The organism is Collinsella sp. D33t1_170424_A12 (genome assembly GCF_015554865.1).
In the GTDB taxonomy this organism is placed as follows: domain Bacteria; phylum Actinomycetota; class Coriobacteriia; order Coriobacteriales; family Coriobacteriaceae; genus Collinsella.
Genome location: NZ_JADNJJ010000160.1, coordinates 1 through 46,429 on the forward strand (window position 1 = coordinate 1; position 46,429 = coordinate 46,429).

37 protein-coding genes are annotated in these 46,429 nt (G+C 65.2%); 24 read left to right on the plus strand and 13 right to left on the minus strand.

Translation table 11 applies throughout. The annotated features are described in order from the left end of the window. Window positions 1–714, plus strand: a 714-nt coding sequence (locus tag I2E26_RS06870; protein WP_195420135.1) for an HAD-IIB family hydrolase, incomplete at its 5' end; no start/stop codon positions are given. A 71-nt stretch (window positions 715–785) separates the two neighbouring features. Here I2E26_RS06870 and I2E26_RS06875 read toward each other — a convergent pair. The 3 genes from I2E26_RS06875 to I2E26_RS06885 form a co-directional block, all read right to left on the minus strand. Next, complete coding sequence (locus tag I2E26_RS06875) at window positions 786–1,628, minus strand: HAD-IIB family hydrolase (RefSeq protein WP_195420136.1); 843 nt, start codon at window positions 1,626–1,628, stop codon at window positions 786–788. Window positions 1,629–1,735: 107 nt separating this feature from the next. Further along, the gene (locus I2E26_RS06880; protein WP_195420137.1) at window positions 1,736–3,157 is read right to left on the minus strand and encodes a citrate synthase; all 1,422 of its coding nucleotides are present in this window, start codon (window positions 3,155–3,157) and stop codon (window positions 1,736–1,738) included. Window positions 3,158–3,203: 46 nt separating this feature from the next. Continuing rightward, window positions 3,204–3,491, minus strand: coding sequence for an ACT domain-containing protein (locus I2E26_RS06885; protein WP_195420138.1), 288 nt, complete (start codon window positions 3,489–3,491; stop codon window positions 3,204–3,206). Between the two features lie 302 nt (window positions 3,492–3,793). On the opposite strand from I2E26_RS06885, the gene rpmE reads away from it, so the two are divergent. From rpmE to I2E26_RS06965, 16 genes are all read left to right on the plus strand, one after another. Next, entirely contained in the window at window positions 3,794–4,207 is a 414-nt protein-coding gene (gene rpmE / locus I2E26_RS06890; RefSeq protein ID WP_195420139.1) for a 50S ribosomal protein L31, read from the plus strand. Window positions 4,208–4,471: 264 nt separating this feature from the next. After that, window positions 4,472–4,909 carry a hypothetical protein gene (locus I2E26_RS06895; protein ID WP_195420140.1) on the plus strand — a complete coding sequence of 146 codons (438 nt, stop codon included), beginning with the start codon at window positions 4,472–4,474 and terminating at the stop codon, window positions 4,907–4,909. Window positions 4,910–5,214: 305 nt separating this feature from the next. Then, window positions 5,215–8,112: a preprotein translocase subunit SecA gene (gene secA / locus I2E26_RS06900; protein WP_195420141.1), complete on the plus strand. Its 2,898-nt coding sequence runs from the start codon at window positions 5,215–5,217 to the stop codon at window positions 8,110–8,112. Continuing rightward, complete coding sequence (gene prfB / locus I2E26_RS06905; protein ID WP_195420142.1) at window positions 8,112–9,281, plus strand: peptide chain release factor 2; 1,170 nt, start codon at window positions 8,112–8,114, stop codon at window positions 9,279–9,281. The genes secA and prfB overlap by 1 nt, the downstream gene beginning before the upstream one ends. 7 nt (window positions 9,282–9,288) lie before the next feature. Continuing rightward, entirely contained in the window at window positions 9,289–10,179 is an 891-nt protein-coding gene (locus I2E26_RS06910) for a YitT family protein (RefSeq protein ID WP_147588708.1), read from the plus strand. Window positions 10,180–10,385: 206 nt separating this feature from the next. Beyond that, window positions 10,386–11,978, plus strand: a complete 1,593-nt coding sequence (locus I2E26_RS06915; RefSeq protein WP_195420143.1) for a hypothetical protein — start codon at window positions 10,386–10,388, stop codon at window positions 11,976–11,978. Window positions 11,979–12,153: 175 nt separating this feature from the next. Then, entirely contained in the window at window positions 12,154–13,053 is a 900-nt protein-coding gene (locus tag I2E26_RS06920) for a transketolase (RefSeq protein ID WP_195420144.1), read from the plus strand. Between the two features lie 8 nt (window positions 13,054–13,061). After that, window positions 13,062–13,988 (plus strand): transketolase family protein, encoded by a 927-nt coding sequence (locus tag I2E26_RS06925; protein ID WP_195420145.1) that lies wholly within the window; start codon window positions 13,062–13,064, stop codon window positions 13,986–13,988. 173 nt (window positions 13,989–14,161) lie between these two features. Further along, on the plus strand, window positions 14,162–15,388 hold the full coding sequence (gene ftsE, locus I2E26_RS06930) for a cell division ATP-binding protein FtsE (RefSeq protein WP_195420146.1): 1,227 nt from the start codon (window positions 14,162–14,164) through the stop codon (window positions 15,386–15,388). Next, window positions 15,375–16,319 (plus strand): permease-like cell division protein FtsX, encoded by a 945-nt coding sequence (gene ftsX / locus I2E26_RS06935; protein ID WP_147588713.1) that lies wholly within the window; start codon window positions 15,375–15,377, stop codon window positions 16,317–16,319. The genes ftsE and ftsX overlap by 14 nt, the downstream gene beginning before the upstream one ends. 268 nt (window positions 16,320–16,587) lie before the next feature. Then, window positions 16,588–18,699, plus strand: coding sequence for a ribonuclease R family protein (locus I2E26_RS06940; protein WP_195420147.1), 2,112 nt, complete (start codon window positions 16,588–16,590; stop codon window positions 18,697–18,699). 58 nt (window positions 18,700–18,757) lie between these two features. Then, complete coding sequence (locus tag I2E26_RS06945) at window positions 18,758–19,633, plus strand: hypothetical protein (protein ID WP_195420148.1); 876 nt, start codon at window positions 18,758–18,760, stop codon at window positions 19,631–19,633. A 3-nt stretch (window positions 19,634–19,636) separates the two neighbouring features. Then, on the plus strand, window positions 19,637–20,107 hold the full coding sequence (gene smpB / locus I2E26_RS06950) for an SsrA-binding protein SmpB (RefSeq protein ID WP_195420149.1): 471 nt from the start codon (window positions 19,637–19,639) through the stop codon (window positions 20,105–20,107). Window positions 20,108–20,231: 124 nt separating this feature from the next. Then, on the plus strand, window positions 20,232–20,735 hold the full coding sequence (locus I2E26_RS06955) for a flavin reductase family protein (RefSeq protein WP_195420150.1): 504 nt from the start codon (window positions 20,232–20,234) through the stop codon (window positions 20,733–20,735). A 216-nt stretch (window positions 20,736–20,951) separates the two neighbouring features. Then, window positions 20,952–21,092, plus strand: a complete 141-nt coding sequence (locus tag I2E26_RS06960; protein WP_147588718.1) for a rubredoxin-like domain-containing protein — start codon at window positions 20,952–20,954, stop codon at window positions 21,090–21,092. Window positions 21,093–21,408: 316 nt separating this feature from the next. Further along, the gene (locus I2E26_RS06965; protein WP_195420151.1) at window positions 21,409–22,149 is read left to right on the plus strand and encodes a hypothetical protein; all 741 of its coding nucleotides are present in this window, start codon (window positions 21,409–21,411) and stop codon (window positions 22,147–22,149) included. 80 nt (window positions 22,150–22,229) lie between these two features. Here I2E26_RS06965 and I2E26_RS06970 read toward each other — a convergent pair whose 3' ends face one another. From I2E26_RS06970 to I2E26_RS06990, 5 genes are all read right to left on the minus strand, one after another. Beyond that, window positions 22,230–23,576: an amidohydrolase family protein gene (locus I2E26_RS06970; RefSeq protein WP_195420152.1), complete on the minus strand. Its 1,347-nt coding sequence runs from the start codon at window positions 23,574–23,576 to the stop codon at window positions 22,230–22,232. Window positions 23,577–23,794: 218 nt separating this feature from the next. Further along, a complete protein-coding gene (locus I2E26_RS06975) occupies window positions 23,795–24,280 on the minus strand; it encodes a hypothetical protein (protein ID WP_195420153.1) in 486 nt (161 codons plus the stop codon). Window positions 24,281–24,416: 136 nt separating this feature from the next. Continuing rightward, on the minus strand, window positions 24,417–24,689 hold the full coding sequence (locus tag I2E26_RS06980; RefSeq protein ID WP_195420154.1) for a metal-sensing transcriptional repressor: 273 nt from the start codon (window positions 24,687–24,689) through the stop codon (window positions 24,417–24,419). A gap of 9 nt (window positions 24,690–24,698) precedes the next feature. Beyond that, entirely contained in the window at window positions 24,699–24,920 is a 222-nt protein-coding gene (locus tag I2E26_RS06985; RefSeq protein ID WP_195420155.1) for a heavy-metal-associated domain-containing protein, read from the minus strand. A 60-nt stretch (window positions 24,921–24,980) separates the two neighbouring features. Next, entirely contained in the window at window positions 24,981–27,290 is a 2,310-nt protein-coding gene (locus I2E26_RS06990; protein WP_195420156.1) for a cation-translocating P-type ATPase, read from the minus strand. A gap of 317 nt (window positions 27,291–27,607) precedes the next feature. Between I2E26_RS06990 and I2E26_RS06995 the strand changes: the two genes are divergently transcribed. After that, the gene (locus I2E26_RS06995) at window positions 27,608–29,638 is read left to right on the plus strand and encodes a DEAD/DEAH box helicase (RefSeq protein WP_195420157.1); all 2,031 of its coding nucleotides are present in this window, start codon (window positions 27,608–27,610) and stop codon (window positions 29,636–29,638) included. A gap of 141 nt (window positions 29,639–29,779) precedes the next feature. Next, window positions 29,780–30,862: a CPBP family intramembrane glutamic endopeptidase gene (locus I2E26_RS07000; protein ID WP_195420158.1), complete on the plus strand. Its 1,083-nt coding sequence runs from the start codon at window positions 29,780–29,782 to the stop codon at window positions 30,860–30,862. Window positions 30,863–30,967: 105 nt separating this feature from the next. Here I2E26_RS07000 and I2E26_RS07005 read toward each other — a convergent pair whose 3' ends face one another. After that, complete coding sequence (locus I2E26_RS07005) at window positions 30,968–33,190, minus strand: YgiQ family radical SAM protein (RefSeq protein ID WP_229056480.1); 2,223 nt, start codon at window positions 33,188–33,190, stop codon at window positions 30,968–30,970. A gap of 178 nt (window positions 33,191–33,368) precedes the next feature. After that, window positions 33,369–34,028 (minus strand): HAD family phosphatase, encoded by a 660-nt coding sequence (locus I2E26_RS07010; protein WP_195420159.1) that lies wholly within the window; start codon window positions 34,026–34,028, stop codon window positions 33,369–33,371. A gap of 399 nt (window positions 34,029–34,427) precedes the next feature. Between I2E26_RS07010 and I2E26_RS07015 the strand changes: the two genes are divergently transcribed. Then, window positions 34,428–35,297: a hypothetical protein gene (locus I2E26_RS07015; protein ID WP_195420160.1), complete on the plus strand. Its 870-nt coding sequence runs from the start codon at window positions 34,428–34,430 to the stop codon at window positions 35,295–35,297. Between the two features lie 28 nt (window positions 35,298–35,325). Here the strand turns inward: I2E26_RS07015 and mgtA are convergent, their stop codons facing one another. Next, window positions 35,326–38,085, minus strand: a complete 2,760-nt coding sequence (mgtA, locus tag I2E26_RS07020) for a magnesium-translocating P-type ATPase (protein WP_195420161.1) — start codon at window positions 38,083–38,085, stop codon at window positions 35,326–35,328. 590 nt (window positions 38,086–38,675) lie between these two features. Between mgtA and I2E26_RS07025 the strand changes: the two genes are divergently transcribed. Continuing rightward, entirely contained in the window at window positions 38,676–39,350 is a 675-nt protein-coding gene (locus I2E26_RS07025; protein ID WP_195420162.1) for a YoaK family protein, read from the plus strand. 106 nt (window positions 39,351–39,456) lie between these two features. Continuing rightward, the gene (gene fucO, locus I2E26_RS07030) at window positions 39,457–40,617 is read left to right on the plus strand and encodes a lactaldehyde reductase (RefSeq protein ID WP_147588731.1); all 1,161 of its coding nucleotides are present in this window, start codon (window positions 39,457–39,459) and stop codon (window positions 40,615–40,617) included. Window positions 40,618–40,748: 131 nt separating this feature from the next. Here fucO and mnmA read toward each other — a convergent pair whose 3' ends face one another. Next, window positions 40,749–41,882 (minus strand): tRNA 2-thiouridine(34) synthase MnmA, encoded by a 1,134-nt coding sequence (gene mnmA, locus I2E26_RS07035; RefSeq protein ID WP_195420163.1) that lies wholly within the window; start codon window positions 41,880–41,882, stop codon window positions 40,749–40,751. 97 nt (window positions 41,883–41,979) lie between these two features. Next, window positions 41,980–42,915, minus strand: a complete 936-nt coding sequence (gene cysK, locus I2E26_RS07040) for a cysteine synthase A (protein ID WP_147588733.1) — start codon at window positions 42,913–42,915, stop codon at window positions 41,980–41,982. A 332-nt stretch (window positions 42,916–43,247) separates the two neighbouring features. On the opposite strand from cysK, the gene I2E26_RS07045 reads away from it, so the two are divergent. Beyond that, window positions 43,248–43,676, plus strand: coding sequence for an Rrf2 family transcriptional regulator (locus tag I2E26_RS07045; RefSeq protein ID WP_195420164.1), 429 nt, complete (start codon window positions 43,248–43,250; stop codon window positions 43,674–43,676). 397 nt (window positions 43,677–44,073) lie between these two features. Continuing rightward, window positions 44,074–46,429 (plus strand): Ig domain-containing protein (locus I2E26_RS07050; protein ID WP_195420165.1); only part of this gene is annotated, 2,356 nt, incomplete at its 3' end.

The window sequence follows — 46,429 nt, forward strand, 5'->3', positions numbered from 1 at the left end:
CTCATCGTCGCCTTGCGCGAGCGTGGAATTCATTTCGCCGCCTCATCGGGTCGACGCTACGACCGCCTGTGCCAGTTCTTCGCCCCGGTGAGGGACCAGATGGATTTCGTAGCCTCCAACGGCGCCCAGGTCTACGTGGAGGGACGCCAGGTGGGGCGCGAGGTGTACTCGCATCTCTCCATCAAGCGCCTCGCCCGCACGGTTTCGATGTTCGCCAACATGCACCTCGCGCTGTTCGACAGCACCAAGTCCTATCTGCTCGACGACGAGTGCAAGTTCGTGCGCGAGGTCGACAAGGACCTTCCCAACGTCGAGCGCATCTGGAAGCTGCCCGCGGCCACGGTCAACATCATCAAGGCGTCGATCTTCTGCGACGACGGCAACGTGATGGACAACGCCTACGTGCTCGCGCGCGAGCTGGGCGACGAGTTCGTATTCGCCCCTTCGGGCAGCGCGTGGATCGATTGCATGCAGCCGCATGTGAACAAGGCATCGGGCGTGGCCGAGCTCATGGACCATTACGGCATCGAGCGCGAGGAGGTTATGGCCTTCGGCGACTCCATGAACGATTACGAGGCGATTCGCTTCGTGGGCACGGGTTGCGCGATGGCGAACGGCCGTCCCGCCCTGCGCGCCGTGGCCGATCGCGTGGTGGGGTACAACTACGAGCACGCGGTCCAAAACGAGATGCGCGGGCTGCTGGAGTCGGCGTAGGCGCTGCAGATCGCACGCGAGCCTCGGCCGTGCGGCCGTCGACTGCAGGCCGCCCGCAGCGCCCGCATGGCCTATGCGCGCGCCAGGAGGTCCAAGATAAAGAGGCCCGCACCGTCCGCATCGTTCGAGGCCGCCACGGCGCCGGCAGCCGCGCGCACGGCGTCTTCGGCATTCTGCATGGCAACGCCGGTGCCGGCGATCTGCAGCATCGAGACGTCGTTCATGTTGTCGCCGAACGCTACGGCCTCGGAGACCGGGGTTCCCAGCTCCCCGCATAGCCAGCGCAGCGCGCTGCCCTTGGATGTCCCCGCGGCCATCACCTCTATGTTCATGGAATACGAGCGGGTAACCTCGATGCCGTCGACCGCGGCCAGGCGCGCGCGGATCGCATCGCGGTCGACGGGGTCCTTCCAATAGATCGCCACGCGCTCGAGGTCGCGCGCGCCGTCGATGATCGCCTCCGGCGTCGCTTCGAGCGGGATGCGCGTGGCGCGCAGGGCGCGTACGATATGGGGGTCGGCGACGTATTCCTCGAGCCTGTCGTACATGGATCGCTGCGTGTAGCAGTCGCCTCCTGCGAAGATGTCGAAGGTTACGTCGTAGTCGCGCGCGATCTCCCATATCTCGTGAGCCTTCGCGCGGTTAAGCCCCGCGAGGCGCAGGGTCGTCGCCCTGCTTGCGTCCTGCGGCCGCTCGTCGTCGAGTCGCGCGATCACGGCGCCGTTGGAGCTGACGGCGTAATGGACGGCCGGGTGGGCGAGCACATCGGCGGGGATGCCCGACAGCGGCCTGCCCGTGCAGGGGACGAATTCCAAGCCGGCCGCCGCGAGGGCGTCGAGCGCCCGCCAGCCTGCGGGGCCGACGCGCTTGCGGGTATCCAGAAAGGTGCCGTCCAAATCGGAAAAGATGATCATTCGATTGCTCCTCGGGTGCGGTCGCCGACCGACGGCGCGCTTGCGCGCCGCTGCGGCCTGGTTCGATGCGCGTCTCGGGTCGGATACGTGCGCGGTCGGGCTGCGGCTTAGCGCTGCGCGAGCGGGACGTATCCCATGTCGTCCATCACCGCGTTGTACGCGGGGCGGATGATGCGGTGCGCGCCGAAGAGCTCCTCCATGCGGTGCGCCGACCAGCCGGCCGTGCGCGCCACGGCGAATAGCGGCGTGAACAGGGCGGGCGGGATGTCGAGCATCGTGTAGATAAAGCCCGTGTAGAGGTCGATGTTGGCGCAGATGGGCTTTTTGGTGCCGCGGACGGAGCGCATGACATCGGGCGCCAGGCGCTCGATGCTCTCGATGAGGGCGAACTCCGCGCCCAGCCCCTTCGCCTCGGCCAGGCTGCGCGCATAGCGTTTGCAGAGCTTGGCACGGGGGTCTGAGAGCGTGTAGACCGCGTGCCCCATGCCGTAGATGAGGCCGGATCGGTCGAATGCCTCGCGGCGGAGCAGCTTTTCGAGATAGGATGCCAGCTCGTCGTCGTCTTCCCAGTTGGACACATGCGCGCGGATGTCCTCGTGCATGCGCACGACCTTCTCGTTAGCGCCGCCGTGGCGCGGGCCCTTGAGCGAGCCGATCGCCGCGGCGTATGCCGAGTAGGCGTCGGTAGCCGAGCTCGACAGCACGCGGCAGGCAAAGGTGGAGTTGTTGCCGCCGCCGTGCTCGGCGTGGAGCATGAGCATCACGTCGAGCAGCATGGCCTCTTCGTGCGTGTAGCTGTCTTCGCCGCGCAGGATCTGCAAGATCGTCTCGGCCGTGGAGAAGCCGGCGTCGGGCAGCGGGACCTGCGGGCGTCGTCCCTCCTGGCGAGCGATGGCGAAGGAGTGCGCCATCGCGGCGATGCGCGGCAGCCTGGAAAGCAGCGAGACGGCGACGTCGATCTCGTGTTCCGGCGAGGTGTTGTCGGGTTCGGCGTCGAACGCGTAGAGCAGCAGGACGGCGCGCATGAGCACGTTCATGATGCTGCTGGATACGGTGGTGATGGGGAACTGGGCGACGTAGCCCTCGGAGATGTGGCGGTATGCGCCCAGGCGCGCCTGGAAGTCATCGAGCTCGCTCGCGGTGGGTAGCGATCCGGTGAGCAGGAGGTAGGCGACCTCTTCGTAGCCGAAACGGTCCTCGGCCTGCGCGTTGGTGATGAGGTCCTCGATGTCGTATCCGCGCAGCGTGAGCTTGCCCTCATCGGGCACGAGGACGCCGTCCACGATGTTGTAGCCGTGGACGTCGCAGATGCGCGTGAGGCCGGCGACCACGCCGGACCCGTCCGAGTTGCGCAGGCCGCGCTTGACGTCGTGCTCGGTGAACAGCAGCTCGTCGTAGGGCTCGCTGGGGGCACCGTGGTAGAGGCGCTCGCTTTCGTCGGAGACCTTGCGGCTCGCTTCGTAGTCTATGACGAGGCGGCTGAGCGCGTCGTCGAAGCGATAGAAGATGTTCTGCGTGGTATATGCCATTGCCTCTCCGATCTGTGCGGGCCCGCGCTCCGCGGCTCCAGGGGGATTAGAGCCGGTACATGAACTTGAAGACGTCCTCGCGCTGGACGGTCACGGTCACGCCCACGGCGTCGCCCGCGTCGGCCAGCGTCTTTTGGAGCTCGGCGAACTCGAGCGTTGCGGAGGACATGTCCGCGAGCATGGTCATGGTGAAGATATCTTCGATGATGCTCTGCGTGATGTCGCGGATATCGACGTTCGTCTCGCCCAGCACCTTGGAGATCGCGGCGACGATGCCGGCGCGGTTCTCGCCCAAAACGGTGATGACGATGCGGTCGGATGCGGTTTGTGCCATGATGGGGCCTTTCTCGTACCGGGCAAACGCGAAAGCGGTGCACGTCGTTGCAATAGAATGCTCACCATTGTAGCGGGTTCCATGTATCCCCGCGGCGCCTTGCGCGAGTATTACATGGCTGTAACCCCGCGTATGCGCGCGTCCAGGCGGACGAAGGACTGCTCTCATGGTGCTTTTGTGGGCTCGGCGGACAGCTGGCGAGTTGTGATAAAGTAGTCAAGCTATTTTGCCTTGGTCGGAAACCAAGGCACCCCTTTAGTCCTGGTCGGTAACCAGGACGCGAGTTATAAGAGGAGCCCTGCATGAAGTCTGGAATCCATCCCGAGTACGTGGAGTGCACGGTGCGCTGCTCCTGCGGCAACACCTTCACTACCCGTTCCACCAAGTCCGAGATCCTGGTCGAGCTCTGCAACGAGTGCCACCCGTTCTACACGGGCCAGCAGAAGTTCGTCGATACCGGTGGACGCGTCCAGCGCTTCGCCGACAAGTTCGGTGGCGCCGCCCAGGCCGCCCTCGAGCGCGAGGCCGCCAAGAAGGCCGCCAAGGCCAAGGCCGCCGAGGAGCTCGCTGCCAAGCAGGCTGCCGAGCGCGAGGCTAAGGCTGCCGAGAAGGCCAAGCGTGCCGAGAAGTTCGCCGCCGAGGCCGCCAAGAAGGCTGCCGAGGCCCCCGCTGAGGAGCCCGCTGCCGAGGCCGAGACCGAGGCTGTTGCCGAGTAGTCCGCTCGCATCCGCATAGCGCACGAAGATCCCCGCACCCTGTTCAGAGTGCGGGGATTTTTTATAGCGCGACCATGCGGTTCGTGGGCGTTATGTGCAAACGGGGGACTCCTCTGCCCAGGCTGGATGGAGGCTCGTCCGCGGGTAGAATGAACAACGTTCAAGTGAACAAAGTTCAACATAAGGACGGCGGGAACGATGCATGGCTGCGGTGGATGCCGCGGCAACGTGCGGTCCGGGCCGTCTTGGAAAGGGGAGATATCCATGAAGATCGGATTCGTTGGCAAGGAGGCGCTGCTGGGTATCGCCGGCGCCGTGTGGTGCATCGCCGGGTTCAACATCGTGCGCCTGGGCATCATGGCCTATCTCGAGCAGAGCTGGCCGCTCATCATGCTGCTCGTTGCGGGCAGCATCGCGGTGTTCGCGGTATTTTGGACGAAGGTGTTCTCGAAGATGCTCGCCAAGCACGTCGACCGCATCCTGGCGTACGCCGACCCGCAGCCGTTTTGGCGCTTCTTCGATCGCCAGGCGTTCATCATCATGGCCATCATGATGACGGTGGGCATCTCGCTGCGAGCCTTCTCGCTGGTGCCCAGCTGGTTCATCGCGTTCTTCTATACGGGGCTGGGCGTTGCCCTCACCGGCGCCGGCGTGGGATTCCTCGTAGAGTGCGTCCGCGCGGTCGGCGAGCGCCGCGCGTAGGGTTCGCATCGTGTCGCGCGACCACGTGTAAGCACGTTCGGCGTCAAAATGCAAAACTTGTATCGGCGTGCGTCGCTATTGGTCGACAAGCGGTCCGACCCAACGTGATTCTCATCATCTTGCATGGTTTATACGTGTGAACGCAATCTCGCTGGGCGCTTCATCCTTTAAACCGCTAAAGTTATGGTCGTCTGAGTGTATTCAATGAACCCGATCGGCGTACGGCGCGTCGGCAGGCTCCGTGCACGGTGCCATACGCTGCTGCCCGCGCCTTTCGCCGTCGGGATGAATGAAGAGGAAGCCACATGGGATTCGTTTCTAAGCTGCTCTCGTTTGGATCCGATAAGGACCTCAAGCGCTATCAGAAGCTCGTTACCAAGATCAACGGGCTCGAGCCCACCTATGTTGCCATGAGCGACGAGGAGCTCCGGGGTCAGACCGATCTGTTCCGCAAGCGCTACGCGGATGGCGAGTCGCTCGACGACATGCTGCCCGAGGCGTTCGCCGTCGTCCGCGAGGCGTCGAAGCGCGTGTCCGGCATGCGTCACTTCGACGTGCAGCTCATCGGCGCCATGGCCCTGCACGAGGGCCACATCGCCGAGATGAAGACGGGCGAGGGCAAGACGCTCGTCTCCACGCTCGCCGGCTATCTCAACGCCATCGCCGGAAAGGGCGTCCACGTCGTCACCGTCAACGACTACCTGGCTAAGCGCGACTCCGAATGGATGGGTCGCATCTACCGCTTCCTCGGCATGACGGTCGGCCTGCTGCAGAACGGCATGCCGCTCGAGCAGAAGCGCCCGGCCTACCAGGCCGACGTCACGTATGGCACCAACTCCGAGTTCGGCTTCGATTACCTGCGCGACAACATGGTCACGCGTCCGGAGCGCCGCGTCCAGCGCGGCCACGCCTACGCCATCGTCGACGAGGTCGACTCCATCCTTATCGACGAGGCCCGTACCCCGCTCATCATCTCGGGTGCCGGCACCAAGTCGGCAGATACTTATAAGAAGTTCGCGCGCGCCGTTCGCGGTCTCGAGCGCGGCGAGGAGGCCCAGCACGATCCGCTGTCCGGCCTCGAGCCCCAGGAGGCTACCGGCGACTTCGTGATGGACGAGGCGAAGCACACCATCGCCGCCACCGAGCAGGGCCTCAAGAAGATCGAGCAGCGCTTGGGCATCGAGGATATCTACGCCGACCTGTCCGGCCAGCTGGTCAACCATCTCCAGCAGGCCCTGAAGGCGCAGTACATGTTCCATCGCGACAAGCAGTACGTCGTCGCCAACGGCGAGGTCAAGATCGTCGACGAGTTCACCGGCCGCATCATGGAGGGCCGCCGCTACTCCGAGGGCCTGCATCAGGCCATCGAGGCCAAGGAAGGCGTGCTCGTTCGCGAGGAGAACCAGACGCTCGCAACCATCACCCTTCAGAACTACTTCCGCCTGTATGACAAGCTCTCCGGCATGACCGGTACCGCGCTTACCGAGGACGCCGAGTTCCGCGAGATCTACAAGCTGGCCGTCCAGGTGATTCCGCCCAACCGCCCCGTCGCGCGCCAGGACCACGAGGACCTGGTCTACCGCACCATCGACGCCAAGTTCAACGCCGTTGCCAACGAGGTCGAGGCTCGTCATGCCAAGGGCCAGCCGGTCCTGGTTGGCACCGTCTCCATCGAGAGCTCCGAGCGCCTGTCGCGCCTGCTGAACAAGCGCGGCATCCCGCACGAGATCCTCAACGCCAAGTTCCACGAGCGCGAGGCCCATATCGTCGCGCAGGCTGGTCGCAAGGGCGCCGTCACCATCGCCACCAACATGGCCGGCCGCGGTACGGACATCCTGCTGGGCGGTAACGCCGAGGAGATGGCCCAGGAGCAGGTCGCGGGGATGGATTTCGGCATCGACCAGGCCCTGGTCGAGCGCATCTTCGCCGAGGGCGAGCTGGCTCGCCAGTCCGTCGAGACCCTTGCCGAGCGCGGTATCGAGGTCGAGCCGGAGGTGCTCGAGCAGCTGACGACCGCCTACGACGAGGCCCTGGCCGCCGCGAAGGAGACCTGCAAGGCCGAGCGCGCAGAGGTGCTGGCAGCCGGCGGCCTCACGGTCATCGGCACCGAGCGTCACGAGTCCCGCCGTATCGACAACCAGCTCCGCGGCCGTGCCGGTCGTCAGGGCGATCCGGGCGAGACCCAGTTCTACCTGTCGCTCGAGGACGACCTCATGCGCCTGTTCGGCGGCGACCGCATGGACAAGATCTCCAATATGATGGTGTCCGCCGAGATGGGCGACGACATGCCCATGCAGCACAAGGTCATCTCCAAGGCCGTCGAGGGCGCTCAGCGCAAGGTTGAGAACATCAACTTCTCCATGCGTAAGAACGTCCTGGAGTACGACGACGTTATGAACAAGCAGCGCCAGGTCATCTACGCCGAGCGCAACAAGATCCTGGACGGCAAGGACCTCTCCGAGCATGTCGACGAGGTCATGTCCGACACCGTTCGCCGTTGCGTTGCCGAGTTCTGCCCGGCCGACTCCCGCGGCGCCGAGGCCGATCTCGAGGGCCTGCACAAATGGCTCGTCGAGCTTACCGGCCATCTGGATGCCCCGGAGTTCGAGGCCAAGGACGCCGAGGCCCTTGCCGGCGAGGTGCTCGCCTATGTGGACGGCATCTACGACGAGAAGGCCGAGCGCCTGGGCGAAGAGCTCATGCGCGACCTCAACACCCAGGTCATGCTGCGCGTCATCGATACGCGTTGGATGAACTACCTGCAGGAGATGGACTACCTCAAGCAGGGTATCGGCCTGCGCGGTTTCGGTCAGCGCGACCCGCTGGTCGAGTACAAGACCGAGGCCTTCGGCGCCTTCCGCATCCTGGTCGACACCATGTACGAGGACTACCTGCGCACGGTGCTGCGCGTCGAGCTGCGCCAGGCTCCCGCCCCGGCTCCCGAGGACCCCGCCCTGCGCGGCGCGACGTATTCCGGTCCCGAGCAGGTCGACGGCGATTCCGGCTCTTCCACGCTGCGCCAGCAGGCGGCCGCCAGCGCCGCCAACGCTGCGGGCTCCGCGCCCGATGCGCATGCGGGCGCCGGTGTGCGCACCTACCGCAAGGATGAATCGGGCGACCCGTACGCAAACGTGGGCCGCAACGACCTGTGCCCGTGCGGCAGCGGCAAGAAGTTCAAGAACTGCCACGGCAGGAACAACTAATGGCCGCTGCGACCGAGTCGGCCGCAGCTATCATGATCGACCTCGACGAGCTGGGTTCCCGCCTCGGCGAGGTCGAGTCATATCTGCGGCTCGAGGAAAAGCGCTCCCGCGTGGGCGAGCTCGAGCAGATGAGCGCCGCCCCTGGTTTTTGGGACGATGGCGATCGCGCTCGCTCGCTTATGGAGGAGCTGGCGCGTTGTCGCGACGATGTGCAGCTGGTCGAGGGCGCCCATGGCCGTCTGGCCGACGCGCGCGCCGCTTTGGAGCTCGCCGACGAGATGGAGGGCGAGGAGGCGGCCGAGCTGATCGCCGAGGCGGCGGCGACGGCGACCGCGTTGGCGTGCGATATCGACGAGATGGAGCTTTCAAGCTGGTTTACGGGCGAGTTCGACCACGGCGACGCCATCGTTACCATCAAGCCGGGCCAGGGCGGCCTGGAGGCCCAGGACTGGACCTTCATGCTGTTCAAGATGTACATGAAGTACTGCGCCCGCCGCGGTTGGAAGGTCACTATCAACGATTGCCCGGCCGCCGAGGTCATCGGCATCGACCGAGCCACCATCACGGTGCAGGGTAAGGATGCGTTCGGCATGCTGCGCGCCGAGGCGGGCGTGCACCGCCTGGTGCGCATCTCGCCTACGGACGATAAGAAGCGGCGCCAGACCACCTTCGCGGGCGTCGAGGTCATTCCCGTGCTGCCCGACGACATCGATATCGAGATCGCGCCCGACGACATCCGCGTGGACGTTTACCACGCGAGCGGTCCGGGCGGTCAGGGCGTGAACACCACCGACTCCGCCGTGCGCATCACGCATCTGCCCACCGGCATCGTGGTTACCTGTCAAAACGAGCGCAGCCAGATCCAAAACAAGGCCGCGTGCATGCAGATCCTCAAGGCCCGCCTCTACGAGCTCGAGCTCGAGAAGCGCGAGGAGGCTCTCGACGAGATCCGCGGCCCCAAGCACGCCATCGGTTTCGGCAACCAGATTCGCAGCTACGTGCTGTATCCGTACCAGATGGTGAAGGATCTGCGCAGCGGCGTGGAGACGGGCAACGTCGAAGCGGTCCTGGACGACGGCGACCTCGATCCCTTCGTCGTGGGCTACCACCGATGGGCTACCGGCAAGGCCGAGGCGGCCGCCCCCGCATCAGACGACATCGACGCATAAGGACTATATGGGAAAGCGCATCAATATCCGCCGCATCATCCAGTCTCAATTCGTAAACGACCTGCCCATCGTCATGCTCGGCTGCGCTATCGCGGCCTTCGCCACCGACGCCTTCATGGTTCCGAACGGCCTGGCAGCCGGCGGTTTGACGGGCCTGGCCACGATCATCGCCGAGCTGGGGCGCCGCAGCGGCATCGACCTGCCCGTCGGCTTGCAGACCATCGTGATGAACGCCCTGCTGCTGCTCGTGGTCATCCGCGCCGGCGGGTTCAAGTACGCCGTGCAGACCATCACGGGCTTCGTGCTGTTCGGTTTCTTCACGGACCTGTTCGCACCCTTCGTGGTGCCGCTGAGCCATAACGACCTTACGCTCTCGGCGCTCTGGGGCGGCATCATATCGGGCCTGGGATACGGCCTGGTATTTCGGTGCGGCGCCAATACCGGTGGTTCCGATACGATCGGCCAGATCATCTCGCGAAAGAGCTCGCTGCCCGTGGGCGGTACGGTTATGGCGATCGACGTCGCGGTGTGCGCCGCGTCGGCCCCGGTGTTCTCGCTTGCCAACGCGCTGTACGCCGCGCTCGCCATGGTGGTCATGGGCTACGTGGTTGATATGGTGGTCGACGGCGGCAACAGCCAGCGCGCAGCATTCATCATCTCCGACGCGTTCGCCGATATCGAGCGGGATATCCTGCATGAGATGGATCGCGGGTGCACGCGCCTCATGGCGCAGGGCTCCTGGACCGGCAAGGACCGCCCCGTGCTGTTCTTCGTGTTCAGCAAGCGCGAGATCTCCATTATCAAGACGGTCGTGTACGAGCACGACCCCGACGCGATTCTGGTGATCACCGATGTGAACGAGGCGATCGGATACGGTTTCAAGAAGGCGGGGGAGTAGCCCGTCCGGGAGCGCATGCCGCCCGCCCGCCGTCGATGATGCTGCTAAGCGGTCCCGCGGGGCCGCTTTTTGCTAACCTGGCGCCCCGTCCCGCAGTTCCAGCGTGGTCGAGTCGCGGGCCATCCCGTCGCCTGCTGCAAACGGCAGATGGCGTCGGGGGCAATCTGCTTTAAAATGTCTCCGTACCCTGATTGTTTGGAGTGACCATGGCCGAGCCGTTCGACAACGACCTCGATCTACACGATTCCATAGAACCATCCCTTGCGCATCGCGTCGTGCGCCGTGCCGCGGGGGTCCATTTCGGTGCGCCCACGCAGGTGCTGCCCGACGACCTCGATGAGCGCGCGTCTCTGCATCGAGCCGTGCACTTCGCGTCCGCCGCGAACGTCGATGGAGAGGATGCCGCCGAGTCGACCGCATCCGTGGGCGTCGCTGTCTCCGCATCCGCCGGGGCCGATGCGCCCGAGGGCTCTACGGCGCAAGCCGCGGAGGGGCTCGTCGCCGGCCGACCGGCCGCCACCGCCACCTCGACCTATGCCGCCGCCTGCGAGCTCGTGGCCATCGCTTTGCTCGATATTGCCGAATACGACCAGGCGGTAGGGTCCCTCACGCAGGTGCTGCCCGTCGTTACGGCCGCCTATACGCAGGATGGCCGCGATGGCTGGACGCAGGCGATTCCGCAGGCTGCGGGTTCGGGCAGCCCTCTGGACGCTGCTGAGGACAAGCCCCGTCGCCGCGTGAACCGCGCGGCCGTCGCGGCCGTGGTGGTCGTGCTCGCGCTTGTCGCGGCCGTGGGCGCGTTCTTCGTGCTCGACGGGCCCGGCTATATCGCATCGATGACGGCGGAGGTCGACGAGGCCGCGGTTTCGAGCGTGCTCGAGGCCAACACGACCCTTATGGCCGGATTCGCGTCGAACGACTACGTGGCCCAGACGCCCTATGCGCTTTCCGATGTTCGCATAGAGTCCGCCGATCGCCAGGAGGACGGTTCGGTCACGGTGGACGCCACCGCCGTATTGAGCAACGAATCCTTCGTGAGCGACTGCGTGCTGCAGCTGAGCTTCGTGCATTCCTCCCAGCTCGACCGCTTCCCGTCTATCCAGGGCGTGGAGCATGCCGAAAGCCCTGATGGCGAGTGGACCGGCACGCTGCTGTCGTCCACGGCCACCACGCGCGCCATAGCCGGGGTCACGGTTGATCCGGACTTTGGGGACGGGTTCGCGCCTGCGTTCGACGAAGCCTCGCAGACGTGCACCTTCACCGCATCCTCCGGAATGGAGCTGTGGTTCGGCGCATGGAGCTACGCGACCCCGTATACCTATACGTTCGATGGCACGGCGTGGACCCGCGCCGCGGGCGATGCGACCTCGACGTTCGCTTACAACGCCGATGCCATCGCGGGATCCTATGCAGCCGGAGCGGGTGATTCCGCGCGCCTCACGAGCTTCAAGATCGTGAACTTCGACACCGAGTCCGGCACCTTCACGCTCGAGTACAAGGCTACGAGCACGGGGTTCAATCCGCAGGCGATCTCGGGTGTGATCTCGTGCGCGATGAGCGTGTCCGAGGGTTCCGAGGGCAGCGGCGACTTCAGCCAAGCCGACGGCTACGTGTATACCTTTGCCGGCGACGGCTCGAGTTCCGCAGGCGACGGCGCGGCGCACATCGAGGGCGTGTTCGGCCTCGATGGCGAGCTGTTCTTCGACTTCTCGGGCGACTACACCAAGCCCGCGTTCCTTTTCGGAAACCCCACCAACGAGACCATGTCCATCTCGGGCACGGTTTCTAAGGCGGGCTAGCGCGACCGGTCGCGAAGGCCCGTGCGGTCCGTGAGCGGCGCCGGTGGACGGCTTAACGGCGTCCCCGGCGCCGCTTCGCGTCAAAACCGTGTGTTTTAATTCACGTTTTTCATTGCGCCGCACGGCTGTTATAGTTGAAACCGTGTTAATCGCTCCCGTACATGAAGGGAAAGGCATGTCAACAGAAACGCTTAGGAACGCGTGTGTGCGCACCGACGGCGAAATCGAGCTCGTGGCCAATCGCATGCGCCGCGATATCATCGAGATGCTGGAGGCTGCGGGCTCTGGTCATCCCGGCGGATCGCTGTCCGCCGCCGACATCATGGCGACGCTCTATTATTCCGGCGTTCTCGCGTGGGATCCGGCCGATCCGTGCTCGCCCGAGCGCGATCGGTTCGTTCTGTCCAAGGGACATGTCGCCCCCGCTCTGTACGCGGTGCTGGCCCAGATGGGCTATCTCCCGCATGAGGAGCTGACCACGCTCCGCAAGCTTGGCAGCCGTCTGCAGGGCCATCCGGATTCCAACCTCTGCCCCGGCGTCGAGGTGGGTACGGGCTCGCTGGGTCAGGGCCTATCCATCGCCGCCGGCATGGCCATGGGCCTGGCGCTCGACGCCAAGGCGTCCGGCGAGGAGCCGCGTCGCGTCTTCGCGCTCACCGGCGACGGCGAGCTGCAGGAGGGCCAGAACTGGGAGGCCCTCATGTTCGCCGCCCATCGCAAGCTCTCCAACCTCGTGGTGCTGGTCGATAACAACAACCTGCAGATCGACGGCCACGTAACCGATGTCTGCAGCATCGATCCGCTCGATAAGAAGCTCCGTGCGTTCGGTTGGCACGTCATCACCTGCGACGGGCACGATGTCGCGGCTATCCGCGCCGCGCTCGCCGAGGCCGTCGCGTGCACCGCATCGCCCGCGGCCATCATCTTCAAGACCATCAAGGGCAAGGGCGTCTCCTTCATGGAGGACCAGGCAAGCTGGCACGGCAACGCGCCGAGCGCCGAGCAGGCCGCTCAGGCATTGGCAGAGATCGACGCGGTTGGCGCCCAGCTCGCGGCAGCTGCGAAGGAGGCGTAACGGTTCTTATGGCAAAAGCTACTCGTGCGGCATTCGGCCCCACCCTGCTCGAACTCATCAACGAGGGCGTCGACGTCATGGCCGTCGATGCGGACCTCGCTGGTTCCACCACGACGGCTAAAGTCGCTGCCGAATATCCGGATCGCTTCGTCGAGGTGGGTATCGCCGAGCAGAATATGATCGGCGTCGCCTCTGGCCTGGCGCTTACGGGCCGTACCGTCTTCACCGGTTCGTTTGCGGTCTTCGGCTCCGGTCGTTGCTGGGAGCAGATCCGCAACACCGTCTGCGTCTCCAACCTCGATGTGAAGGTGTGCCCCACGCATGCCGGTATTACCGTGGGCCCCGATGGCGAGACCCATCAGGCCCTTGAGGATATCTCGCTGATGCGCGTGCTTCCGCATATGCGCGTGCTCGTTCCCGCCGATTACAACGCTGCTCGCGCAGCCATTCGCTTCGCAGCCAAGACCCCCGGTCCCTTCTACGTGCGCATGGGCCGCGAAAACCTTCCCGAGGTGTACGGTGAGGACTTCGCCATCGATTCCGAGGCGTTCGCGCAGGTCGTCCGAGAGGGTTCGGACGTCTCCATCATGGCATGCGGCGTCGAGCTCGCGCACGCCCTCAAGGCGGCGGAGCTCCTGGCCGAAGAGGGTATCTCCGCCGAGGTCGTGGACATCATGAGCGTGAAGCCGCTGGACGAGGAGACCATCCTGGCGTCTGCCGGCAAGACCGGCCTCGTGCTTACCGTCGAGGAGCACAGCATCTACGGCGGCATGGGTTCGGCCGTGGCCGAGCTTCTCGCCGAGAAGCAGCCCTGCCGCGTGAGCCGCCTGGGCATGACCGGTTTCGGCCAGTCCGGCACCGCAGCCGACCTGCTCGAGCACTACGGCCTGGATGCCGCCGGCATCGCCGCACGCGTTCGCGAGCTGCTTGCATAACACGTTTCTCCATGCTTGTTGACAGCCGTTCGGGCAGGTGCCCGGGCGGCTGTTTTGCATCGCGCTAACATGGTCGCTCCTTGCAAATCCCGTGTCGCTTCTGTGCGCATGGATAGGACTTGGTAAAATAATCGAGCTCAAGAAGTTTAAACGCACGACACGAAGGAGCTCTAGTGGGTAACCACTTCCGTACATCCGGAGACGAGCAGTCCGCGTTCGCGCCGACGACGCCCGAGGGCGTTGCGGCTCCCGCCGATGCCGTTGCATCTCCGGATACCCAAGAGCAGCCTATGACGCTGCAAGAAGATCTGTTCCCCCAGACCGACATCCCGGCACCGCTTCATGCGCATGCCGCAGCCGCCGCAGAAGCCGTTTCCGATGCTTCTGCACCGGCTTCGCCCGTTGAGGCGGCGCCCTCCATGTTCAACGTCCCCTCGCCGGTGGATGCGCCCGTTTCCACGCCGTCGCTGGCGTCCATTCCGGATCCCATGGTCCCTGCTGCGGCGCCCGCGCCTCATCCCGACGTCTTCATGACGGCAGCCGGCCCGGCCGTGCCCTCCACGGACGCCGACGAGGCCCGTCAGGTGCACGATGTGGACATGGCGCTGCAAAACCCCGATTTCACGTCGGTGTTCTCGCCCGCCGATCTTGATCGCGCCGCACAGCGCCAGAAGGCTACGCGCCAGGCGGGCGTGGAGCCGGTGATTCACATCGAGCACCTCACCAAGGTATATCCCGCGCAGCCCAATAAGCCCGCTTTGGACGATGTGAACATCTCCATCTATCCCGGCGAGTTCGTCTTCCTCGTCGGCCATTCCGGCTCTGGTAAGACCACGCTGCTCAACACGCTGCTGCGCAATGTCAAGCCCACTTCGGGACGCGTGCTGGTAGCCGGTCACGACCTCATGACGATCAAGAATCGCAAGGTCCCGCTGCTTCGCCGCCAGATCGGCGCGGTGTTCCAGGACTACAAGCTCCTGCCCAACAAGACCGCGTTCGAGAACGTGGCCTTCGCGCTGCAGTGCATCGGCAAGCCCCGCGGGGTCATCCGGGCCCAGGTTCCCGAGGTGCTGCGCCTCGTGGGCTTGGCCGAGAAGATGGACATGATGCCCGACCAGCTTTCCGGTGGCGAGCAGCAGCGCGTCTCGGTGGCGCGCGCCATGGTCAACCGTCCGCCGCTGCTCATCTGCGACGAGCCCACGGGCAACCTCGACCCCGCCATTTCGCTCGGCATCATGAAGCTGCTCGAGCGCATCAACCGCACCGGCACCACCGTCATCGTGGCTACGCACGATCGCGAGATGGTCGACTCGATGCACCGTCGCGTCATCGCCCTCGAGGGCGGCCGCGTCATCCGCGATCAGGAGAGGGGAGGCTACGGCAACTATGGCTCCTTCTAATCTGGGTTATTCCCTGCAAGAGGCAGGTAGGCATTTCGTGCGCAACTGGACCACGTCCCTGGGCGCCGTCATCACGATCTTCCTGTCGTTGTTCATCATCGGTCTGTTCATCGTGGGCTCCGCGATGGTCAACGCCGTCATCGGCGACGTCGAGCAGCAGGTCACCATCACCGCGTTCATCTCGGATGATGCCTCCGACGAGGCCGTCGAGGAGTTCCAGGACAAAATCGAGGGCTGGGACAACGTGAAGGACGTCACCTTCAAGTCGAAGGAGGACGCGCTGGAGAGCTATCGCGAGAGCTCCAGCAAGGCCGATGCCACCATCAGCGCCCTCGATGGCGAGAACCCGCTGCCCCGTTCGTTCGTCATCGAGATGAACGAGCCCTCGCAGGTCGAGGGTATGGCCGAGAAGATCAAGTCCGATGAGGACTTCCGCCAGATCGTCGACGACGACGATCCGAGCGTCGACGATATCGAAGCCGATGTCGACGCCTCCGTGCTGTACGGGCAGGAGGAGGTCGGTCGCATGTTCCAGATGATCGACTACATCCGCTTGGCCGCCGTCGTGCTCGTCGCCCTGCTCACGTTCGTGTCGTTCATCTTCATCAACAACACGATTCGCCTGTCCATCACCGCGCGCCGCCGCGAGATCGCCATCATGCGCCTGGTGGGCGCTTCCAACGGCTTCATCCGCGGGCCGTTCGTGACCGAGGGCGTCGTCCAGGCCCTGCTGGGCTCCTTGCTGGCCATTGGCTGTCTCGAGCTCGTGCGCAACCTGGTTATGCCCATGGTGCAAAACGGGCTGTCGTGGATGGCTATCGAGATCCCGCTCAACGTATACCTGGCAACCTACGGTTCCCTGGTGCTCGTCGGCGTGTTCATCGGCCTCTTTGGCTCGGCCATCGCCATGCGCCGCTACCTGCGTGTCTAGCCGTCTGTGCACAATCTATGCCACGTACGGGCCGGGGGATTCCCTCGGCCCGTTTTTTGTTCGCCATCTATTACCGCGGGCTTATGGCGCTCGGCCCGGCTGCAGACCGCGGATGCCCGGGTATGCGCCGGATGGGCGCTCATCGTTCGCCTCGGGGTCGCGTGTGCCCTGTAAGGGCTCGCGATGCGCGGGGCCGCGCTTTGGGGTAGAAGGGAAGAACGTACATTTCGAGATGCCCGCTGGGGCGTCGATGACATGAAGGGGAGCTATGGGGAGAAGTCGAAAGGGAGGCCGCAAGGGTCCGATGCGGTCGAAGCGCGCGTCGGGCCTGGTTGGCGTGGTCAGGGTGTCCGAGCATGCGGGCTTCGTAGAGACGGCCGAGGGGGCCTATCGGCTGACGGGGCGCGGGCTGCGTGACGCCATGCCCGGAGACCGCGTGTACGCGAGCGTGGGGCGGGGTCCCAAGGGCGAGCGCCGCGCGGTCGTCGAGCACGTGATCGAGCGCGCGGCGTCCACCGTGGTGGGCACCTATGACGTGGCGAGCCCGCTTGGCATCGTCCGTCCGCTCGATACGCGTATCAAGCATGATTTCTTCGTGCTTCCCACCGACGATTCGCCCGCGCGCCTTGGCGTGGAGCCGGGCGATATCGTGTCGGCACGCATCGAGGTGTATCCCAACCGCGTGGAATCGGGCATCGTCACGCTCGAGCGCCGCATCGGCGACGCCACCGCGCCCGATTTGGGCATATCGTGCGTTATGGCCCGCTACGACCTTTCGGACGGCTACCCCGCATCTCCAGCCGAAGAGGCCCGGGGGCTCGCGCTGGACGTCGATGGGGCCCTGGCCGATCCGCTGCGGCGCGATATCCGCGACCGCTTCGTTATAACGATCGACCCGGTCGATGCGCGCGATTTCGACGACGCCATCTCGCTCGAGCCGCGTGATGACGGCGGCTGCTGCCTGGGTGTCCACATCGCCGACGTATCGCACTACGTCGCATGGGAGTCGGGAATCGACCTGGAGGCGCGCCGCCGCTCCACTTCGGTATACCTTGCCGACCGCGTGCTGCCCATGCTTCCCGAGCGTCTGTGCAACGACCTGTGTTCGCTGGTACCCGATGAAGACCGCCTGGCGTTTTCCGTTGACATCGAGCTTGATGCCCGCGGGCGCGTGCGCTCCTACGAGTGCTATCCCAGCGTTATCCGTTCGCGCGTGCGCCTGGATTACGGCGCCGCGGACCTGCTGCTGCGCGATGCTTCGAATCCAGTGGATGGAGATGCCGAGCCCGCTGTGGACGGGGCCGTCTGCGCGCGTGCCGCCGCGGCCGTCGAGGCGGCCGCGCGCTTCGGCGTGGACCTGCCCGCCTTCCTGGGCCGGGCTGCCGGGGTCGCCGAGGCGCGCCGGCTTCTCCGCCGGCAGCGCGGCTCCATCGATTTCGAAACCGTGGAGGTGCATGCCCTGCTGGACGAGGCCGGCCTGCCGGTGCGCATCGTGAATCGCGCCCGTACGTGCGCGACCTCGCTGGTCGAGGAGGCCATGCTTTTGGCTAACGAGTGCGTTGCCGAGCGCCTTGCCGACGAGGGCGCCGTGGCGGCGTTTCGAGTGCACGAGCCGCCGCTCGAAGACAACCTCGTGGCCGCCGCTCGAGTTTTGGTAGAGATCGGCGCGCTCGATGGCGAGCAGGCCCTCGCGCTCGAGTCGGCCGATCCGCATGCCATCGCCGCCGCGCTCGATGCGGTGCGCTCGACGCCCTACGAGGCGCTTGCCAACGCCCTGTTGCTGCGCGCCATGCAGCGCGCCCTCTACAAGCCGCGCAACGAAGGACACTATGCGCTGGGCGCGCCTGCATACTGCCATTTCACCAGCCCCATCCGCCGCTACCCCGACCTGCTCGTCCATCGCGCGCTCAAGCTTTCGCTGGCACGCGAGCATCTGGGCAGGAAGGCTGCGGCGGAGCGACGCCGCCTGCTTACGGGTACGGGCGCGCAGGCGCTCGATGCCATCGCCCCTCAGCTCTGCCGCCATGCGAGCGAGCGCGAGCGCCTCGCCGACGCCGCCGCGCACGCCACCCAGAAGATCAAGGTGGCGCAGTATTATGGCGATCGAATCGGTCAGCGCGCTTCGGGCACCATCTCGTGGATGGACCAGACGGGCATCTACGTGCGCCTGGACGACACCGGCGCCGAGGGGCTGGTGCGCCTGCGCGGCCTGGGCGGCGAGTGGTGGGAGTTCGACGAGCGCTCGCTCACCCTTACCGGGTCTTCTACCGGTACGGTCATCACGCTCGGCCGACGCGTCGCCGTGGAGGTCGCGCGCGTCAACGTGCTGCGCGGCCATCTCGACCTGACGCTTGTCGGCTTGCCGTCCGCGTCCGAATGACCTCGCCCAGCGCCTGCGCGCTGCGCTACACTACAACCTATTGCGATAAGGAGGCCCCATGGATTTCCCCATAGATGCACATGATGTCGAATATGCCGAGAACTTCTTGGCATCCGGCGATATGGCAACCGCGTTTCCGCTTCTGAAGCGTCTCACCGAGATGGTCGAGGAGTACGCAGAGACGGAATGCGTGGCAAACGACACGACCCAATGGTTCAGCTTCAACGACGCCTTCGAGCGCTTGGCATACCGACGCGTCGAGAAGGATCCGCGCGAGCTCATCCAGGTTCCCGCTCCGGTGGACCGCCTGTACAGCGCGCTCTCCTTCGCCTATATCCGACAGCAGGATTGGATCTCTGCGCGCGATGCGCTCATGCAGGCCGTGCGCTGGAACCCTATGAATTGCAACTACCGCCTCGACCTGGCCGAGATCTTCCGTGCACTGGAGGATACGCAGGAGTGGGCGTCGCTGAGCTATTCGGTGATCGAGCGCGCATCCGACGGCCGTTCGGCCGCGCGCGCGTACGCGAACCTCGGCCAGTTCTTCCTCGACGAGGATAAGCCGAGCGCGGCCGCGGGCTGCACGCGCCTCGCGGTGAGTCTTGCGGCTGCCGACCAGCGCGTGGTGCGCCTGCAGAACCGCATCATGGCCGAGCATCCCGAGGCTATGGAGGAGTCGGACGCGCATGTGATGGGCGAGCTCTCCCTGGAGGGGATCCCTACCGCCCCCAGCGCGGATATCGCCGTTTGCCTGCTTATGTGCGCCAGCGACGCTGCCCGTGAGGGCGACGCCCGGCAGGCGACCTCCCTCACCGTGCGGGCGAACAACCTTATCGGCGAGGAGGCGTGCCGTGCGTTGATCAAGCTCATCCACGAATCCGATGCCGAGCTCGCGCAGGAGCGCTCGCACGACGGCGCCGGGAACGGGGAGTAGGCCATGCCGAGCGAGAAGAAGCGCAAGACCATCGCCAAGAACCGCTCCGCGCACCATGAGTACTTCATCGACGAGACCTTTGAGTGCGGCATCGAGCTCGCTGGTACCGAGGTGCGCAGCCTCCGTGAGCGCGCCTGCCAGATCACCGATACCTTCGCGCTCATCCGCAATCGCGAGTGCTGGCTCATCGGCGTGCACATCCATCCCTATTCGCATGGATCGATCTTCAACCGCGACCCCGATCGCCGTCGTAAGCTGTTGCTCCATCGCAAGGAGATCGACTACCTGGATGGCAAGCTGCGCAACAGGGGCTACGCCCTGGTGCCGCTCGAGCTGTACTTCGATGACAACGGCCGCGTGAAGCTCCTGCTGGGGCTGGGTCGCGGTAAAAAGCTCTACGACAAGCGCGAGGATATGGCGAAGCGCGATATGCAGCGCGAGATCGACCGGGCCCTCAAGGCGCGTAGCAGATAGCGCGTACTCGCCGCCGTGACATGCTTCAGCCCATCGATTCGCTGGGGCTACGCGAGCGCGGCGGCGTTATCATTGCGGTATGCAGGGCCGTTTTGGCACGATGCCCGATCGAGAGGAGATTGGCATGGATATGACGGCGTTCTTTACCATGAGCTACGGACTGTACGTGGTGTCCGCGACAGCCGGCGACGAGCGCGCGGGGTGCGTGATCAACACCGCGACGCAGGTGACGGCGGAGCCGCCGCGTCTTATGGTGGCGGTGCACAAGGATAACTGCACGGCGCGGGTGATCAGGGAGGCCGGAACCTTTACCGTGACGGCCATCGATCAGACCGCCGACATGCCCTACATCGGCAATTTTGGCTTTAGGACGAGCGATACGTATAACAAGTTCGAGAAGTACGATGTGGCCGAGTCCGCTACGGGCGACGCATATTCCCCCGAGCATGCGTGCGCCGTGTTCGCCTGCCGCCTGGCCGATACGGTAGATGTGGGTACGCATTACCTGTTCATCGGCGACGTCGCGGAGGCGGAGCGCCTCTCTGACGAGCCGCCGCTCACCTATGCCTACTATCACAGCACGTTGAAGGGGAAGACCCCGCCCAAGGCATCGTCGTACCAGGGGTAGGCCCGTATCGGCGACGACGCGCGCCGTGTTCGATGGCGAGCGTCGGAGGATTCGCGTTTTGAGTTTCTTATGGGAAACTCTTGATTAAACGTTACCGTACGTGTAACAATAATGGCAGCCAATGGAGTTTGGAAATCGTGGTTTGCCGGGATAGCGAACCGAATCGATGGATATACTTCTACTAATGTCAATTCGCCTGCGAAAGGAAGGTTCGTCATGAGCGACGAGAAGACCTACAAGTTTGTTTGTGTTGTTTGCGGCTTCGAGGTCGAGGTCGACACCCCCGAGCTTCCCGAAGACTACGTCTGCCCCGTCTGCGGCGTCGGTCCCGATGAGTTCGAGGCTGTTGAGGAGTAACAACTCCGAAGCACATATGCTGGGGAAGCGTCCGCCCGTATGGGTGGGCGCTTTTTTAATGTGGCGGGACCGCGGCGGCGCGCGGGAGAGCTGGGATTCTCGTTGGATGGGCTACGGTTCGATCCCGGCCATGCGATGTCGAGCCTGCATACCGGACCGGCTGGCGAGGCATGGAGGCCAGGAGCCCAACATGGTTGTTGGGGCCGTGTTTGATTCCGTTGAGCGGCTCGTCCGATAGTTCGAATCGGGCCCATTGCGGACAGCGCGCACATCGTAGGCTGGTTCTTACGGGATCGCATGAGCGTGAGGAGGCCAGATGGATGCGTTTCGGATAGCCAAGGACGATGTTGACCAGATGGCGGCTTATTGGATGGCTCGAAAAGACGAGCTGATGGGGATGACGGGTGACTTCTTCGCATCCCTGATCGATCCAGCATTCGCGTATGAGGAGGAGCCGGATGATTTGATGTCGGTGCAGTTCAATATCTGCTATACCGAGTGGCTGCTCTTTGAATGCAAGCTGCTGGGTGGCTACACGCCTCTGATGGCGTATGTGGACCGACCGCCGAGCTACGTGGATACCGATGCGCTCGACAGTTTACGCGAGGTGGTGCGGACACAGTTCTTTTCGCGCTTTGCGATCCTTGAAAAGCGGAAGCGTGCCGGCATGGCGACGTTGCGCGATGTCATGGACGGACGGTGCTACGAGGTGTTCGACCCGCACCTGTGCTCGATTGATAGCTGGAAGGACGGGACGATCGCCTTGCGCATCGCACGCGTTGACGGTGTTTGGCAGACGGTGGGACAGGTGTGCATGTACGACCGCGCTCCGGAGGCTGCGACGCGGCGCGATGGCCCCGGCTGCGTCCATGAGGAGGATCGAGATACGCGGCCGTATCTGAGCGAGATGGGCTTCTTTATTCGGTTCGTATACGACGTGTTCTCGATCGACGGGCGCTACCATCATACGATGCGTCTGCGGCAGACGGATGCCGGCGCGGCGCTGCGCCGCGAGATCGAGGCGCGCCGGCATGGTCTGGACGGCCCTGCTGGTTAAGCGGGCGTGCCATAGCGCGGCGCTCCCGCTGTGATGGCATCCGTCGTGTTGGCGCCACCGCTTTTCGAGCCGGTTGCCTGCTAGCGCGTGTAGATGCTGTCGAGGGGCTGGGCCATGATCCAGTCGAGTTCGGCGTCGAGCTCGGAGATGTGCTTGGCGCGCAGGCCGTCGGCGAGTTCGCCGCGCACCATGACGTGGGTGACGTCGCGCAGGGCTGATAGGTCGTCGAGCGGGTTGCGCTGCGTGGTGATGATGTCGGCTTCTTTCCCGACCTCGATAGAGCCGGTGGTATGTCCGAGGCCAAGGAGCTCGGCGTTGCCGAGCGTGGCGCGGTGGAGCGCGAAGGCGTTGGATGCACCGGTGTAGTTGGCGAAGTAGGCGATTTCACGCCACATGTCGTACTGGGTGACATACGGGCAGCTTGAATCGGTTCCGAGGCCTATGGGGATGCCGGCTTCGAGTGCTTGGCGAGCGCTTTGGATGATGCCGGCGCAGACGATGTCGCCATTGATCTTCTGGACCTCGGTGGAGCGTGTCTTTTCGGGGTCGAGTTTGGCGAACGGCAGAGCGGGGGAGATGGTGCAGGTAAGGGATGCGGGCCGGCCGTGCAGCTGGTGGGCGCTACGTTGGTAGAGCTCGATGATCTGCGGCGTCATGGGGGCGCCGTGCTCGATGGTGTCGACGCCCGCTTCGAGCGCGACCTGAACGCCTTCGGTGCTTTCGACATGGGCCATGACGGGCAGGCCGAGGCTATGGGCGGCCCCGCATGCCGCCGCCGCGATATCCGGCTGCATGCGCAGGACGCCTGGTTCGCCGGGCTCGACTGCGTCGAACACGCCGCCGGTGACGAAGAGCTTGATGACGTCGGCGCCGCGCGCGACGAGTTCTTGGACCTGTGCGGCGGCTTCGCGGGGCGTGGTGATGATGCTGGCGAATAGCCCGGCGCCATGGCCTTGGGGAACGGTGATGCCGCAGCCGGGGGCGATGATGCGCGGTCCGAGATAGTTGCCGGCATTGATGGCATCGCGCACGGCTATGTCGCACATGAGCGGGTCGCCCGCACCGCGGAGCGTGGTAACGCCGCTGGCGAGCTGGGTTTGCGCGCTGCTTTTGAGAATGCGGCGGACGATGGCGCGGCCGAGCTTGTTGTCGAGGCGTTTCATGAGCGCGCCCGCGTTGCCCGCGGAGACGGGCTTGCCCGATCCGCACAGGTGGACGTGCATGTTGATGAGGCCGGGCATGAGGTGGGCGCCATCGACGTCGATGATCTGGGCGTCGCGCGGGATGGGCGCGCGATCGTCGGGACCCACATAGGTGATGGACCCTCGATCGACGATGACCGTGGTGTTTGGGATGGGCTGCATCTCGGGACGGCCGTCGAGTACGTTGGCATGTATGAAGGCGTAGCGGGGGGATTGGGTGGCCATGGGGTCCGAGCTTTCTCTTGGGGCTTCATCGTTGCGATTGCGTGCAGATGGCAGATACATACGTGTGGTTTAGTGTACACCCGTTGCCCATCGGGCTTGAAAACGGATGCTACGGATGCTGGAAGGGGACTTATGTACGAGGTGCTGCGCTAAGAAAAGCGGCCGTCGGTCTGCGTGAGACCGACGGCCGCTGGACGCATACGCATGCACGGAGATTATCAGGATTGTTTCTCTACCTTGGTGCCGCACTTGGGGCATGTGACGCGGATACGGCCCTTGCCGCGCGGGACGGAGAGGATGGAGCCGCAGCTCTTGCAGCGGAAGAACAGATTGTCGTTGCGCTCGCGCCACATACGCTGGGCGGTGCGCTTGGCGCGGTTGAATTCGACGCCTGCTTGCGGAGCGGCGGAGCTTGTGGAGCGGCTCGATGCCCCCGCGCCCTTGCCCTGCGAAAGGGGCGCCAGGAACGAGCCGACAGCGGGGACCTTGGCGACGAGGTCGAGGTACACGGCGTTCTCGCGCTTGCGCGCGGCGATGTTCTTGGAGAAGGCGCGGAGCAGCGCGATGATGACCACCGCCAGGGCGATCCATGTGAGAACGGACAGCTTGGAGAGCGATCCGATGAGGGCGAGCAGCATACTCAGGACGCCGAGGCCGATGGTGAGGTCGTCGACGCCGTAGCGATCTTTCATAAATTCTTGCATGAGTGGCTCCTTATACAGCGGCTAGCTTCACAGCTATACCCCATGCTACGACATATGGGCGCAAGGCGTCATCAAAAGTGCAAAACGACCATCCGCTTGGAGCGGGATGGTCGTTGTGACGATGATGCCGCCCGGGCTATTTGGCGAGCTTTTCGATGATGCGCTCGACTTCCTTGATCTTCCGGGAGCGTTCTTGCTCGGACCCCGAGGATACGGCCTCGGCGACGCAGTGCTCGATGTGCGCCTTGAGGACATCGGCGTTGATGCGGCCGATCAGCGATTGCGTTGCCATGAGCTGCGTTGATATATCGATGCAATAGCGATCGTCCTCGACCATTTTGATGATGCCGTCCATCTGGCCGCGCGCGGTTTTAAGCAGGCGCAGCGTGCGTTCGCGGTCTGCCATCATGGGCTGCCCCTATGCGACTTCGACGGAGACGATGCGGAAGGTGCTGCCCGCGGATGCGAACGCGCCGGCCAGCTCATCGGCGTGGAGCTCGCGCGCGGACTCGACGATGACGGTCTGGGTCTCATGATCGGCTTCGGCGTCGGTGACGCCGGGAAGCTTCAGCAGCTCGGTTTCGACGGCGGCGTCGCAGTGCCCGCACATGAGGCCCTCGGTAGCGATGCGGTATTCCATGATGGTTCCTTTCTTTCTACGACGGAGCCGGGTCCGTTGCCTTGTGGAGCGAAGGGCGCGCTAGGAGCGCGGCTTGAATCGGCGCAGGCGCAGGGCGTTTCCCACGACGCAGAGCGACGAGAGGCTCATGGCCGCCGCGCCGAACATGGGCGAGAGCTGCCAGCCGAGCCAGGGGAAGAAGACGCCGGCGGCCAGCGGGATGCCGAGGGAATTGTAGAACAGCGCCCAGAAAAGGTCCTGCTTGATGTTTTTGATGACGGCGCGGGACAATTCGACGGCGCGTGCGACGTCGACGAGGTCGCCGTGCATGAGGATGACGTCGGCGCCCTCTTTGGCGATATCGGCACCCGTTCCGATGGCGATGCCGACATCGGCCCGTGCGAGCGCGGGGGAGTCGTTGATTCCGTCGCCCACCATGGCGACGCGCCGCCCGGCGTTCTGCATCTCGCGCACGACGCGCTCCTTATCTTGGGGGAGCACGTCGGCGATAACGCTGGCGATGCCGACGCGGCGGGCTATAGCGTGCGCTGTGAGCTCGTTGTCGCCGGTGAGCATGAGTGCTTCGACCCCGAGGGCGTCGAGGGCGCGAACGGCCGCGGCGCTCGTGGGCTTGATTTCGTCGGCGACGGTGATCGTGCCCACGAGCTCCCCGTTTTTTGCAAAGAAGAGCGGCGATTCCCCCTCGCGGGCGAAGCTGTCGCGAGCTTGCTCGTCGACGGCGATTCCAAGGTCGGCCATGAGCCGGGCGTTGCCCGCCGCGATAGCGTTTGCGCCCTCGCGCGCCGTGACGCCCCGGCCCGGAACGGCTTGGAAGTCATCGACCGTGCGGGCGACGATGCCGCGCTCGTCGGCATAGGCCATGATGGCCTCGGCAAGAGGATGCTCGCTGCGTTTTTCCAGCGCTGCTGCGAGTTTGATCAGCCCCTTTTCGGTTATGGCGGCGGAGCCGTCCGGACGGCGCGCGGGGATGACGCGAACGACGACGGGCGCGCCCTGCGTGATGGTGCCGGTCTTGTCGAGAACGACGGCGTCGACGGACTGCAGGGCTTCGAGCGCTTCGGCCGTTTTGAACAGGATGCCCATCTCGGCGCCTTTACCGGTGCCCACCATGATGGCGACGGGCGTGGCAAGGCCCAGCGCGCATGGACAGCTGATGACGACGACGGCGACGGCCGCGGTGAGCGCCTCGTTGGCGTCGCCGGTTATGACGAGCCAGGCGACGAGCGTGACGAGGGCGATGACGAGTACGGCGGGAACGAAAACGCCGGCGACGCGGTCGGCGATGCGGGCGATGGGCGCCTTGGTGGCGTTGGCGTCCTCGACGAGTTTGATGATCTGCGCGAGTCCGGTGCCGTCGCCCACGCGCGTTGCACGGAAGGTGAACGATCCGTTCTTGTTGATGGTTGCGGCGTTTACCGGATCGCCGGGCCGTTTCTCCCGCGGGATCGGCTCGCCCGTGAGAGCGCTTTCGTCGACGGAGCTCGTTCCGTCCAGCACGATGCCGTCGACGGCGATGGCCTCGCCGGGGCGTACGAGCACGACGTCGCCGGGCTTCAGGTTGTCTGCCGGGATAGTGCGCGTGTCGCCGCTGGCGTCGACCACGGTAGCCGTCTTCGGTGCGAGGTCGATGAGCTTCTCGATCACGCCTCCCGTTTTTGACTTCGCCCTGGTTTCAAGGTATTTGCCCACGGTGACCAGGGTGAGGATCGTGCCGGCGCTCTCGAAATAGAGGTTGTCCATCGCGGTTTGCGCGGCGCCGTGCACATCGCCGCCGGCTAGCTGCTCGGCCATGAGGAGCAGGGCGTATACGGACCAGGCGATGCTCGCCCCCGATCCGATGGCGATGAGCGCGTCCATGGTGGGCGCGCGGTGGAGAAGGGATAGGAAGCCGTTTTTGAAGTACGCACGATTCGCGAAGACGATGGGGATGAGCAGCAACAGCTCCACAAGGGCGAGCGTCATGGCATGGTCGTGGTCGGCGAGAGGGGCGGGCAGCGGCCATCCGAGCATATGCCCCATGCCGATATAGAAAAGCGGGATGAGGAACACGAGGGAGACGACGAGGCGGGTGCGCATAGCGCGCGCGGTCTCCTCGAGCTTCTTCGTGGGGGATGCGGTCCGGGTGGACGCCGTGCGCCCTTGGGTTCCCGGGACCGGCTCGCGTGGTGTGGAGCCGTATCCGGCATGATCGACCGCGGAGCAGATACGCTGCGCGTCGACGAGCGAATCGTCGAAGTCGACGGTCATGGAGCCGGCGAGCAGGTTGACGGAGACGTCTGCCACGCCGTCGAGGCGGGCGACTGCTTTTTCCACGTGCGCCTGGCATGCGGCGCAGGTCATGCCGGTGACGTCGAAGGTTTCACGTGCCATCACGGCCTCCTTTCTATTGTTTACCGATGCTTACTATAGCAGACCACACCCCTAGGGGGTGTGTAGGAATGACTGCAGGCCGGCAAACGTGGGAATTGGGTGCGTATTGCGAGGCGCGCGCCGGACATGCCGTTCGCCACCATATACTAGCCGTTGGCGGAATCTGCTCCCTTGCCCCGCGCTCTGGCGCGGCTGGCAAATCTGCCCGTGCGCGGTTCGTCCTTACCGCTTGCACGTCGTTTTGATATCACGCTTACCTGCGGCTGCGCATGTGAGCCCCCAGTATGGGCGCGCCGCCGCCAGAATGGAACAATTGCATGACTGCACAGAATGAAGAGGTCCTGCAGGACACCGAGAACCTGCAGGTCGAAAACGCTGTCGATGAGACGCCCGCGAGCTTCGAGGGGCTCGGCCTCTCCGACGAGGTTCTCGCTGCCATCGAGGATCTTGGCTATGAATCCGCTACCCCCATCCAGGCGGGCGCCATCCCCCAGGTGCTCGCTGGTCGCGACCTGCTCGCCGCCGCCCAGACCGGCACCGGCAAGACGGCCGCCTTCCTGCTGCCGACGATGAGCACCCTGCCGCGCGTGAAGCGCGCCCGCGGTCGCGCGATGTCCGTGGGCTGCGGTCCGCGCATGCTGATCGTCACGCCGACGCGCGAGCTGGCGCAGCAGATCGATTCCGTATGCAAGAAGATCGCCTACCATACGCGCCATACGGCCGTGACCGTGGTGGGCGGCGTGTCGTATAACCCGCAGAAGAGCGCCCTCAGGCGCGGCTGCGATATCCTCGTGGCAACGCCCGGCCGCCTGGTCGACCTCATCGAGCAGGGCGCTTGCATGCTCGACGAGGTGCAGGTCCTCGTCCTCGACGAGGCCGATCGCATGCTCGACATGGGCTTTTTGCCCGCGGTGCGCCAGATCGTCGGTCAGACGCGCGCTGACCGCCAGACCCTGCTGTTTTCGGCGACGCTCGACGAGAAGGAAGTCGGTGCCATCACCTCGCTGGTAAACGATCCCGCCCGCGTCGAGATCGCTCCGGCCACCTCCACGGCCGAGACCGTCGACCAGTTCCTGCTGCCCGTTTCCGGCGACGCTAAGAACGGCGTGCTCACCGAGATCCTCAAGCGCGAGGGGACCGAGCGCGTCATCGTGTTCACGCGTACGAAGCGCCGCGCCGACACCTGCTGCCGCCGTTTGGAGCGCGCGGGTATTTCCTGCGCCGCGATTCATGGCGACCGCAGCCAGGCCCAGCGCGAGCGCGCGTTGAAGGCGTTCCGCCAGGGTCGTTGCGACGTGCTGGTGGCAACCGACGTTCTGGCGCGCGGTATCGACGTCACCGACGTGCGCTACGTGGTGAACTTCGACGTACCCGAGGAGCCCGTGGACTATATCCACCGCATCGGCCGCACGGGCCGCGCCGGCGAGATGGGCTGGGCGCTCACGATCGTGACTTCGCAGGATATCGATGAGTTCTTCGACATCGAGGCGCTGATGGGCAAAACCGCCGACCTGTACGACGCCGAGGGCCTCGATGTGGGCGTGGGCGCCCCCGTGGTCGATCCTGATCGCATCCCCGCCTCCAAGCCCGCGGGCAAGAAGGCCAAGAAGCGTCGTCGCGCCAAGGCCGAGGCGCGCTCCGAGCGCTCGGGCAACAGGGGCGGCCGCGGTCGCTCGGCCGATGGCGAGCGCACGGGTCGCAGCGGCGGCGCGGGCGAGCGTTCCCGCGCCGAGCGCGGTGGCCGTGCCGAGCGCGCCGCCGTAGCGGGTTCTGACGATAAGCGCTTCGAGCGTCCCGAGGGTCCGCGCGACGAGGCTGCGGCCGAGGCTCCCAAGCCCTCGCGCCGCAAGCGTGCGGGCAAGACGCGCGTTCGCGCAGAAGAGGCGACGACGGCGGAGCGCGCCGAACGGCCGCGCAAGGAGGGCCGTCCGTCCGGTCGCGGCGGTCGCTCCAAGGGCGCCACGAGCGGTCCCGCGCTGCGCGCCCGGGCAGCCGGGGTGTATTTCGGCGAGGCCGAACAGGACGGCGGCCGTGCTCGCGATGAGCACCGTCGTTCCGGCAACGACCGGTCCCGCTCCGAGCGCGGTCAGCGCTCGCGCGGCGGATCTCGCGGTAAGCGCGACGCCGGCGGATATCGCTCCGATCGTCCGAATCGCACGCGCAACGGCGAGGAAGTGCTGGCGTCTCCGCGCGATAAACGCGATACGTGGCGCAATTACGACGAGCCGAGCGAGCGGCGTGGTCGCGGCGGCGCCCGCGGCGGGCGCGCCGGCGGTCGCGACAACCGCGGCAGCTATGCCCCGCGTGGCGGCAGCCGCCGCCCGGGGGACCGCGGCGGACGTCGATAGGCTATAGACCGTACGGCCGGATAGGGCGCGCCCTATCCGGCCGTTTGCGTCTTCGGGTGCGACGTCGGCTGCCATTTCGTGTCAACCTATCGCGCCTTGGGGTATTCTCATCGCAGCGAATCATACGGGGAAAGGGGCATTATGGATTTCGAGTGCCGGGACGGTCGCCACGCGCCCATGCCCTCCGAGTCGGATGGCGGGTCCGTCCACGAGGGTACGGCGCCTGCCTCGCGCGCCCGCGCCTTCATCGCCTGGACGCTTGCCGTAGTCGGCACGACGGCGGCCGTGTTGGGCGCTATGGGCGTCGTCAGCGTCCTGGCCGCGATGCTCGCCACGTGTGTGATGGACGGCGCCGTCTCCGTTTCGGCGGATACGCTCGATCCGTTCGCCATGGATATCGGCGTGCTCGTCGCCCAGCTTTCGGTCATTGCGATCACGCTGCCGTGGTGGCGCCAGGTGCTCGCGCGTTCGCTCGTAAGCGCTCGTTGCCGCTCCTTGCCGCGGAGGTCGACTGCCGATGTGCTTCGCACCTGGGTTTCGCTGCTGCTTTTGGGGCTCGGCCTCCAGGTGGTCATCAGTTTGCTGCTCACCCTTGTATCGCTGATCGCGCCGGTGCTCATCGAGGATTACAACGAGCTGATGGAGGATGCCGGCATCGGCGTGTTGAGTCCGCTTAACGTCTTGACTACGGTTATCCTAGCCCCCGTGTCCGAGGAGATCGTATGTCGCGGCATCCTGCTTGAGTACGGTTTGCGGGCGGCGAGCCCCGTATGGCGCTCGCGCGTCGGCGCGCGCGACACCTCCGTGGGCGCGGTCGCGTTCCTAGCTGGCAATGCGCTGCAGGCTGCGGCGTTCGGCTTCATGCATCTCAACATCGTTCAAGGTGCATATGCGTTCGCGCTTGGCTTGATCTTGGGTTGGGTGTATTGGAAGACGGGTAAGCTGCGCTACGCCGTCGGCCTGCATCTGGCGGTGAACGCGTCATCGTTCCTGATCGACCCGCTGTTCGAGCTGAGCGCGTGGCTGCCCGAGTTGGTGGGGACGACGTGGTTCCTGGTGATCGGCATGGGTTCCCTGGTCGGCGGTGCGTTGCTGTTCGCGCGCGTCTGGTGCTCCGGCGCCCCTGCCGCCCCCGCGTCTCCCGTCGCTTCGCTCGACGGCGCATCGACCGGTGAGCAGCCGGCCCCTGTCGCTTGCAACGAGGACGTGCTCGGCCCAGAGTGATGCCAGGGGAGCGGGTCCGCCTGCCGCGCGCCTACCCCTTGCTTGCGAATGATTTCGGCCCGGCCGCCTTCCGTCCGATCGTGACGAAGGACGGCGGGGCCGTTTTTAATGCCGGTTGGCGCCCTGGCGGCCCTGTGCGGCGCGGTTGCGCGCGTGCGGGTTGGTGCCCGCCGCGCCCTTGCCCGTGCGCCCGTAGGCGCCGCCCTTGCCGGCTGCGTTGCCGCCCGCATGCCCGTATCCGCCGCGTTTGCCGCCGTCGCGCTTCTTGCCCGTGCCGCCCTTGGATCCGGAGCCCGCCGGTGGGACGGGGCGGATCAGGCACTTGGGTCCGTAGCCGATGAGGTCCTCGCGCCCGGCGCGCAGCAGCGCCTCGCGCACGAGCTTGTAGTTCTCGGGCTTGCGGTACTGGATGAGCGCGCGCTGCATGGCCTTCTCGTGCGGGTCGCGCGGGATATAGACGTTCTCCATGGTGCGCGGGTCCACGCCGGTGTAGAACATGCAGGTGGACATCGTCGACGGCGTGGGGTAGAAGTCCTGCACCTGCTCGGGCATGTAGCCCATGTCGCGCACGGCGCAGGCCAGCTCGACGGCCTCCTTCATGGTGGAGCCCGGATGGCTCGAGATGAGGTAGGGGACCACGTACTGCTTGAGGCCGTACTCGGCCGAGAGGCGCTCGAAGCGCTCGACGAAAGCGTCGTAGACCTCGCGGCGCGGCTTGCCCATCACGGAGAGGACGGCGTCGCTGACGTGCTCGGGTGCCAGGCGCAGCTGGCCGCTCACGTGGTGCTGCAGGAGCTCCACCAGGAATTTGTCGCTCGCGTCGGCCATGGTGTAGTCGAAGCGGATGCCGCTTCGTACGAAGACCTTCTTGATGCCGGGGATCTGCCGCAGGTCGCGCAGGAGCTCGGCGTACTCGTCCTCGTTCGTGTCCATGTTGCGGCAGACGCTCGGCCACAGGCAGCGGCGGTTCTTGCACACGCCGTGGGTGAGCTGCTTCTTGCAGGTGGGCTTGAAGAAGTTGGCGGTGGGGCCGCCCACGTCGTTGATGTAGCCCTTGAACTCGGGGTCGCGCGCGAGCGCTTCGGCCTCGCGGATGATGCTCTCGCGGCTGCGGACCTGCAGCATGCGGCCCTGGTGGAAGGCGAGCGCGCAGAAGGAGCACTCGCCGAAGCAGCCGCGGTTGCTGGAGATGGAGAAGCGGATCTCGTCGAACGCGGGGATGCCGCCGGCCGCGTCGTAGTCGGGGTGCCAGTGGCGCGCGTAGGGCAGCTCGGCCACCTCGTCCATCTCGGCGGTGGTGAGGGGCGCCGACGGTGGGTTCTGCACCACGTAGACGCCGTTGGGGTACGGCTCGACCAGGCGCCCGCCGGTGATGGGGTCCATGTTCTGCTGCTGGATGTTGAAGCTGTGCGCGTAGGCGAGGCGGTCCGCCTCGAGCTCGTCCCAGGAGGGGAGCAGCTCGTAGTCGTAGACCTCGTCGAGCGCGCCCGCGCCGCTCGTGCGGTAGGCGGTGCCGTCCACGTAGGTGATCTGGCTCGCGGGCAGGCCGCCGGCCAGCGCGTCGGCTATCTCGACGATCGCGTGCTCGCCCATGCCGTAGATCAGCAGGTCGGCGCCGGAGTCGAGCAGCACGGAGCGCTTGAGCTTGTCCTGCCAGTAGTCGTAGTGGGCCAGCCGCCGCAGGCTCGCCTCGATGCCTCCGATGATGATGGGCTTGTCCTTGTACGTGCGGCGGATGAGGTTGCCGTAGACCGTGACGGCGCGGTTGGGGCGCGCGCCCGCACGTCCACCGGGGGTGTAGGCGTCCTCGTGGCGCGGCTTCTTGTTGACGGTGTAGTGGTTGACCATCGAGTCCATGTTGCCCGCGGAGACGAGGAAGCCCAGGCGCGGCTCGCCCAGCGCGGAGATGCTCGCGAGGTCGGTCCAGTCGGGCTGGCAGATGATTCCGACGCGATATCCCGCGTGCTCGAGCACGCGCGAGATGATGGCCATGCCGAAGCTCGGGTGGTCGACGTAGGCGTCGCCGCAGACGTAGACGAAGTCGCAGGCGTCCCAGCCGCGCGCGTCCATGTCCGCGCGGGAGACGGGCAGGAAGGAATCGCGGGCGGGGCGGCCCTTGGGATGCACAGCGCGGCTGGCTGCGGGCTGCTTTTGCTGCGGTCCGCGCACGCCACGACCGTTGGCGTTCGCGGCCCGTCCCTGCGGGGCCGGGCCGTCGGGGCGTGCGCCGCCCGCGTGTCCGCGTGCGGTGTCGGCCTTAGGGCCCGCGGTTCGCTTGGGGCTCTTTTTGGGAGCGGAGGACGCGTGCTTATGGGAATGCTTGGACATGCTGCTCGCTTTCGTAGGAGTCGATCGCGTCCAAGCATACGCTATGCACGGGTCCCGCCATCGCTGCGGGGCCCAGGTCGATTCATAAACCGCAATTGCGGATCCCTCGGCTTGGCTCCGGTTTCTCCATGCGGCCATGTGGGCCGTGTGGCCCATCCAGCCTGTGCGGCCCGTTCGGCTAGCGGCGGGAGGCGCTCAGCCGCTGAAGTGCGGGCGGCAGCTCGTGGAGGGTGGGAAGCACTTCGGTGCAGAGGGCGCGGATCTCGGGCGTGGGCTCGTTGTAATCGGGCACCATGAGCACGCGCATGCCCGCCGCGGCTCCCGCGCGCACGCCGTTGAAGGAGTCCTCCACGGCGATGCAGCGTGCGGGATCGACGTGGAGGCGGTCGGCGGCGACGAGGTAGACATCGGGGGCCGGTTTGTGGTGCTGGATATCCTCGTCGAATACGGCGACGTCGAAGAGGCCCATGAGGTCGAAGCGCTCCATGCTGGCGACGGCGCGATCGCGCACGCTCGAGGTGGCGAGGGCGACGGCCGCGCCGGTTGCGCGCGCGGCGGCGACGGCTTCGGCGGCGCCGGGTTTGAGCTCGAGTTCGTCTTCCCAAGTGGCCTCGAAGATCTCGTGGCGACGGTCGAAGAGGCGGACCGTGAAGTCCGGATCGCCGAACTCCTCGTCGATCATTTTCATGGCGTTGGGAATGCTGCAGCCTACGAAGGCGTGCAGGATGTGTTCGGGAATGACGATATCGAAGTCGCGTGCCGCGGCGCGCCACGCCGCCTGGCTCACCTGCTCGGTATCCACGAGCGTGCCGTCCATATCGAAGATGACTGCCTGCATGCGATCGCTCCTTATATCGTGTTTTCACTGCATGGTAGCAGCTCGGGCCCGATCGCGTGGTCTCTCCGAGGGCGCGGGGCGCAATCTTGCCGACTTTTCCCATCGAATTTGAAAAACTCAGAGTAGCCAAGCAATCAGTAAGAAGAGAATGCCAGCTCATGGAATAGGAGCGAGCTTGTCATGCGGGGTAGTTTCGGGAGTTGATGGGAAAAGTCGGCAGGATTGCACATTGCTGCGGCGATGCCCCTCTACTCTCGTTCCCCCGCGCCGTCGCCGACCTCTGCGCCGCGCGCTATTCGATGGGTGATTTCGATAGCGGCTATAAGCATGCGCCATGATGGGCTCCAGGTCTCGCCGACGTGCGAGCCTAACGGAAATCAAACGCCAATCTCCAACGTGGTGGCGCCGCGTTTCTGGAGCTCCGATCTTCCCGCCGGCGCCATCGTCGACACGCCCTTCGATTTTGCCGTGACGTCTCCCGTCCTCACTCTTTTGATGGTTTCCCCTTATGTATCCATCGTGCACCTCGCGCTTCTCATCTATGAGTTCGTGGGGACGTTTACCGTCTTCGCGCCGAGTCCCGAACTTGAAGAAATCTACCAGGAGGCGATAGGCGGCATAAGAAGAATCTCGTTGGATGATTGGCACCGAGTCGCTTGCGATGTCATTGCCAAGGAGCGCGGCATCGCTGCCGACCGGAGCGGGAGTGCCGCCGGGAGCGATCTCTGGAGCCGTCCGGCGCTCCTTACCCTCGATGAGCTCGATGCGTTCATCGAGTCGAACGCGGGGATGCATGGAATCAAGAACCTTGCTCTTGCCAGGAGGTATGTTACCGGCGTGACAGCCAGTCCGTTCGAGGCGCGCGCATCGGTCCTGCTGGCTTCTTCGCGGGCCCTTGGCGGGGCGGGTTTTACGGGCGTGCGGAACAACGTGAGAATCGACCTCGATGCAGACGCGCGGAAGATCTGCGGCTCCTCATATGTAAAGGGCGACTTGGTATGGTCGGCGAGGGCTGGAAGGCCGCTTACGATCTTGGAGTGCCAAGGCGCGCTGGTTCATGGTGGATGGGGTGCGGCGGCAGCGGACGATGATCGGGCGCTCGCGCTGGAGAACATGGGGGCCAAGGTGGTGCGCGTCACATATCGGCAGATTTCCGAGGAGCGTAGATGCGAGATCTTGATTTCGCACCTTGCGGAGATCCTTGGGGTCCGCCGCCGAACCATCGGCCTCGGCTCGAGCGCGCGCCGGTCCGCGGCGGCCCATGGCTAGACCGCGGCGGGCCGGCGCGCGTGGATCGCTACAGCAGGCTGCCGTAACGGCGGACGTAGATCGCCTTGACGGCGCCGCACAGCAGCAGATAGAGCGCCATGCAGGCGAGCAGCAGGCCGAAGAAGGGCAGCGGCAGCGGCTGCAGACCGAGTGCTGCGTTGAGGCCCGGGACGTAGGGCAGGGCCGTGACCAGCGCAACGCCGCCCACGGTGAGCGCGGTAAGGGAGGCCGCCGGCTTGCTGCCGATAAAGGGTACGTGCTCGGTGCGCAGCATGTGCAGCACGAATGTCTGGGTCCACATGGACTCGACGAACCAGCCACTCTGGAAGACGGCGGCGAACAGGGCGATCTGCGCCGGGCTGGCCAGCTCGGCGAAGGGCGCCCCGACCACGAGGGGGCAGATGAAGAAGAACATCGCCGCGTAGGTGAGGATGTCGAAGACCGAGCTGGTGGGACCGAGCCACAGCATGAACGATACGATGGACTTGGCGTCCCAGGTCTTGGGCTCGCGCAGGAACTCGTCGTCGACGTTGTCCCAGGGAATCGCCGTGCAGCTGATGGTGTACGCCACGCCCAGCAGCAGGAGCTGCAGGGCGGTCATGGGCAGGAAGGGGAGGAACGCGCTGGCGACCAGCACCGAGAACACGTTGCCGAAGTTCGAGCTCGCGGTGGTCTTGATGTACTTGATGGTGTTGCCGTAGGTGCGGCGGCCCTCCATGATGCCGCGGCCGAGCACGAGCAGGTCCTTCTTGAGCAAGATGATGTCGGCGCTCTCCTTGGCGATGTCGACGGCGGTGTCGACCGAGATGCCGCAGTCGCTGGCGCGCATGGCGGCCGCGTCGTTGATACCGTCGCCCATGAAGCCAACGGTGTGCCCACCGCGCTCGCGCAGCACGCTCACCACGCGCTGCTTCTGCAGCGGAGAGAGCTTGGCGAAGAGCTGCGTGCGCTCGGCGCGCTCGGCGAGCTCGGCGTCGTCCAGTGCGTCGACCTCGTTGCCGAGCAGCATGTTGGAGGGGTCGATACCCACCTTGTGGCAGACCGCCGCGGCGACGCCCTCGTTATCGCCGGTGAGGACCTTCACGTTGACGCCGTATTCGGCCAGCGTCGCCACGGCGGCAGCGGCGCTCTCCTTGGGCGGATCGAGGAACGCCAGGTATCCGATGAGGACCATGTTGGATTCATCGGCAGTCGAGAAGGCGCCCGCCGGGCGCGGGTCGGTCTTTTGAGCCACCGCTATGACGCGCATGCCCTCGTCGTTGAAGCCGTGCACGCGTTCGATGACAAGCCGGCGCAGCTCGTCGGTGAGCGGCTGCACGCGGCCGTCGTACTCCACGCCGGTGCAGACCCCGAGGACCTCCTCGACCGCACCCTTGGTGATGAGCTGCGTTTTGCCCGCGGCATCGGCCACGACGACGCTCATGAGGCGGCGCTCGAAGTCAAAGGGGATCTCGTCGACCTTGGTGTAGCGGCTGTCGATGCCGGCGTATGCGGCTTCGACGGCGGCGAGCTCGTCCATCTTCTCGATCACCGCGACGTCGATGAGGTTCTTCAGGCCGGTCTGGTAATAGCTGTTGAGGTAGGCGTGGCGCAGGACGCGGTCGTCATCGCGGCCCATCACGTCCATGTGGCGCTCGAGGATGACCTTGTCTTGGGTGAGCGTGCCGGTCTTGTCCGTGCACAGCACATCCATGGCGCCCAGGTTCTGGATGGCGTTGATGTTCTTCACGATGACGTCGTGGCGCGACATGGTGGTGGCCCCGCGCGCAAGGCACGTGGTCACGATCACGGGCAGCATCTGCGGGGTGATTCCCACGGCGATGGAGATCGAGAACAGAAGCGCATCCAGCCAGTCGCCCTTGGTGAGGCCGTTCACAACGAACACGATGGGGCACATGATGAGCATGAACGCTACCAGGACGCGCGAGACGGCTGCGACGCCCACGTCGAAGCTGGTGCGCGCGGGCTTGGTGTCGAGCGCGCGGGCGACGCGACCGAGATAGGTGTGGCCGCCGGTGCAGAGCACGAGCGCGGTGGCGGAGCCGCTCTGCACGGTCGTTCCCGAGAAGGCGATGTTGGTGCAGTCGTCGATGGCGAGCGCGGTACCGCGGCCGTGGTAGGGGACCTCGACGGCGTCGGCCGTCTTCTCGACCGGCTCGCTCTCGCCGGTGAGGGCGGCCTGCGTGATGAAGAGGTCCTTCGCGGCGATGATGCGCACGTCGGCGGGGACCATGTCGCCGGCGGAGAGGCGCACGATGTCGCCCGGGACGACGTCCTCCATGGGGATCTCGGTGCCCGCCGGGCCGTCGCCCTCGCGTACCACGCAGCAGGTGGTGGTGACCATGTCTTTCAGCGCGCTGGCGGCGCTGACGCTCTTGGCTTCCTGCGTGAAGCGCAGCACGCCGGAGATGATCACCATGATGCCGATGATGATGGCGGTGGAGGGGTCGGCCTCGCCGGCGGGTGCGAGGATGACGTTGGTGTAGAGCGAGATGCCTGCGAGGACGGCGAGGATGAGGGTGAAGGGGCTCACGAAGGATTCGGCGAGGCGCTTCAGCGCGCTGTCATGCTGCTCCTCCTCGACGATGTTCTTGCCGTAGGCGCCGGTGAGCTCGGCGGCGAGCGTGGGATCGAGGCCGTGCTCGCCGGTCCCGAACTGGGAGAAGAGCTCGCGGGGCTCGTGCGTCGCGGCGAACACGACGAGGCGGTCGAGCTCGCTGGTCTGGATGGTCTGCTTCTGGTTGCGCAGCTGGTGGAGCTGGTGGATCGTGCGCGTCAGCTTGGACATATCGCACCTCCTGTCGATGGGGCCTTCCGGATCGGGGGCCGTGTTGCCAAGGGAGGGTTGGAGTATGCCGCCGGCAGCCATGGTGCATGGGTCCGGCATGCTCGAACGAGGCCCGTGGGGCCGTTCGCGCGTGCCGAAGCTATGCGATGAGGGCGCGCCGAAGGGGCGTGCGCTCGGTATGGCGTGCTTGATGCGCCGTGCTATGGATCGATGTGCTGGGTTGGGCGCGCTCGTCGAGCGCGGGGTGCCGTGCCGTTAGAGCGGCAGGCCGTTGGCCCGATGTGCCCGCCCGGCGCGCAATCGATAGCGCGTCGCATTGCGGCTACTATGACTGGGAACGCTATCCATGGTGCACCTCCTTGCGGGCGGGGCTCGTGGCCGTTTAATTTAACCGACACGAATTATAGGTTTGGCGAGGGCGCCGTCAACGTCTACAAAACTCTTTCATGAATGTAAGGGAATTGTCGGGTGCCCGGGACGCTTTGTCATTAAATATGGCGCATGGATGTTGCGGGCGCTCGCGCCCGTGCCGTACCCTGGGGAGGCTGGCTTGTTTGATGAGCCGGCAGAGTGGCGAGGGAAGGGGTCGCGTGCAGCGGGCGAAGCAGGTTTCGGAGTCTATCGAGCTGGGGATCATCCTGGCGCTGGTGGGCGGCTTCATGGATGTGTATTCCTATATGGGCCGCGGCGGCGTGTTCGCCAATGCGCAGACGGGCAACATCTTGTTGACGGGCGTCCATCTTTCCCAGGGGGAATTCGGCTTGGCTGCAAGCTTCCTGCTGCCCGTCCTCTCCTTTGCCGTCGGTATCATGGTGAGCGACCTGGTGCACGTACGTTTCGCGAGCGCGATCCACTGGCGACAGGTGACCGTCGTCGCCGAGGCGCTTATCTTGCTGGGCGTGGGGTTTATCGATGCACGGTACAACCTGGCGGCGAACTGCCTGACTTCCCTGGCATGCGGCATGCAGGTCGAGAGTTTCCGCAAGATCCACGGGCGCGGCGTGGCGACCACGATGTGCATCGGCAACCTGCGCAGCGCGCTGCAGAACGTGGATGATTACATCATCACCCACAAGCGCGGGTTCCTGGTGAACGGCCTGCTGTATTTCGGTGTGATCGTGTGCTTCGTGGCCGGTGCGATCTTGGGCAACTGGTGCTTGGAACGATTCGGCCTACAGGCTATCTCGCTGTGCTCGCTACTGCTGTTCGTGGCGTTCGTCTTGATGTTTTCCGATCGCGAAGCGAGAGGGGCCGATGCGCTGTAGCCCCGCATCGGCGCGGCGCGTTTGCGGGTATCATGGTGCTAGCGCGGACCGTGCCGCCGACGCTGCCGGCGGGCGTGCTCCGTGATTCCGTGCAAGGAGGCACATCATGGCAAACCGTATCGTTCTCAACACCATCTCCTATCATGGCGCAGGCGCCATCAAGGAGATCCCCGGCGAGCTCCAGCGCCGCGGTTACAAGAAGGTCTTCGTCTGCACCGATCCCGACCTGGTGAAGTTTGGTGTCGCCACCAAGGTGACCGACCTTCTGGATGAGGCCGGCATCGCCTACAGCGTCTACTCCGATATCAAGCCCAACCCCACCATCCAGAACGTCGTCGATGGCGTCGAGGCCTTTAAGGCCGCCGAGGCGGACTCCATCGTGACCATCGGCGGCGGCTCCGCCATGGACACCGCCAAGGCCATCGGCGTGATCATCACCAATCCCGAGTTCGCCGACGTGCGCAGCCTCGAGGGCGTCGCCCCCACCAAGAACCACGCCGTGTTCACCATCGCCGTGCCCACCACCGCCGGCACCGCGGCCGAGGTCACCATCAACTACGTCATCACCGACGTCGAGAAGGTCCGCAAGTTCGTCTGCGTCGACACCAACGACGCCCCCGAGGTCGCCGTCGTCGACCCCGAGATGATGGCCACCATGCCCGCCGGCCTCACCGCCAGCACCGGCATGGACGCGCTCACCCACGCCATCGAGGGCTACACCACCCAGGGCGCCTGGGAGATGTCCGACATGTTCCACCTCAAGGCGATCGAGCTCATCTCCAAGAACCTCCGCGACGCCGTCGCCGAGGCCAAGAGCGGCGTTCCCGGCTCCGGCCGTGAGGGCATGGCGCTCGCCCAGTACATCGCCGGCATGGGCTTCTCCAACGTCGGCTTGGGCGTCGACCACTCCATGGCCCACACGCTCTCCGCGCACTTCGACACCCCGCACGGCGTCGCCTGCGCCATGCTGCTGCCCATCGCGATGGAGTTCAACAAGCCCGTCGTGACCGAGCGCCTGGCCAAGGTCGCCGAGGCCATGGGCGTCGACACCACCGGCATGAGCACCGACGAGGCCGCCGACGCCGCCATCGCCGCCGTCAAGCAGCTCTCCGTCGACGTCAACATCCCCACCGTCTGCGAGGCCATCACCGAGGAGGAGCTCGACACGCTCACCCGCGACGCCATGGCCGACGCCTGCTTCCCGGGCAACCCCCGCGAGGCTTCCTACGACGACGTCATGGGCATGTTCCGCCAGATCATGGCGTAGCTCGCTGAATCTCGATAAAGCGCATTCGGGCCTCGGAGTCGCGACTCCGAGGCCCTTTTACATCTGGTGCCCGATAGGGGTGCGCCTGGTTTTGAAAGACGGGATTCGAACAGCCAGACGGGGCCGCGTCGCTAGGCGAGGGCGCGTACGGCTGTTCCACCGCCCAAGACGATGTCGCCCCGATACGCAACGACCGCCTGGCCCGGCGCGATGGCGCGCTGCGCCGCTTCGAAGAGCAGGACCATCTCATCGTCGTGCCGGCCCCGCATGAGGCGGGCTTCCTGGTCTGGTTGACGATAGCGGACCTTCGCGCAGACCGCGATGCCCGTGTCGCCGGCGGCGTCGAGGGCTGCCTGCGCTTCGCGGGCCGGCACGCTCCAGGTCCAGTCGCATGCCACGAGCCCGCTGGCGTCGAGGTCCTCGCTCTCGCCAAGTACGACGGTGTTGGAGGCGGCGTCGATGCTCGTGACGAACACGGGGTGCGCCATGGCCACGCCGAGTCCCTTGCGCTGGCCGATCGTGTAGCGAATCGCGCCGTGATGGGTGCCGAGGACATCTCCGGCGGCATTGACGATGGGGCCATCCGGCAGCTCGCGACCGCGTCGGCGTTCGATGAAGCGGGCGAAGTCGTTATCGGGTACGAAGCAGATGCCTTGGCTGTCGCCCTTTTTTGCGATGGCGAAGCCCTGTTCCTCAGCGATGCGGCGCACGTCGGTCTCTTTGATGAGCCCTCCAAGCGGGAAGAGCGTACGCGCGAGCTTGTCAGGTGTGAGCGTGTAGAGGAAATAGCTCTGGTCCTTGGTGGCGTCGGCCGCTTTGGCGAGGAGCGCGCTGCCGTCGTCGTCGCGCTCGATGCGCGCGTAGTGGCCCGTGGCGACGTAGTCGCAACCCAGTTCATCGGCGATCTCGAAGAGCCGCCCGAACTTGAGGCTGCGATTGCACAGCACGCAGGGATTCGGGGTGAGCCCCGTCTCGTAGGCGCTCACGAATCGCTCGATCACGTCGCGGTCGAATTGCTCGCGGCAGTCGATGACGCGGTGCTCGATGCCGAGCTGCGCGGCGAGCGCTGCGGCGTCGCGGATATCGCGCTCGTTATCGCAGGCGCGTTCGGAATCGCGACCGGCCGTCGCGCCGTCGTAGAGGCGCATGGTGGCGCCGATGCACTCGTAGCCCTGCTTGAGCAGCAGGTGCGCGGTGACGCTCGAGTCGACGCCGCCGCTCATGGCGACGAGGACGCGGGAGCGAGGTGCGCTGGCAGCGGACATGGGGTTCTCCTTGACGTGGTTGGAGTACGGGCACGAGGGATCGCGCGCCGGGACGTGAAGTTATTAGTGTATCGCGGCGCGCACCGCGCGAGGTCCGTTATGAGAAGAGCGGTGTGGAGAGGTAGCGCTCGCCGGTATCGGGGAGCAGGGCCACGATCGTCTTGCCGGCGTTTTCCGGGCGACGTGCCAGTTCGAGCGCCGCCCATGTTGCCGCACCGGACGAGATTCCAACCAGCACGCCCTCCTCGCTGCCCAGGCGCCTGCCCGTGGCGAATGCATCGGCGGCTTCGACAACGAGCACCTCGTCGTAGATCCGCGTGTCGAGGACCTCGGGCACGAAGCCCGCGCCGATTCCCTGGATCTTATGAGGGCCCGCCTGGCCTTGCGTGAGAACGGGGGAGTCGGCCGGCTCCACTCCCACCACGCGGATAGCGGGGTTTTGCTGTTTGAGATAGGTGCCGACGCCGGTGATGGTTCCGCCGGTCCCGATACCCGCGACGAAGATGTCTACGGCGCCGTCGGTGTCGCGCCAGATTTCGGGGCCGGTGCCGGCGACGTGCGCGGCGGGGTTGGCGGGGTTCTCGAACTGGCCGGCGACGATGCTCCCGGGTATCTGGCGTGCGAGCTCTTGGGCCTTGGCGATGGCCCCCTTCATGCCGAGCGCGCCGTCGGTGAGCACGAGCTCGGCGCCGTAGGCGCGCATGAGCTGGCGTCGCTCCATGCTCATGGTTTCGGGCATGGTGATGACGAGGCGGTAGCCGCGCGCGGCCGCAACGCTGGCAAGGCCGACGCCGGTGTTGCCCGACGTGGGTTCGATGATGGTGTAGCCGGCGTGGGGGGCGATGTCTCCGCGTTCCTCGGCGGCGTCGATCATGGCTCGCGCGACGCGGTCCTTGACCGAGCCGGCGGGGTTGAAGTACTCGAGTTTCACCAGGACGCGCGCCTGGAGGTTCTCGGCCGCCTCGATATGCGTGAGCTCGAGGAGCGGGGTGTTGCCGATAAGCTGGTCGATGCTGGTGTAGACCTGTGGCATGGCGACTCCTTTTGATGCAACCCATAATATTGATGGGAAAATGCTGGATAAATTGGAACTAGTTAACCATGAATATTCGGCTCGTCAAGAGTATATGCACGTGTAAAGCGATTTGTTTCAAATTTGCAACCAGGATTCGATGGGCGGCTCACAGGCGCAACGAGCGGGCAATCGCACACCCCCTTGCGTTACCGCACGTCAGCAGCATGTTTTCCATCACCGTCCGTCGTTGAAAACCGTCCAGTCGTGCCTTTGATTGCGTTCGGATATTCGCCATTTGATACACGTCTGTTACCATAAATCCACCATTCACGTCGGGAGGAGGTGGTTACATGTTGGTATCCACGAAGGGTCGGTACGCCCTGCGCGTCATGGTTGATCTGGCCGAGCACCAGGGGGACGGGAGAATTCCCTTGAAGCAGATCGCCGATCGTCAGGACGTATCCGAGAAGTACCTGGAGAACATCTTGTCCACGTTGGTGCGCAACAAGGTGCTCACGGGCATGCGCGGCAAGGGCGGTGGCTATCGTCTCACCAAGGACCCGTCCGAGTTCACGGTGGGGCAGATCCTGCGTCTGACCGAGGGCACGTTGGCTCCGGTTGCCTGCTTGAACGGGACGTGCGGCGCCTGTCCCCGCACCGATGAATGTCCTACGGTAGGGATGTGGACGCAGCTCGATACGCTCATCTCGTCGTATCTCGATGGAGTGACCATCGAGGATCTACGTTGCGCCCCGCGTGGGCTGGATTACGCGATCTAGGGAAGGTTCGCGCGTTTTTGCGAGGTTCGGGGGTGCCCGGTATGTCTGGCACCCCCGTTTTTACGGCACGTTGCCGCGGCCGTGCGATGCGGGGCGATATGCGGGCGCGGCTCGTCCGGGCCCTCGCCGTCGTGGTCTGCTGGTGCGCGGGCGTTCTTCCGGAATCGTCGTCTCGACGGCCGGTCGATAGGCCATGCCTGCCGCGCCGTGTGATTGTCTAGGAGAAATGAACGCCGTTCGCTTGCGGGCCGACACCGCTCGTGCGGGGTTGCGCCGCGTTGTTTGAGGCAGGGCGGGCTCCGTACTATAACTTGTTGTATCTGCAGCGTTTTTGAGGCTGCGGTTTTGACAAGGCAGGCCGTGGCGCGCGCCCGGCCGAAAGAGGACGGGGGATCGCATGAGAACAGTTGCCAACTCTCGATGGTGGAAGGGAGCGTTGCTGGTAGTCGCCGTGCTCCTGTGCTGCACCGTCGCATATGCGCCGTTGCGCGCGTGGGCTGAGGCGCGGGCGGCGGGCGTCGACGTGATCATCGACGATACCGATCCCCGTTGGAGCTACTCAGGAGGCGGCGCCAACAACGGCGGATGGACCGGTGGCGGGTCGGGAGATGCCGCGAGCACCGAGCATTGGTCCAATAGCGTGGGCGCTACGGTCGACATCTCCTTCGAGGGAGACGGTCTCGAGCTGTACGGCATCAAGGCGCCGAACCATCGCTTCATCAAGGTGGCCGTCGACGAAGGCGATCCCGTGGAAGCGGACTGCTATGCTGCGTCCCGTGAGTCCGATCAGCTCTTGGTTGCGTTGAACGGGCTCGGCAAAGGGGCACACGTCGCCCATATCGAGGTACTCGAGAAGACCAACCCCGCTGCCGTGGACGCGCTGGGCGTGTCGCTGCAATACGCGATCGCCAAGAACGTCGAGCTGGACCCCGATCGCGATATCACGTCCCGCGTCGAGGTGGGCGCGCGCACCGATGGGGAAGAGCTGTTCCACTGGCGCTTCGATGGCGATTGGACGTATGGCAATACGCATCCCGAGCTCTTCTCGGCGGGCGATGAGATGTATTCCCATGGCAAGGATGCCAAGGCGACGCTGTATTTCGAGGGCACCCAGGTTATCGTGGGCGGCAGCCTGAATCGCGCGCACAGCACCTATCAGTTTGCGATCGACGGCAAGGTCGCGGGCACCTTCAACGCGGGTACCGCGAGCGGAAAGCACCAGCAGGTGCTCTTTACGTCCGACAAGCTCGAGAACAGGGTACATGAGCTCGTGATCACCAACGTGGGCGAGACCGATACCATCCAGCTCGACTTCTCCGACGTCGTCCATAAGCCCATCAAGGTGAGCGGCATGACGCTCGATACCGATGACTTCGCCCTCGAGGCCGGCAAGCAGCGCGAGCTCTCCTATACGCTCCTGCCCGCGCTGGCCGATCCCGTCCCGGTTGCATGGAGCTCCAGCAACGAGGATGTGGCCACGGTCGAGGACGGCGTCGTGACGGCCAAGGAGGTCGCTCGGAAGGCGACGGCTACCATCACGGCGTCCGTCGTGGGCAGCGATGTGAGCGCTTCCGTCGAGGTGACGGTCTATCCGAAGGTCCGCGATTTCAACGCCTTCGTCGGCGACGAGAAGCTGCTCGATCTGCCGGCCAGCGCATATGAGGATGCGATGACCACCTTCGCCGATGAATGGAGCGACGTCGCCTGGCTCGGCGATGCGCGCGCTTCCAAGATCGGCGTTGCCACCCGCGACCACCGGGTGGATGGCGTGACCATCGAGGTGGGGGACTTCACCACCGCGAACGGCGACGTCATCGATGCCTCCAACGTCGAGGTGCGGTGGCTGCGCGAGGTGATCGCCGACGCCAATCGCGGCATGTCCGGACGCAAGGTAAGCTATCCCGATGTCATCTGCTATCCCAATACCGGTATCGACATCCCGGCCGAGACGCTTCGCTTCGCATGGGTGACCCTCAACGTTCCCGTTGACGCCGCGCCCGGCGTATACACGGGTGTCCTGACGGTCAAGGCGGGCGACGTCGAGTATCCGTTGAGCTACACGCTCGAGGTCATCGGCATCGAGCAGCCCGCGCCGCAAGAGGTCGGCTATAGCGTGCAGCTGTGGCAGCACCCCTTCTCCGCTACGGGTTACTACTTCGGCAAGAGCACCATCTGGGGCGGCCAGGGCGGTAGCGGCCTGTGGGGCGCTACCGTGGGCACGGATGCGCCCATCGACAAGTTCCTGGATGACGATTTCCGTCAATACTACAAGGGGACCCTTGAGGACTATGCCGCCATGGGAGGCGACGACCTGGTCGCCAACATCGTGGATGAGGCATGGGGCCATCAGTGCTACTACTCCGACAAGGGTATGGTCCAGTGGACCAAGACCGCCGATGGCTGGGATTACGACTACACGCTCTTCGATAGGTGGGTCGAGTTCGGTATCGAGTGCGGCGTGATCGACCCCGCCTCCGGCCGCGGCAAGATCAAGTGCTACTCCATGATTCCGTGGAACAACCGCGTGACCTACACGGATGCCGCAACGGGCGAGCTCGTGAAGGTGGACCTCACGCCGCTCTCGAAGCAGTGGCAGGAGATCTGGACGCCGTTCCTGGAGGATTTCATCGCGCACCTCGAGGAGAAGGGCTGGTTCGACATCACCTGCATCGCCTTCGATGAGCGCCCTGCTATCGATGGTGTCTGCAAGTTCATCAAGGAGCACAAGAACGCCGCGGGCGCGGCCTTGAAGA

Coding starts and splice junctions, on each gene's coding strand:
- I2E26_RS06875 (WP_195420136.1), bottom strand. CDS start 1,628: ATGATCATCTTTTCCGATTTGGACGGCACCTTTCTGGATACCCGCAAG.
- I2E26_RS06880 (WP_195420137.1), bottom strand. CDS start 3,157: ATGGCATATACCACGCAGAACATCTTCTATCGCTTCGACGACGCGCTC.
- I2E26_RS06885 (WP_195420138.1), bottom strand. CDS start 3,491: ATGGCACAAACCGCATCCGACCGCATCGTCATCACCGTTTTGGGCGAG.
- rpmE (WP_195420139.1), top strand. CDS start 3,794: ATGAAGTCTGGAATCCATCCCGAGTACGTGGAGTGCACGGTGCGCTGC.
- I2E26_RS06895 (WP_195420140.1), top strand. CDS start 4,472: ATGAAGATCGGATTCGTTGGCAAGGAGGCGCTGCTGGGTATCGCCGGC.
- secA (WP_195420141.1), top strand. CDS start 5,215: ATGGGATTCGTTTCTAAGCTGCTCTCGTTTGGATCCGATAAGGACCTC.
- prfB (WP_195420142.1), top strand. CDS start 8,112: ATGGCCGCTGCGACCGAGTCGGCCGCAGCTATCATGATCGACCTCGAC.
- I2E26_RS06910 (WP_147588708.1), top strand. CDS start 9,289: ATGGGAAAGCGCATCAATATCCGCCGCATCATCCAGTCTCAATTCGTA.
- I2E26_RS06915 (WP_195420143.1), top strand. CDS start 10,386: ATGGCCGAGCCGTTCGACAACGACCTCGATCTACACGATTCCATAGAA.
- I2E26_RS06920 (WP_195420144.1), top strand. CDS start 12,154: ATGTCAACAGAAACGCTTAGGAACGCGTGTGTGCGCACCGACGGCGAA.
- I2E26_RS06925 (WP_195420145.1), top strand. CDS start 13,062: ATGGCAAAAGCTACTCGTGCGGCATTCGGCCCCACCCTGCTCGAACTC.
- ftsX (WP_147588713.1), top strand. CDS start 15,375: ATGGCTCCTTCTAATCTGGGTTATTCCCTGCAAGAGGCAGGTAGGCAT.
- I2E26_RS06940 (WP_195420147.1), top strand. CDS start 16,588: ATGGGGAGAAGTCGAAAGGGAGGCCGCAAGGGTCCGATGCGGTCGAAG.
- I2E26_RS06945 (WP_195420148.1), top strand. CDS start 18,758: ATGGATTTCCCCATAGATGCACATGATGTCGAATATGCCGAGAACTTC.
- smpB (WP_195420149.1), top strand. CDS start 19,637: ATGCCGAGCGAGAAGAAGCGCAAGACCATCGCCAAGAACCGCTCCGCG.
- I2E26_RS06955 (WP_195420150.1), top strand. CDS start 20,232: ATGGATATGACGGCGTTCTTTACCATGAGCTACGGACTGTACGTGGTG.
- I2E26_RS06960 (WP_147588718.1), top strand. CDS start 20,952: ATGAGCGACGAGAAGACCTACAAGTTTGTTTGTGTTGTTTGCGGCTTC.
- I2E26_RS06965 (WP_195420151.1), top strand. CDS start 21,409: ATGGATGCGTTTCGGATAGCCAAGGACGATGTTGACCAGATGGCGGCT.
- I2E26_RS06970 (WP_195420152.1), bottom strand. CDS start 23,576: ATGGCCACCCAATCCCCCCGCTACGCCTTCATACATGCCAACGTACTC.
- I2E26_RS06975 (WP_195420153.1), bottom strand. CDS start 24,280: ATGCAAGAATTTATGAAAGATCGCTACGGCGTCGACGACCTCACCATC.
- I2E26_RS06980 (WP_195420154.1), bottom strand. CDS start 24,689: ATGATGGCAGACCGCGAACGCACGCTGCGCCTGCTTAAAACCGCGCGC.
- I2E26_RS06985 (WP_195420155.1), bottom strand. CDS start 24,920: ATGGAATACCGCATCGCTACCGAGGGCCTCATGTGCGGGCACTGCGAC.
- I2E26_RS06990 (WP_195420156.1), bottom strand. CDS start 27,290: ATGGCACGTGAAACCTTCGACGTCACCGGCATGACCTGCGCCGCATGC.
- I2E26_RS06995 (WP_195420157.1), top strand. CDS start 27,608: ATGACTGCACAGAATGAAGAGGTCCTGCAGGACACCGAGAACCTGCAG.
- I2E26_RS07000 (WP_195420158.1), top strand. CDS start 29,780: ATGGATTTCGAGTGCCGGGACGGTCGCCACGCGCCCATGCCCTCCGAG.
- I2E26_RS07005 (WP_229056480.1), bottom strand. CDS start 33,190: ATGTCCAAGCATTCCCATAAGCACGCGTCCTCCGCTCCCAAAAAGAGC.
- I2E26_RS07010 (WP_195420159.1), bottom strand. CDS start 34,028: ATGCAGGCAGTCATCTTCGATATGGACGGCACGCTCGTGGATACCGAG.
- mgtA (WP_195420161.1), bottom strand. CDS start 38,085: ATGTCCAAGCTGACGCGCACGATCCACCAGCTCCACCAGCTGCGCAAC.
- fucO (WP_147588731.1), top strand. CDS start 39,457: ATGGCAAACCGTATCGTTCTCAACACCATCTCCTATCATGGCGCAGGC.
- mnmA (WP_195420163.1), bottom strand. CDS start 41,882: ATGTCCGCTGCCAGCGCACCTCGCTCCCGCGTCCTCGTCGCCATGAGC.
- cysK (WP_147588733.1), bottom strand. CDS start 42,915: ATGCCACAGGTCTACACCAGCATCGACCAGCTTATCGGCAACACCCCG.
- I2E26_RS07045 (WP_195420164.1), top strand. CDS start 43,248: ATGTTGGTATCCACGAAGGGTCGGTACGCCCTGCGCGTCATGGTTGAT.